The sequence below is a fragment of the Colwellia sp. MB3u-55 genome, assembly GCF_014076785.1.
Taxonomy (GTDB): domain Bacteria; phylum Pseudomonadota; class Gammaproteobacteria; order Enterobacterales; family Alteromonadaceae; genus Colwellia_A.
Window position 1 is genome coordinate 115,344 of the sequence record NZ_JACGUS010000119.1, and the last position, 44,576, is coordinate 159,919.

The 44,576-nt window shown below is 37.9% G+C and carries 46 protein-coding genes and 2 riboswitches (1 of these 48 only partly in view); of the genes, 23 read left to right on the forward strand and 23 right to left on the reverse strand.

The window, feature by feature from the left end; translation table 11 throughout:
- On the reverse strand, window positions 1-1,347 hold the 5' portion of the coding sequence (gene hldE, locus H4J66_RS15210) for a bifunctional D-glycero-beta-D-manno-heptose-7-phosphate kinase/D-glycero-beta-D-manno-heptose 1-phosphate adenylyltransferase HldE (RefSeq protein ID WP_182175840.1). It extends 78 nt beyond the left edge of the window; 1,347 of the gene's 1,425 nt are visible here — the first part of the coding sequence; the start codon lies at window positions 1,345-1,347; its stop codon lies off the left edge, out of view.
- 84 nt (window positions 1,348-1,431) lie between these two features.
- Here hldE and lpxL point away from each other — a divergent pair, with 84 nt between their 5' ends.
- Entirely contained in the window at window positions 1,432-2,370 is a 939-nt protein-coding gene (gene lpxL / locus H4J66_RS15215) for an LpxL/LpxP family Kdo(2)-lipid IV(A) lauroyl/palmitoleoyl acyltransferase (RefSeq protein WP_182175841.1), read from the forward strand.
- A gap of 116 nt (window positions 2,371-2,486) precedes the next feature.
- A complete protein-coding gene (locus tag H4J66_RS15220; protein ID WP_182175842.1) occupies window positions 2,487-3,167 on the forward strand; it encodes a TcpQ domain-containing protein in 681 nt (226 codons plus the stop codon).
- A 31-nt stretch (window positions 3,168-3,198) separates the two neighbouring features.
- Here the strand turns inward: H4J66_RS15220 and glnE are convergent, their stop codons facing one another.
- Entirely contained in the window at window positions 3,199-6,072 is a 2,874-nt protein-coding gene (gene glnE, locus H4J66_RS15225; RefSeq protein WP_182175843.1) for a bifunctional [glutamate--ammonia ligase]-adenylyl-L-tyrosine phosphorylase/[glutamate--ammonia-ligase] adenylyltransferase, read from the reverse strand.
- A 183-nt stretch (window positions 6,073-6,255) separates the two neighbouring features.
- Between glnE and H4J66_RS15230 the strand changes: the two genes are divergently transcribed.
- From H4J66_RS15230 to H4J66_RS15270, 9 genes are all read left to right on the forward strand, one after another.
- Complete coding sequence (locus tag H4J66_RS15230) at window positions 6,256-7,221, forward strand: hypothetical protein (RefSeq protein ID WP_182175844.1); 966 nt, start codon at window positions 6,256-6,258, stop codon at window positions 7,219-7,221.
- Window positions 7,222-7,243: 22 nt separating this feature from the next.
- The gene (locus H4J66_RS15235) at window positions 7,244-8,146 is read left to right on the forward strand and encodes a DUF350 domain-containing protein (protein WP_182175845.1); all 903 of its coding nucleotides are present in this window, start codon (window positions 7,244-7,246) and stop codon (window positions 8,144-8,146) included.
- A gap of 117 nt (window positions 8,147-8,263) precedes the next feature.
- The gene (locus H4J66_RS15240) at window positions 8,264-9,970 is read left to right on the forward strand and encodes a polyamine aminopropyltransferase (protein WP_182175846.1); all 1,707 of its coding nucleotides are present in this window, start codon (window positions 8,264-8,266) and stop codon (window positions 9,968-9,970) included.
- A 135-nt stretch (window positions 9,971-10,105) separates the two neighbouring features.
- Window positions 10,106-10,519 (forward strand): YjfI family protein, encoded by a 414-nt coding sequence (locus H4J66_RS15245; RefSeq protein WP_070375922.1) that lies wholly within the window; start codon window positions 10,106-10,108, stop codon window positions 10,517-10,519.
- 23 nt (window positions 10,520-10,542) lie between these two features.
- Entirely contained in the window at window positions 10,543-11,232 is a 690-nt protein-coding gene (locus tag H4J66_RS15250; RefSeq protein WP_182175847.1) for a PspA/IM30 family protein, read from the forward strand.
- A 96-nt stretch (window positions 11,233-11,328) separates the two neighbouring features.
- Complete coding sequence (locus H4J66_RS15255; protein ID WP_182175848.1) at window positions 11,329-11,967, forward strand: hypothetical protein; 639 nt, start codon at window positions 11,329-11,331, stop codon at window positions 11,965-11,967.
- Between the two features lie 3 nt (window positions 11,968-11,970).
- Window positions 11,971-12,300, forward strand: a complete 330-nt coding sequence (locus H4J66_RS15260; RefSeq protein WP_182175849.1) for a hypothetical protein — start codon at window positions 11,971-11,973, stop codon at window positions 12,298-12,300.
- A gap of 31 nt (window positions 12,301-12,331) precedes the next feature.
- Window positions 12,332-12,802, forward strand: a complete 471-nt coding sequence (locus tag H4J66_RS15265; RefSeq protein WP_182175850.1) for a potassium channel family protein — start codon at window positions 12,332-12,334, stop codon at window positions 12,800-12,802.
- A gap of 78 nt (window positions 12,803-12,880) precedes the next feature.
- Complete coding sequence (locus H4J66_RS15270; RefSeq protein WP_182175851.1) at window positions 12,881-13,141, forward strand: LPP leucine zipper domain-containing protein; 261 nt, start codon at window positions 12,881-12,883, stop codon at window positions 13,139-13,141.
- Between the two features lie 315 nt (window positions 13,142-13,456).
- On the opposite strand, the gene H4J66_RS15275 is transcribed toward H4J66_RS15270, so the two are convergent.
- Both H4J66_RS15275 and H4J66_RS15280 read right to left on the reverse strand, forming a co-directional pair.
- The gene (locus H4J66_RS15275; protein WP_220463316.1) at window positions 13,457-13,636 is read right to left on the reverse strand and encodes a hypothetical protein; all 180 of its coding nucleotides are present in this window, start codon (window positions 13,634-13,636) and stop codon (window positions 13,457-13,459) included.
- Window positions 13,637-13,774: 138 nt separating this feature from the next.
- Window positions 13,775-15,031, reverse strand: coding sequence for a hypothetical protein (locus H4J66_RS15280; RefSeq protein ID WP_182175852.1), 1,257 nt, complete (start codon window positions 15,029-15,031; stop codon window positions 13,775-13,777).
- Between the two features lie 397 nt (window positions 15,032-15,428).
- On the opposite strand from H4J66_RS15280, the gene H4J66_RS15285 reads away from it, so the two are divergent.
- Entirely contained in the window at window positions 15,429-15,755 is a 327-nt protein-coding gene (locus H4J66_RS15285; RefSeq protein ID WP_182175853.1) for a hypothetical protein, read from the forward strand.
- Between the two features lie 23 nt (window positions 15,756-15,778).
- On the forward strand, window positions 15,779-16,615 hold the full coding sequence (locus H4J66_RS15290; protein WP_182175854.1) for a lipopolysaccharide assembly protein LapB: 837 nt from the start codon (window positions 15,779-15,781) through the stop codon (window positions 16,613-16,615).
- Between the two features lie 45 nt (window positions 16,616-16,660).
- Here H4J66_RS15290 and H4J66_RS15295 read toward each other — a convergent pair whose 3' ends face one another.
- The 3 genes from H4J66_RS15295 to H4J66_RS15305 are packed head-to-tail and all read right to left on the reverse strand — an operon-like array spanning window position 16,661 to window position 18,806.
- The gene (locus tag H4J66_RS15295; protein WP_182175883.1) at window positions 16,661-17,074 is read right to left on the reverse strand and encodes an ATP-binding protein; all 414 of its coding nucleotides are present in this window, start codon (window positions 17,072-17,074) and stop codon (window positions 16,661-16,663) included.
- Window positions 17,070-17,576: an ABC transporter ATP-binding protein gene (locus H4J66_RS15300; protein ID WP_409049365.1), complete on the reverse strand. Its 507-nt coding sequence runs from the start codon at window positions 17,574-17,576 to the stop codon at window positions 17,070-17,072. Before H4J66_RS15300 ends, H4J66_RS15295 begins: the two co-directional genes overlap by 5 nt.
- 51 nt (window positions 17,577-17,627) lie before the next feature.
- Window positions 17,628-18,806: an efflux RND transporter periplasmic adaptor subunit gene (locus tag H4J66_RS15305; protein WP_182175855.1), complete on the reverse strand. Its 1,179-nt coding sequence runs from the start codon at window positions 18,804-18,806 to the stop codon at window positions 17,628-17,630.
- Between the two features lie 328 nt (window positions 18,807-19,134).
- Here H4J66_RS15305 and H4J66_RS15310 point away from each other — a divergent pair, with 328 nt between their 5' ends.
- A complete protein-coding gene (locus H4J66_RS15310) occupies window positions 19,135-19,809 on the forward strand; it encodes an alpha/beta hydrolase (RefSeq protein ID WP_182175856.1) in 675 nt (224 codons plus the stop codon).
- Window positions 19,810-20,072: 263 nt separating this feature from the next.
- Here the strand turns inward: H4J66_RS15310 and H4J66_RS15315 are convergent, their stop codons facing one another.
- The gene (locus tag H4J66_RS15315) at window positions 20,073-21,281 is read right to left on the reverse strand and encodes a lytic murein transglycosylase (protein WP_182175857.1); all 1,209 of its coding nucleotides are present in this window, start codon (window positions 21,279-21,281) and stop codon (window positions 20,073-20,075) included.
- 152 nt (window positions 21,282-21,433) lie between these two features.
- On the opposite strand from H4J66_RS15315, the gene H4J66_RS15320 reads away from it, so the two are divergent.
- Both H4J66_RS15320 and H4J66_RS15325 read left to right on the forward strand, forming a co-directional pair.
- Window positions 21,434-21,760 (forward strand): DUF6172 family protein, encoded by a 327-nt coding sequence (locus H4J66_RS15320; protein ID WP_182175858.1) that lies wholly within the window; start codon window positions 21,434-21,436, stop codon window positions 21,758-21,760.
- A 24-nt stretch (window positions 21,761-21,784) separates the two neighbouring features.
- Entirely contained in the window at window positions 21,785-22,642 is an 858-nt protein-coding gene (locus H4J66_RS15325; RefSeq protein WP_182175859.1) for a PA4780 family RIO1-like protein kinase, read from the forward strand.
- A 10-nt stretch (window positions 22,643-22,652) separates the two neighbouring features.
- Here the strand turns inward: H4J66_RS15325 and H4J66_RS15330 are convergent, their stop codons facing one another.
- The 3 genes from H4J66_RS15330 to H4J66_RS15340 all read right to left on the reverse strand — a co-directional run bounded on the left by H4J66_RS15330 (window position 22,653) and on the right by H4J66_RS15340 (window position 24,379).
- Complete coding sequence (locus H4J66_RS15330; RefSeq protein ID WP_182175860.1) at window positions 22,653-23,429, reverse strand: pseudouridine synthase; 777 nt, start codon at window positions 23,427-23,429, stop codon at window positions 22,653-22,655.
- A gap of 89 nt (window positions 23,430-23,518) precedes the next feature.
- On the reverse strand, window positions 23,519-23,914 hold the full coding sequence (locus H4J66_RS15335; protein ID WP_182175861.1) for a hypothetical protein: 396 nt from the start codon (window positions 23,912-23,914) through the stop codon (window positions 23,519-23,521).
- Window positions 23,915-24,022: 108 nt separating this feature from the next.
- Window positions 24,023-24,379 (reverse strand): hypothetical protein, encoded by a 357-nt coding sequence (locus tag H4J66_RS15340; protein ID WP_182175862.1) that lies wholly within the window; start codon window positions 24,377-24,379, stop codon window positions 24,023-24,025.
- A 365-nt stretch (window positions 24,380-24,744) separates the two neighbouring features.
- On the opposite strand from H4J66_RS15340, the gene H4J66_RS15345 reads away from it, so the two are divergent.
- From H4J66_RS15345 to H4J66_RS15370, 6 genes are all read left to right on the forward strand, one after another.
- A complete protein-coding gene (locus tag H4J66_RS15345; RefSeq protein ID WP_182175863.1) occupies window positions 24,745-26,232 on the forward strand; it encodes a cell wall metabolism sensor histidine kinase WalK in 1,488 nt (495 codons plus the stop codon).
- The gene (locus tag H4J66_RS15350) at window positions 26,232-26,819 is read left to right on the forward strand and encodes a hypothetical protein (protein ID WP_182175864.1); all 588 of its coding nucleotides are present in this window, start codon (window positions 26,232-26,234) and stop codon (window positions 26,817-26,819) included. The genes H4J66_RS15345 and H4J66_RS15350 overlap by 1 nt, the downstream gene beginning before the upstream one ends.
- 2 nt (window positions 26,820-26,821) lie before the next feature.
- Window positions 26,822-28,231, forward strand: coding sequence for a sigma 54-interacting transcriptional regulator (locus tag H4J66_RS15355; RefSeq protein WP_182175865.1), 1,410 nt, complete (start codon window positions 26,822-26,824; stop codon window positions 28,229-28,231).
- A gap of 17 nt (window positions 28,232-28,248) precedes the next feature.
- Window positions 28,249-28,695, forward strand: coding sequence for a MarR family winged helix-turn-helix transcriptional regulator (locus tag H4J66_RS15360; RefSeq protein WP_182175866.1), 447 nt, complete (start codon window positions 28,249-28,251; stop codon window positions 28,693-28,695).
- 395 nt (window positions 28,696-29,090) lie between these two features.
- Window positions 29,091-29,262, forward strand: a riboswitch (cobalamin riboswitch).
- Between the two features lie 29 nt (window positions 29,263-29,291).
- Complete coding sequence (locus H4J66_RS15365; protein ID WP_259369144.1) at window positions 29,292-31,355, forward strand: TonB-dependent receptor; 2,064 nt, start codon at window positions 29,292-29,294, stop codon at window positions 31,353-31,355.
- Entirely contained in the window at window positions 31,356-32,840 is a 1,485-nt protein-coding gene (locus H4J66_RS15370) for a cadherin repeat domain-containing protein (protein ID WP_182175867.1), read from the forward strand.
- A gap of 532 nt (window positions 32,841-33,372) precedes the next feature.
- Here the strand turns inward: H4J66_RS15370 and H4J66_RS15375 are convergent.
- The 10 genes from H4J66_RS15375 to H4J66_RS15420 form a co-directional block, all read right to left on the reverse strand.
- Window positions 33,373-34,212 carry a cobalamin-binding protein gene (locus H4J66_RS15375; protein ID WP_182175868.1) on the reverse strand — a complete coding sequence of 280 codons (840 nt, stop codon included), beginning with the start codon at window positions 34,210-34,212 and terminating at the stop codon, window positions 33,373-33,375.
- A gap of 41 nt (window positions 34,213-34,253) precedes the next feature.
- Window positions 34,254-35,750, reverse strand: coding sequence for a cobyric acid synthase (locus H4J66_RS15380; RefSeq protein WP_182175869.1), 1,497 nt, complete (start codon window positions 35,748-35,750; stop codon window positions 34,254-34,256).
- Complete coding sequence (gene cobU / locus H4J66_RS15385; protein WP_182175870.1) at window positions 35,750-36,352, reverse strand: bifunctional adenosylcobinamide kinase/adenosylcobinamide-phosphate guanylyltransferase; 603 nt, start codon at window positions 36,350-36,352, stop codon at window positions 35,750-35,752. Before cobU ends, H4J66_RS15380 begins: the two co-directional genes overlap by 1 nt.
- Window positions 36,349-37,185 carry an adenosylcobinamide-GDP ribazoletransferase gene (locus tag H4J66_RS15390; RefSeq protein ID WP_182175871.1) on the reverse strand — a complete coding sequence of 279 codons (837 nt, stop codon included), beginning with the start codon at window positions 37,183-37,185 and terminating at the stop codon, window positions 36,349-36,351. The genes cobU and H4J66_RS15390 overlap by 4 nt, the downstream gene beginning before the upstream one ends.
- Complete coding sequence (cobT, locus tag H4J66_RS15395) at window positions 37,186-38,268, reverse strand: nicotinate-nucleotide--dimethylbenzimidazole phosphoribosyltransferase (protein WP_182175872.1); 1,083 nt, start codon at window positions 38,266-38,268, stop codon at window positions 37,186-37,188.
- 11 nt (window positions 38,269-38,279) lie between these two features.
- A complete protein-coding gene (locus H4J66_RS15400; RefSeq protein WP_182175873.1) occupies window positions 38,280-39,299 on the reverse strand; it encodes an iron ABC transporter permease in 1,020 nt (339 codons plus the stop codon).
- On the reverse strand, window positions 39,292-40,155 hold the full coding sequence (locus H4J66_RS15405) for an ABC transporter ATP-binding protein (RefSeq protein ID WP_220463317.1): 864 nt from the start codon (window positions 40,153-40,155) through the stop codon (window positions 39,292-39,294). The genes H4J66_RS15400 and H4J66_RS15405 overlap by 8 nt, the downstream gene beginning before the upstream one ends.
- 145 nt (window positions 40,156-40,300) lie before the next feature.
- Window positions 40,301-40,450, reverse strand: a riboswitch (cobalamin riboswitch).
- A gap of 72 nt (window positions 40,451-40,522) precedes the next feature.
- On the reverse strand, window positions 40,523-41,134 hold the full coding sequence (locus H4J66_RS15410) for a histidine phosphatase family protein (RefSeq protein WP_182175874.1): 612 nt from the start codon (window positions 41,132-41,134) through the stop codon (window positions 40,523-40,525).
- Between the two features lie 411 nt (window positions 41,135-41,545).
- The gene (locus H4J66_RS15415; RefSeq protein WP_182175875.1) at window positions 41,546-43,336 is read right to left on the reverse strand and encodes a TonB-dependent receptor domain-containing protein; all 1,791 of its coding nucleotides are present in this window, start codon (window positions 43,334-43,336) and stop codon (window positions 41,546-41,548) included.
- A gap of 120 nt (window positions 43,337-43,456) precedes the next feature.
- Window positions 43,457-43,594: a hypothetical protein gene (locus H4J66_RS15420; RefSeq protein WP_182175876.1), complete on the reverse strand. Its 138-nt coding sequence runs from the start codon at window positions 43,592-43,594 to the stop codon at window positions 43,457-43,459.
- Between the two features lie 196 nt (window positions 43,595-43,790).
- On the opposite strand from H4J66_RS15420, the gene H4J66_RS20475 reads away from it, so the two are divergent.
- Complete coding sequence (locus H4J66_RS20475) at window positions 43,791-43,916, forward strand: hypothetical protein (protein WP_259369146.1); 126 nt, start codon at window positions 43,791-43,793, stop codon at window positions 43,914-43,916.
- Between the two features lie 151 nt (window positions 43,917-44,067).
- On the opposite strand, the gene H4J66_RS15425 is transcribed toward H4J66_RS20475, so the two are convergent.
- Window positions 44,068-44,331 carry a hypothetical protein gene (locus H4J66_RS15425; protein ID WP_182175877.1) on the reverse strand — a complete coding sequence of 88 codons (264 nt, stop codon included), beginning with the start codon at window positions 44,329-44,331 and terminating at the stop codon, window positions 44,068-44,070.
- Between the two features lie 80 nt (window positions 44,332-44,411).
- A complete protein-coding gene (locus H4J66_RS20480) occupies window positions 44,412-44,543 on the reverse strand; it encodes a hypothetical protein (RefSeq protein ID WP_259369148.1) in 132 nt (43 codons plus the stop codon).
- Window positions 44,544-44,576 lie beyond the last annotated feature (33 nt).

Below are 44,576 nucleotides of genomic sequence, written 5' to 3' on the forward strand. Positions count from 1 at the left end.
ATTGGCCATCACTTCTTTACCGCCAGCAATATCTTCAACTTTATAATCCCCCCCTTTAACTAATATATCAGGGAGAATGTTACTTATAATACGTTGAGGGGTGTCTTCTGAAAAACTGACTACCCAGTCAACAGCGCCTAAACCAGCTAAAACTGCCATTCGTCTGTCGGTAGGGTTAACCGGTCGTCCACTGCCTTTTAATCTTTTTACAGAAGCATCGTCATTAACAGCAACAATCAAACGAGTACCTAAAGTACCAGCATGGGCTAAATACGAAACATGACCCGCATGTAAAATATCAAAGCAGCCATTGGTCATAACAATATTCTCACCACGAGCTTTTGCTAATTTAACCGCTATTTTTAATTGCTCTTCGCTGACAACTCCAAAACCACTTTCTTGTCCTGTCGATATTTCAGCTAATAATTCGGTCTCGCTAACGGTTGATGTCCCCAATTTGCCAACAACAATACCGGCAGCAATATTGGCTAAAGCACTCGCTTGGGTATATTCAGCTTTCGCTGCAATAGCCAAAGCAAGGGTCGCGATAACCGTATCACCTGCGCCGGTTACATCATAAACCTCACGCGCTCGAGTCGGTAAATGGAATTCGTCATGACCTCGACGAAGCAAGGTCATTCCTTGTTCACTGCGCGTCACTAACATTGCTTCTAAATCAAGATGTACTAACAGTGCCTGACCTTTAGTGACAATATCATTTTCTGTTTTACATGCGCCAACCACAGCTTCAAATTCGGATAGGTTGGGAGTTAATAATGTTGCGCCACGATAGCGTTCAAAATCGGTACCTTTGGGATCAACTAACACAGATTTCCCTTGCTTTTTAGCTATAGCAATTAAATTTTGAACGTCAGATAACGTACCTTTACTGTAATCAGACAACAAGAGTAAATCATGATTAACCAATTGGGCAGCCACTTTTTCTTCAAGTACATTTTTATTTACTTCGCTAAGAGACTCTTCAAAATCTAAGCGGATTAACTGCTGATTTCGGCTCATTACACGTAATTTAGTGATAGTGGGAATATTAGCTTGTTGATCAAATTCACAATGAATATTTAATGCAGATAGCTTTTTTTTCAAATGCTGAGCAGCTTCATCATCACCAGTAATGCCAACAAGAGTGGCTCTTCCACCAATAGAAGCTATGTTTAATGCAACATTTGCCGCACCGCCGGGGCGATGTTCATCTTGATTAATTTTAACTACAGGAACGGGGGCTTCTGGAGATATACGATGTGTTGGACCGTACCAATATCGATCTAACATAATATCACCAACAACCAACACACTTGCTTGCTCAAAAGCGGGAATGTCTACTTTCATCCTATGCCTCTTAACTCTTTATGGATATACAGATATAATGGTTAATATTGTATCACATGAATTTCAATGAGTTGACATCATCCCGTGAGTAAAAATAAAGTTTTACAACCTGATTTTAAAATATCCTTCCTATTACCTAAGTATTGGTTAACTTGGTTTGGAGTAATTATTCTCTACACCATTTCATGGTTGCCTTATAAATTACAATTAATGCTCGGCAGGATGCTCGGGCGTTTACTGTATAAAATAGGCTCAAGTCGCAAAACGGTAGCGATGAAAAACTTGCAACTGTGTTTTCCAGAAATGTCGGCACAAGAACGTACCCATATTTTAAAGAAGAACTTTGAAAACACCGGCATTGCCTTATTTGAAACCGGCATGGGCTGGTGGTGGCCGGATTGGCGTGTTAGACGAAAAACAAAGGTTGTTGGCCTTGAGCACTTAGAAAAAGCCCATCGAGAAGGTAAAGGTGTTTTACTCTTAACTATGCACTACTTAAGTGTAGAAATTAACTGTCGTGGCATAGGTACTGGCCACCCTACAGTGGTTTTTTATCGCCCCCACAATAATCAACTGATGGAATTTTTTCAATTTAGAGGTCGTGGCCGCTCCAATAAATATATGTTGGGTAAACGCGACGTTAAGGGTTTAATGAAGGCACTACGTGATAAAGAAGTTTGTGTTTATTTGCCCGATCAAGATTATGGTCGAAACCGTAGTTTATTCGTGCCTTTTTTTGCTGTACCTGATGCTGCAACAACCACAGGTACATTAATTTTTGCTCGCCAGAAAAACGTACAAAATCACATACTCATACCGACCAGAAATGATGATGGCAGCGGATACACTTTAGAAATAAAGCCGATGATGGAGAATTTCCCTACCGATAATGATGAGGCTGATGTTATTCGCATCAACCAAGAGCTAGAGAAAGCGATTATGTTTAAACCTGAACAATATATGTGGTTACATCGACGTTTTAAAACAAGACCTAATAAAAATGCCCCTTCACTCTACAAATAAATCATCGTTGAAATCATCAGCGTTGTATAAATAACAACTTTTCAGTATGGTAGTATTTAATATAGGTACACCATACTGGAATTTTCCATATGGCCTCATAACTAAGAAAGCCTTATATGAACTTTTGGTTACGCAACATTATTTTTGGCTCAATTCTAATTGCTTTAGCTTTTTTATTATTTGAAAACCAAGAAGATCTATTTTCTTCTTTGTCGGATGATACACAGGCAAAAGCAGAATTTACGCCGATTAGACCAGCAGATAAAGCCGTTATGGCAACAAAGTCTTCGACTTCAAAAATAAAAAGTAATAATGCGGCAGCAGATGGTCTATCTCGCTTTTACGCAAACTTACATGGTGACGATGGCAGTTCAGGTCCAAAAATTCGCAATAATATAGTTTACTTACAAGAGCCAAAGGGTGACATTGTCAACCTACTAGAAGCTCGTCGTATGGTCACACGTCCCTTACGAAAAAATTGGCGTGGCACCAATGAAAACCACCCATTTCGCTTAGGTGAAACACTGTTTCAAAAACTTTCAGAATATGCAAATAGTGAGGGGTTAGAAGTTATTTGGTGGTTAAATAGAGATTTTTTGGTCAAAGATCCTTTTCGCATTAATAAAGAAATCATCAAAACAGCTTACCAAGTTGGTAAAGCGGTTGAAGGACATTTTCGCGAAGGTATTAAGGTCTATTTTTGTCATCAACAACGAGCCATAGTACTGATTGATTTAGATATACCCTACCTCGATGAAGAGTGTATTTTATTGCCACAAAAGTCTCAAAGACGCTAAATAATAACGTCTTTGTAGTTATCAGACATATCTATAAAGATTCTTCATACAATGACAAGCAAATAGCAGCAACGTTTTCAGCTATTACCTCAAAGTCGACCTTAGTCAATAATTGCTGTTCATTTTTCAAGGTCGCGTGGTGACCGAAATCACGTAACGTGCAATAACTAGTCGTTAGCTGCTTTTGTTGCTCTGAGCTTATTACTCCGCAGCGTTGTAGCCCTTTAAGTAAATGTAAGTTATCGGAATATTTGCAAAGCTCTGGGTGCTTTTCACTTTCGCTAAGCACAAGAAATTGGACTAAAAATTCGATATCAACTAACCCACCTTCGCCTTGCTTTATGTCAGTGTCAGCCGATGTTGATTTATCTAAATGCGCACGCATTTTTGCACGCATTTTTAAGACATCGGCACTAACAATTGCTCGTTCACGGACGCAGGTCAGTATTTCTTGCCTAATGGCTGAAAATTTATTCGCTAATTCAAGGTTACCATATACAGTGCGAGCCCTGACTAACGCTTGATGTTCCCATGTCCATGCTTCTTCTCGCTGATACTGTGCAAAAGCATTAACATGGACAACCAACAAACCAGAGTTACCAGAAGGACGCAGTCGCATATCTAATTCATATAAAATACCACTGGCCATACGTGTATTAAAAATATGCATGATGCGCTGTGCTAGTTTCATGTAGAATTGCGAAGCGGGGATCTGCTTTAAACCGTTAGTAACCTCATTACTTTGACTATTATGAATAAAAACCAAATCTAAATCGGAACTATAACTTAATTCTATACCGCCCACTTTTCCATAGCCAATCGCAGAAAAGCCTTTATGGTTTTCGCCAACTGTGGACTTGGGCACCCCAAAACGCTGAGCCATTTGTTGCCAAGCTAAATGAATAACTTCTTCGATAATAGCTTCGGCAAGAGCGGTTAAATGATCGCTAACTTTAGTTACGGGTAAAATCCCACAAATATCACCAGTCGCAATTCGCAAGTGTTGGGCTTGCTTAAATTGCCTTAACATGTCCATTTGTGCCTCCTGATCATCCTCAGGTATCCGCAACATTGCTTGTCTTAAGTCAGCAGAATAACTACTCAGTTCTGGTGGATTGTGTAACAATTTAGGATCGATTAATTCATCTAATAATATCGGATACTTGGCAATATGCTCTGCGATCCAACTACTTTGATGGCACAGTTTAATTAAATGCTTCAATGCACCTTCATTTTCAAATAATAATTCAATATAGGCGGTACGCGTTGATATCTTATTAAAAATAATTAAGACTCGTTCTAGCGTAAAGTGACCACTATGCTCTTGCTGTATGTGCCACATTAAAACGGGTACTAATTTATCAAGCACCCCGCGCCCTCGATTTCCGATACTGCGCTTTTCCATCTCAGCTCTAAATTCAGCGAGCAAACTCCATATTTTTTTAGCATCAACGAAGACACTGATCTGTTCGATCCAAGCAACACTCTCCTCATTTGACCATTTACTGTCCCACAATGCTGTCCAATGCTGATCTTTCGCTTGATGATTAGGACTCTCTTCGCCAATAAGTGCACAAAATTCCTGATGAACGCTATTCATTTTCAACGCTAAGAATTCAAGAAAATCTGGCCATGTTTGACATTGTTTATGATGAAGTGCCCATAATAACCGTGTTTGATCCAAGGCATTATCTGGCAAGGTCTGAGTTTGTTGATCATTTAACGCTTGAATAATATTTTCTACTCGTCGTAAAAAACAATAAGCATCGGTCAGCACGGCTTCATTCTCAGCGGTGATAACTTCTTTCTCGACCAAAATAGGTAACACCGTTAATAAGCGGCGGTGTTGCAGTTCTTTTATCCGCCCACCACGAATAAGTTGAAACACTTGCACTATAAATTCAACTTCTCTAATACCACCTGCACCCAGTTTTATGTTGTTATTTAATTGTTTACGACGCACTTCTTGGGCGATCATCATTTTCATGCGGCGTAAGCTATCGATAACACTAAAATCGATATAGCGACGATAAACAAAAGGTCTGAGTATGGTTGAAAGCTGGTCATGATATTTACCTTGGCCAATAAGACGCGCTTTGAGCATCGCATAGCGCTCCCAGTCACGCCCTTGCTCTTGATAATAATCTTCCATGGCATTAAAGGTTAAAACAAGCGGACCACTTTCACCAAAAGGACGTAAACGCATATCAACGCGGTAAACAAAACCATCGGCCGTTTTTTGATGTAAGGCAGTAATTAATTTTTGTGCCAAACGAATAAAAAACTGCTGATTATCGAGACTACGCCTAGCACCTCGTGTTTCCCCCATTTCTGGGTAGGTAAAAATAAGGTCGATATCAGAAGAAAAATTTAATTCACGCCCACCTAGCTTGCCCATCCCATAAACTAACAGTTGTTGCACCTCACCATTTTTACTCTTGGGTATACCCCACTTTTCTTGGCAAAGTGATGTTAACCAGTTTAATGCAGCTAAAATAAGCTGATCAGCGAGTTCGGATAAACGCTCTAACGACAAGGTTAATTCAAGCTCAAATAACAAGTCAGCAACGGCAATATTAACCATCTCTTGTAAACGAAACTGCCGTAATATTTTATGTAATTGTTCTTCACTTTCACAAGGGGTAATCAGCTCGGTAAGCATTTGCTGATAATTGGGACAGTCAGTTTGGTAAACACGTTCGCTTGAAAATAAAGACACTACAATATCTGGGCACTGCAACGCACTGTTTAATATAAAGTCACTTGCCATTAATGCTTGATGAAAGTCAGCGAGTTGTTGCTCGGACAAATTGGCGGTTGCTTCCGGGTATTGATGATTAAACAATTGTGTGCTTTTTTGCTGTTGCAGGGAGAGTATATTTGGTAGCTGAGTTAATTTATTCATTTAATGACTCATTTGTTAACTATGCAAAAGATAAGGAAGAAGAATTTCAAATGAAATCACGAATTAATAGACATATTATGTCTATGATGCTATTAATAATGTGTTATATATTACATATACAGATAGTAAATTCGTACTCAAATAACCTGAGTATATTTTAACAATAGCATTTTTGAGGACACTATGGCAGGAATGCAACACATCAAATACGCTTTTTTAAGCTTGATTATTTTCTTAGTCGGTTGCTCTGATCCCTTCGAAGAAAAAATTAGACAACAAACGCCAATCACTGAGCTTCGTATTCAACAATTAGCTGACGCCTTAACTGATGGTCAGGTACGTAATGCCAGTTTAATTCATCAATATGCTGAAAAACTTAAACAGCAAAAACCTCATCTTACACAATTAATTAACGAATTTGACAAAGATGCGACGACTAAAGGTCCGATGTATTTGTCGCTACTTGACCGTTTAGGAACCATTAAAAATCAACCGAGTATGTTTGCCAGTAAAGAAGATATTTTCAATGAACTGGTCAACATTTATCTTGCCGCTGACCCCGTACTTTACTCTGACGCATTAAGCGATCCACTTAATGTGCTTGCTGACATGTCTGATGGGGTTTTGCCGCGTGTTAACTCGTTATCAAAAGCACAAAGTAAACAAGCCAATAATGCTCAGGACTTTGGTACCGGAGAACAGTTAATTGGCAACCCAAGTTATGGTAGTTGGACGCAAGGTAGCAATGGTATGTCTTTTTGGGCATGGTATGGCATGTATTCAATGATGGGTGATGTATTTGGCTCACGTCGAACTTCGTATAATGATTGGGGACGTTCAAGAAATTACAGTTATTATAACGATTACGGCCGAACTCGTTATAGTTCACCAAGCCAATTAAAAAAACAAAATGATTTAGATACCCGTACAAAAAAATCATTTCAAAGCCGCGGTCAAAAATATAACAGTACTTACAGTAAAAGTAGAACGGGGTCATCTAGCCTTTCTAAACAAAGTAGTACGGCACAAACCAGTGCAAAACGATTTAGTACCAATAGTTCATACGCAAAGAAGTCTAGCTACTCAAAAAGCTCCAGCTTTAGAAACAGCAAAAGCACCACATCTCGCAGCTTTAGACGCGGCAAATAACGAGTAGGATATAGGAATTAACATGAATACATTTTTTGAAATTACTGCCCTAAATCAAGATCTATTAATTTACTTAGTTATTGATATTTCTATTGCGATTGTTTTATTAGGTGCAATGCGTTTTATTTCGGGTTTATCGGCTAAAGTTAACTCTACGCAAGAGTTAGCCCAAAAAGATAACTTTGCTTTTGGTATCAGTGTCGCTGGGAGTGTTGCCGCCTTAGGTATTGTCCTTACTGGTGCAATCAGTGGGGAAAATGCGCCAAGCTACTGGATGGAATTTGTTGGCATGTTCGCTTATGGTACATTAGGCTTGATACTGATAAAAATTGGACGTGTTATCCATGATAAATTATCACTGCAACGCCTCAATAAAACACAAGAAATTCTAAATGAGAATTTAACCGTAGGTATTGTTGATGCTGCAGGTGCCATTGCGACCGCTATCATCATTCGAGCGGTTTTACTTTGGGTTCATGGTTTAAACGTTGATACCTTTATTGCCATCATTGCCGGCTTTATTATCTCTCAAGCTATTTTATTATTAGTTACCCGCTTAAAAGAGCGCCAATACGCAAAAAATAATCAAGGCGATTGCTTACAAGAAGCATTTACACGTGGACAAACCGCAATTGCTATACGTTATGCTGGCCAATTAATTAGTACTGCTTTAGCTGTTACCGCTGCGAGTCATTTTCTTACCTACTCACCTGAAACTTTATTTTATAATTTAATCTCTTGGTTTGTATTTGCTGTTGTGGTGACTCTCTTAGTCGCAATATTAACAGCCATTGCCAAACGTATTGTACTGTGGGGAATTAACTTAGTTGAAGAAGTTGATCAACAACAAAATATAGGCGTTGCTTGTGTTGAAATGGCAACGAGTATTTCAATTGCTCTCATTTTAACCGCATTGATGGCATAACCTTCCCCTCTTTTACCAAAAAAGCTTTAAGGGCATAAGCGCTTAAAGCTTTTTTATCTTCAGGAAGAACAGTATTAGCCATTGACCTTATTTAATGGTGCTAGGTACTTTATAACTATGAATAAAAAACAATTATTTTGGAACGATACTCTGCTTATTTTAACCATGGCCGTTTTAGCTGGTTGTGGTTTAATCTATGAATACCTTTTATCCCATTATGCTGGTCGTGTCTTAGGCGCGATGGAAAGTACTATTTATGCCATGATAGGCTTGATGATTGTCGCCATGGGTCTAGGTGCTTTTGCCGCAAGAAAGATCACCTGTGCATTCAAAGGTTTTGTTTGGTTAGAGCTTACCATAGCGTTTTTAGGTTGCAGCTCAATTTTAATTATTGGTGGCTTAATAGCAATCACTCAAACGTTCCCGCAAGTATTAGCAGACACCTTTAATTTGCCACCCGACTCTATGCCCCAGGGTGGGTTTTTAAAACAACTATCGCAGCTTGCTTTTAATAGTCCCTATTTTTTTGGTTTCATCTTAGGTTTTTTCATTGGTATGGAAATTCCCCTTATCGCACGTATTAGAGAATCAATTCACCAAAAACATTTAAAAAATAACCTAGGCACTATTTACGGTGCCGATTATGTTGGGGCGGGTATCGGTGCTGCAATTTGGGTTATTTTTTTATTATCTATTGATATCAGTAAAGCCAGTGCGTTAACGGCTGCCTTAAACCTCATTGTCGGTGGTATTTTTATCTTTCATTTTTGGGATAAACTCTCCTGGCGAAAAACCTTAGTTTCACTTCATATTTTATTATTGATCGCCATTGGCGTTATTTATCAGTCAGGTAATAGCTGGTTAAATCAAATGAGTAACTTGCTCTACTTAGATAAAGTTGTTTATACCGATAAAACCCGCTATCAACAATTAAACTTTACCCAACGACATATGGGAGCAGAACAGCCAAGTGTGATTAACTTTTATCTTAATGGCCGTTTACAATTTTCGTCTGCTGATGAGTTTATTTATCACAGTTATTTAGTCAGTCCTGTTATGGCTGGTTCTGCTAGGCATGACAATATATTAATCATTGGCGGTGGTGATGGATTAGCATTGCGTGATGTCTTGCAGTGGTCACCCAAAAAAGTCACCTTAATTGATTTAGACGCCGAATTAATGCAAATATTTTTGGATCCTACCGAAAAGTTATCACCATCGTTGGCTACTCAACTTAATCAGCTAACGCAGAAAAGCTTACAAGACCCTAGGGTAAAGATTATTAATGAAGATGCCTTTTTAGCAATTGATACCTTGTTAAAACAACAACAAACCTTTGATAGCATCATTGTTGACCTACCTGATCCTAGCCACCCTGATTTAAATAAACTTTATTCTGTTAATTTTTATGCGCGCTTACATCAGTTGCTCGCGGGTGATGGCTTAATTGGCATACAATCGGCAAGTCCATATCATGCAAAAGATGCTTTTATTGCGATTGGAAAAACAGTAAAAGCGGCTAAATTCGCTCACGTTCAGCAATATCACGATAATGTGCCAAGCTTTGGCGAATGGGGTTGGACGATAGCGTCAAAACGGGGTGCTAGCCCACTTAACCGTTTACAGTCTTTAGAAAAATTACCAATTGAACATCATTGGCTAACATTACCTATGGTGATTAATTCATTCGAATTTTCGAAAAGCTTTTATAAGAACCAAGCAGATGTTCCTATTAACTATTTAGGTAGCCATAATATTTATCAATTACACCAAAAAGCATGGCGTGATCAACAAGGTTTGAATAATGCTTATTTACAAGAATGACAAATAAATAGCAAATAATGCAAATCGGCTCTTGACATATTATGTCAAAGTGCTAAATTTACCTCAACGACATAATATGTCTGAGAGATATTCACTTTTAGATTTATTAACGAAAAATACAGACTAAGGAATCACATGAACATTCATAAAATTGCTGATCACTTAAATAGCTTAGCGGACAATTCTGAAACCGGGATGGTTTTTGATTGTCAGCCTATTTCAGGCGAAGTGGACGTTTTACAAATTACTGTTATCGACCGTGAAGAATTACCAATTTTTGTTTCTGTAACCGATGATCAAATACTATGTATCACCTATTTATGGGGTGTAGAAGAAGTAAAACCTGAATACCTACAAGACATGCACGTAAGCATGTTAGAAATGAATATTCCGATGCCTTTATCATCATTTTCAAAAATTGGTGATAAATACGTAATTTTTGGTGCCCTATCTATTAATTCATCTTTTCATGACATTGAACACGAATTAGGCGTTTTAAGTAATAACGCGATGGAAATTATAGATGATATGGGCGAGTACCTAATTTAATTAACCACCCTAAGGAAAAAACTATGAGTATTTTTAAAAAGATAATGACCGCAATTCGAGGTGGCGCTTCAGAAGTTGGAGAATCAATTGTTGATTCAAACGCTACCCGCATTTTTGAACAAGAGATTCGTGATTCAGAAAATCACTTAACTAAAGCTAAACGTGACCTTACTGGTGTTATGGCTCAACAAATGTCATCAAGCCGTGAAGTTGACCGTTTGAAGCGTGAAGTAACTGAACATGAAGGCTATGCAGTACAAGCCCTTGAAAAAGGTGATGAAACGTTAGCATTAGCTGTTGCTGAAAAAATTTCTCACTTGGAAAATGATCTAGCATCTCAACAACAAGCACTTGATAGTTTTTCAGGTAGTGCTAATCGTTTAAAAGAACTAGTGAAGAAAAGTGAGCGCCAAGTAGGTGAATATAAACGTCAACTTTCTATGGTTAAAACAACAGAAAGTGTTCAAAAAGCAACATCGGCAATCACAGATAACTTTTCATCAAGTAATTCTAAGCTGTTAAATGCTAAAGATTCTTTAGAACGTATTAAAGCTAAACAGCAGAAGTTTGATGATCAAATGAAAGCTGCAGAAGTGTTAGAATCTGAAAACTCAGATAATTCATTAGCTGCTCAACTTAAGCAAGCCGGTATTGGAGGCACAGATAATAGTGCAAATTCAGTATTAGACCGTTTAAAAGCTAAACAAAAGTAACACACATGCTCGTTAGCCATTATTGACTAACGAATACCGTTTTAACCGCCTAGCTGTTTTCCTCCCAACAACTAGGCGGATTTTTGGGATCTGAATATGAGTTTTCTAAAGCGACTATTTAAAAAGAAAGAAGACGAACGCCAAGTTAACTCAGCTGAAGAGTTAAAGATTAAAGATATTATTGTGCTGACCGACAGTTTCGCCTTACCTGAGTCCTTACGTAAACAACAGTTTCAAGTATCAGCCATTAACTGCAATGAATTTGAAAATAACACACAAACTGAATGGGTTTTACAAGGTGCGAACAACCTTGAGCTTTACTTAACCATCGAAAGTGATGATAAAACTTACCTTAAATTTGCCCTTAAAATTCAGCACCAAGATATCGAATCACTGTTCGATTTAGATGAGTTTGCCACAATATTTGATGAACCTGGCGAAGCCTTTCTAGAGAGAAAGTCAGATTCTTTATTAACGTCAGGCTGGAGCAGTCCACAATACCAGCAACAAGTTTTTGCAAAAGTAGGTTATTTTCACCGCAGAGATAATCGTAGTGAAAGTTTAAGCGCCTATGAAGGAAATGAAGCAGGCGAGCAATTTGAACTTTACAGCTTACTTGATGAAGAGCAATCGCGCGGTATTGATATTGAAGTATGGCAAGATGGTGATACCGACTTATTTATTACGTTATACCGTCCAACTTCTGATATTATCGACATTTTCCCGGGGAGCTAATTTGTGAGCAGAAAATTACCTGAAAAATGGCAATCTTCAATTCAAGCAGTCAAAGCGGTGCAAGTAGCTTTTGATATGGATGAAAAAATTCAATTAGCAATTCGTACTCAAGCATTACATGCCGGTCTGAGTCCATCAGACCAAATTCGTGATATTCTAGGCCTACCAACAAATAAAAGACCTAAACGACCTCGTTTAACCGTAAGTTTAGGACAAGATGATTACCAAATTTTAGCATTAAAATACGGTCTGTATCCTGAACAACAACTTGAAATAAAGCGTAAATTAATGGATGATTTAATTCTACATGTTACGCAAAGCAATAATAGTTAACTGCAAAAATGAAATTATAAACATTATGATAATGAGCCATAGACTTAAACATTACACTATCGATGAATTTGGTGTTAAGAATTATAAATCTCGATATATATTAATCTTAACAATATTGACACTCTATTTGATTATGGCTGGTGCAGCGAAACTGTTACTGCATTTCGAATTACCAGCACCAACGGCCAATATTAAAACATATAATGATGCTTTCTGGGCGCTACAAGTGAGCTCTAGTACCATAGGTTACGGTGATTACTATCCTGTAACTACAGGTGGCAGGGTCGTTGTTATGTGTATGTTCTATATTGGTGTTGGATTAATGAGCTTTATTGGCGCGCAGTTTATTAATCGTTTTTTTGGATTTTCTAACACAGACGTTAAAAATAGAGAGTTGCGCCGACAAAATAAAGAAATACTTGATCATAATAAGCAACTCGAAGTGAAAATTGATTTATTAGCCAATAAAATTGAAGAAGTTATTCAAAAATCAGCCAAGTAAATATTAATAAATAATGTGCTATAAATTTATTATATTATGCCATACTTATCTTTAAAATATAATAAAAGGGAAAACACTATGTTAATTAAAACTATTGCTCTAGCCGCACTTATCATGACAGCAACGGGCTGTGCTAACACTGACGCTTTAGAAGCAAGTGTAAGTAGCCTAAACCAAAAGGTTGATTCACTAACTAATAAAGTTAATGCCTTAACGGATGAAGTTGCCGATGTAAAAAGTCAGCAAACAATGAATACAAAAACAATAGAAGGTGTTAAAAAATCTGTTGCTAATGCTAATGAACGCATGGATAACATTGCTTCTAGTTACAAAAAATAACGGTTAGACCATAGGTCTATTAAATAAAGCACGAGATTGATTATATCAGCCTCGTGCTTTTTTATGCCTGTTATTTAGTATCAACAAACTATGACTATTGGAATGTAAGGATGTAAAAATGCCTTGGAAGTAGGATGTCTGAGAAAGACCATCCTAAACATAAAAAGCCCGTTACTTTTCAGTAGCTGGCTTTTAATTTTTGCTGATTAATCAACATATAGCGGTACTTAGCTAGCTACTTTTTCTTTTACCCAAAAGCTTGGGCAAGTTCAACTAATTTCAAAGCTAAATGGGGATCTATCCCTAGTTCTTTAATCAAGAAGCAGTATGAAGGGGCTTATTGAGTTTTTCTGCCATATAGGCAATGAAACGCGTTTTACCACAACCTGTTGGCACTTTAATTAATACGGGTAATTGATGGTGATAGGCATATTCAAATAAGGAGACTTCATTCTTTTGTTCTTGATAATATAAAGAATCGTCAGTTTTGGTCAAAGGTGAAGATTAACGGTGTTGATAAAAACTCAAAGGCGTAATTTAACTTAACGTGAAAATACGCCCTAAATTAGTTAGCTGCAAATTTGAATGGACCTAAGTCGATTCCAATCAATTGAGCATGAAAATAGCGATTAATTAGCCAAAAATTGCGCGCATTAAACCGATAGCTTGTTCAACACTTTTACCATTTTTAACCTGAATAATAATTGAGTCACGTTTGCCCTGTAAGTACGCAGGAAGATCTTCTGAGGTAAGCGCTTTGTCCACTAATATTTCAGCTGACTCTTTACTACGTTTTTTAGGCGTCGCCTTTGACTTCGACTTCGCTTTATTAAGCATTTTTTCACGTAACTTAATGTAGTTTGAATTTGGTGCTAAGTCAGCATCAGCAAATAAAAACAAATCAATTAATACCGCACGATTTTTCCAAAGGTTAAGTTCACGATTTTCTTTGTTGCCAGTAGCTTCATCTTGAGAGCTTTCTTCGCCCTCATTTGCAACACTGTTTGTTTCAACTATCTCTGGTTCTGCTTGATGCCACCATGCGAAAGTACGCATAGTACCAATCATGTCATGCCAGTAAGATGAAAAATCTGTATTTTTTAATTTAGCAATCGATAAGCCTTGGCAAAGAATATCAATTTTATTGTTATTTAATGCAATAAATTGATCCGGTCTGCGCATCGCTAACAGACGGGTAGCTACCGCTAAAGGTGCTTTTTCGCCTTGGGCTTTTGTTTGGGTATATTCTTTAAAAATTTGTTGGAAGTCATTCACAAAGCTTTGGTAGTTTGCATGACTTACTTCTCCAGTTAAAGGAATGTGCGCTAATGCCGTATCAAATTTTTCAGGTGACTGCTCAAGCAAGGTATGAAAAACTTTTGCACCTTTAGTGCCAGCAAACCATTCAACATCAAAATTATAAATGCTGTAGTCATGCTGAGTTGTGTGCTTACCAGAAAAAGCTAAACGGTCTTCAATAATTAAGTCTGCTAAAGGTTGTTGACGAATTTCGTCAAGATAATTCAATAAACGTAAGCGTTCATCTAAAGCATGAATCGTGCTTTGTTGTTCAATAAAACTGGCAAATATAGGCCAAGGGGCAATTCTAGCCATTTTAAACTGACTAAGCGTAAAGCCAGCTTCAAGAATATCTTGTAGCTTCTTAAGCGGTAAAAGTTGCTCATCTTCTAAAAGATCCTTATTAAGTTCTTCACGACATAGTCGGGCCAACTCGCCACACCAGCCCAGAAAATCATCTGGACGATGTGTCACTTTAACCGCCATTAAATTTAGGCTCAATGGCGTGACATATTTAAGGGCATTTTGATAAACCTGATTTTCAGCATCAGACAAGGGCATATTAACAGGTGAAGATAACAACTTTCTCATGAAACTATATAAACTCCGTATAAGGAATTATCACTAATAATACGGTTAAGCATAGATTAGAAATAATATAAAAAAAGCGTGAAAAATCCACGTTTTTATTGGGTATTGCAATTAAGTGTATCGATTATAGCAAATGAGGAGTGTTTTGTTGATTTAATCTGCGAAAAAAAACGCTAGCCAACTTTAATCTTTATGCATCTACACCACCCAACTTATAATTAGCATCGATAAAGCATAGCGTGTAGTTAAACTGAACGTTAAAAGTGACGTGTCATGATTAGTTTTCAACAACACTTTATTATAAGTTATTATTCTGTCAACTTAAGTACAAAGCTCTTCGTAGTTAAGTTACCCGTGGCAAGACGAGATAAATATACCCGAATGTTAAGGATGACAAATGCATCGCATAAAAATAATTTTACTTTTGATATTATCTTTTGTTTTTTCAGCCTGTTCAACTACATCTATAGATGGCTCAAAATCTGATATTAAACAACACATCAATATTCCTATTAATTACAATTTATTTGAACAAACAAAAATAGCGCCATTAAATGAGCAAGAGCTGTTTTACCTAACGCAAGACCAACAGAAAAAAGTAAAAATAGATTTTGAGAAAAAAGTAGCTAGGGCTATGAACCTCACCAAGCACTCTATCAGATACTTAACGAGAACATGGCCAATTTTACCTATTATGGTGAAACATATAATGCCACTACCGTAATGCGTCTTAATAAAGGTAACTGTATGAGTTTGGCCATTTTAACAACTGCTTATGCTAAGCTTTTGGGGTTGGATTTCTCATATCGTAATGTGTATACCTTACCGATTTTTTCTAAAAAAGAAGATGTTATTTTGTCATCTTCGCATGTACAAACAGTAATTTATGATCCCTCTTTTGTTGCTGATGATAACTTTTTCTATTTTTCTCCCTCCGGTATAACCATTGATTACTTACCAAATAAAAATAATCGTAGAGGAGGAACGTTTTCTTATAATGCCTTTGTAGCTATGTATTATAAGAATATAGCTGCTGACGCTTTAGCTGATAAAGATTTAGCGAAATCCTTTATGTATGCTAGTACCACCTATAAATATGACACTAAAAATATCGAAACAATTAATTTATTAGCCGTTATTCATCGTAGGGCTGGCGATGTAAAAACGGCAGAAGCAATCTACAAAATAGGTATAGATAGAGGAAAACCAAACATAGCACTATTAAGTAATTATATTATGCTACTTAAGTCTCAACAGCGAATGGAAGAAGTGAGTTTTCTGCAAAGTAAGATGGAAGAACTAGACGACCCTAGCCCCTATAAATCGTTAACTCAGGCTTATGTCGCAACACAAAACAATGATATTAAACAAGCAGAAAGACACTTTAAAAAAGCATTGAAGAAAGCGCCCTATTTAAACCAAGCCTATATGGGGCTATACCGTATTTATATAAAGCAACAAAAAATGGAGATGGCTCAAGCTATGTTAGTTAAAGCACTAGAGTGGACCTATGAGCTTGATGAAAAAAAGCTCTATAAGCAGAAACTCTATAATATTAACCAAAGCATTGCTGGAAATATCTAAACGGTAATATTGGTATATATCGAGTGTAGCTGATAATTTATCGTATCAACCTTTAGGAAGCGATATGACAGCTTCAACCCCGGCGACATTCTCTCTGTTTTTTAACGATAAAAGTCCATCATGGTTAAATAATATTTGTTTGCATAACGTTAAGCCAATACCACTGCCTTGTGGTTTTGTCGTATAAAAAGGAACAAATAAGTTATTTTTGTTAGCTATCCCGCTACCTGAATCACAGACGTGAATGTGAAAATATTTATCATCCTCATGACAAAACACTTCAATAATTTTGTCTGTGCTACGAATTCTCTGCATGGCTTCTTTGGCGTTTTTAAAGACATTGATAAAGACTTGCTCAAGCTGAGCTTTATCTGCGTAAATATTTACCTGTTCTAAATCAATAGAATTATCTGGAAATAGAATACGACAATCACTAAAGAGCGCAATACAATGGCTAATAAAGCCTTGCGGGGTCGTTAACTAAAGCACGAGCTACAGCGACTCGCTGTTGCTGACCACCAGAAAGCTGTGATGGGAAATGATCTTTTCGGTGGGACATTTCAACTTTTTCTAATACCTGCTGTACTTTGCCCTCTATTTCACTTTTTGATAAACCTTTTTGATACGTTAACGGTAGCATCACATTTTCAAAAACCGTCAAATCGGAAATTAAGTTAAATGACTGAAAGACAAAACCAATTTGTTCACTGCGAATTTTTGCTCGTTGATCTCTTAATAATGATGAAACATCAACACCATCTAGTTCATAAGTGCCATGGGTTGGAGAATCAAGTAAACCTAAAAGTGATAATAATGTAGATTTACCACAGCCAGACTGTCCACTTAATGAAATATACTCACCCTTTTTAATCGTTAAATTAACAGTATCAATAGCGCATGTTTCGATTTCTTCAGTCAAAAACCTTTTACTGATTTCTTTCAATTCGATTAATGTGCTCATTTTTATTTCCTTTAATTTGTCTGTTACTCTTATCTTCATAAATAATTATTATTAGTTAATCATCACTTCTTGATGCTCTTGCCAACTCGTTGTATCGGAAATAATAATTTCATCTCCAACGGCTAAACCAGAAAGTATTTGGATTTGGTTGACTGAACTCTGCCCTAACTTCACCTTTTTTTTTTGAGCAAATTTTTTATCATTAATCAATTTATATAAACCTGCATCACTATAACGAGGGGCAAATACCGGACGTTTAACATAGAGTGTATCCGCAATATCACTTACCTCAATTAAGCCATCTACCGTTAAATCAGGTCGGGCATCATTGGGTAATTCACTATTTAGCTGCACATCAATTTGAACCATGCCAGTATTTACTGCAGGGTCAATGCGAATAACTTTACCAAAAATTTTATTACTTCTCGTATCAACAATAACGGCTTGACCTAATGCAATATCACTCACTTTATTTTCTTGCACTTGAAGCTCAGCAAACAACGAACGTTGATCCGCAATCAAAGCGACACTACCACCGACTTGATCTTTAATACGCTGATAGTTATTTTCAACTAAGCCCGATCGTGCTTGTTGAGCAGTTTTAGAGGCAAGTAAACTCGCTTTCATTTTTTCAACTTTTTGCTTTTGTGATAGCCAGTATTGATTTTGTTGCTTAACGGTCAGTTGGCTATGCTGATAATCAAGCGCTAATACGGTGGCATTTTTTTGCGCGATTAATTGTGTTTCAGCATCAAGTTTTAACTTGCTGATTTGGTAACTATAGTCAGCTTCAACGACTGAATTTTCTAAGTCAAGCAATTGAGATTCAAGCGCAATATAAGCAGCATAATTTTCTGCTTTTTTTGCCTCGAATTCCCAACGGGCTTTTTCTAATTCACGGTGTAATTCAGGGTTAGAAAGTTGCATCAGCATCTGCCCTTTAATGACATGAGCGCCTGCTTTAACAAAGGCTTGTTCAACACGACCAGAAACTTGTGCTGAAACCCAACGAATATAGACAGGCTTTAAAACCCCTGTTGCGCGAACATTCACTTGAAAACGACCTTGTTCAACAACAGCGGTCACTAATTCATTTTGTTTAACAATAAAAGAAGCATCGCCCATCACACTTTTTAATTTATACGTTGCAAAAGCTAACATCAGTACAACGGGTACATACCAGTACTTACGCCACAAAGGTATTATTTTTTTTTCTCGTTGGATATCCATACTCGAATGACTTCATTTTAGTAAGTAATAATTAAGTAAGGTAATACAAGGGACATGCCAACTTCAAATAAGATGTAAGAAACTGTTATTTAACAATAAAAAAGTTAGAGTGATTGTTTTAGCATTTAACTGTGTCGAAAACGACACAAAGTAAAAATTAAGATGTGGCATTTATGGAACAAGCTAAAACGTGACACCATCAAAAAATAAATCCTACTGTGAATAGGTCTTCAATTTTTGGTATATTTACTCTTTTATATAGATTTTTAATATTAACTCAAGCTGTTATCATAGAGTAAATTTCAATTTATTAAGATAAGTAAAATAGATGTCAATAAAACCCTTAGCGCGCGTTACGGTAGAACCAAAATCAACAGCCACATCATGTGTTATTTGGCTACATGGACTTGGCGATTCAGGCGATGGCTTTGCGCCGATTGTTCCGGTATTAAATTTACCAAAAAATCATGGTATTCGTTTTATTTTTCCGCATGCTCCTGAGCAAGCGGTAACAATTAACCAAGGCTATGTGATGCGTTCTTGGTACGATATAAAAAGTATGGACTTGCATAATCGAGCTGATATGGCTGGCGTACTAGAATCGGAACAAGCCATTCATGCGCTTATTCAGCAGCAGATAGATTCAGGTATTGCTGCCAATAAAATAGTACTAGCAGGTTTTAGTCAAGGTGGCGTTATTAGCTTATTTACCGGTCTTAGGTACCCAAGAGCCTTAGCGGGCATTATGGCTTTGTCATGTTACCTACCAACCGCAGATAAATTGCCCGACAACTGTCACATCGCCAATAAGCAAACGCCTATTTTGCAAAACCATGGTGAGCAAGATGACGTAGTACCAATGAGCTCGGGAAAACTGGCCAATCAACTATTAATTGATGCTGGATATAATACAAAATGGCAATCTTATCGTATGCCTCACAGCGTATTACCGGAACAACTTAGCGATATTTCAGCTTGGTTAGTGAATACCCTATTAAAGTAATCAACCTTATTAAGCTATAAATTAACTCAATAAAAATAAAACCGGCATATTGTCGGTTTTATTCATTTAAACGACAAAAGAAAAATTATGTTAAAGACATTACTGAGCATAGACAGACTCAGTAATATCAACCTACTTAACACTTCCCTTTTCTTCGGCGCCATCTTTTCAATTGGCGCATATAAGCATCTTTATAGGACTTAACCAGAAAGTACTCACTCAATTATATAACTATAAATATCTTATCTAAGAGATAAAAAGAGTTATCCTTGAATACCTGCTTTTATTAATACCGCACTATTGGGGAAACCGTCGGCGATTAAATCATGTTGTAATTGATATAAACGAATAGCTTTACGACTTTTTGGTCCCCAAATACCATCAGGTTTTCCAACGTCAAAACCTAACATATTAAGCTTTTCCTGAAGGGCTTGTAGTTCAGCAGGCTTGTATAATACCTCCTTATCATGAGCACTGACCTTTAAGCCGCTAGCCCCTTGAATACGGTTAGCTAACAAGCCAACAGAAAGCGCATAATTCTCAGACAAATTCCACTTCATAATAACGTTAAAATTAGGGTAAACTAAAAATGCAGGTCCACCAGCGCCAGCAGGTAAGACTAATTCAGCATCTATTTTATAATCAGATAAAGCAGTACCATTAGCACGTGTTACGCCTAAAGCTTTAAAGGTTGCTAAGGGATAGAACTGATCAAACTCGACTTGTTGAAAAGCAAAGTTTTTTGGCAGCTGTACTTGACGACCCCAACGCTCTTTTTCTAACCAGCCAATGTTATTTAAGTAATTAGCCGCACTCGTTAACGCATCGGCTTCACTTTGCCAAACATCTACTTTACCGTCATCATCGCCGTCTAATGCATACTTTCTCAATGCTGAGGGCATAAACTGCATATGCCCCATGGCTCCAGCCCAAGAACCAGCGAGTTGCTTGGTGGTGACCGTTTTATTATCGATCAAATGAAACAGATCAAATAATTCAGCGGTAAAGTATTCACTCCGTCGCTCATCACAGGCCAATGTGGCTAAAGAGTTTAACACCGACATTTTTCCTTTGTTTCTACCAAAGTTAGTTTCTAAGCCCCAAAAAGACACCAAGTACTGTGCAGGAATGCCGTATTTTTTAGACAATTTATCAAACAGCTCTTTATGCTCCGCTAATTTCTTTCTACCGGTTTGGATATGATAATTAGTTAAGCGTAATTTTAAATAATCAGCAAAGCTTTGACTAAATTCAGGTTGGTGTTGATCGAGTTCAATCACGCGTTTGATCGGCGCAAGCGCTGGAATAATGTCATTAACAATATAACCTGAATAACCAGCAGATTCGGCCTTAACCTGCAAATTATTGATACATTGTGTAAAATTGTTATCACCCGTAGCATTCACGACTAAGGGCAATGTTGTTAACGAAGCAAAAACTAACTGGGAGAAACGTTTAATAACGGATGACATAACAGAAAAACCTTATAAAAAATTGAATAAAACATCGAAAAATATAACCAAGTTCACATTAGCAAATACTAACTGTCGCACCCAAGGAAAAATTAACGTAAAATGCAAATCAAATGTAACAAATTCTCTTAACAATATCATTTAGGAACGTCATGAAAAAAACATTCAACATCACTCACCCAAAAATTAAAGTTGCTCGCTTATTTGAAGGTGTAAAACATGATGTGAAAAAATACATAAAAAGAGAAAGAAACAAAAAGCTGCCTGCTGGCGTTGATTTTTGGGATTTTGACTCTAAATACGGTATCACCGAAGCAGACGCAGAAGTTGTACATTTATCTGCACTCAATAAACATATCGACGAAGCTGAAAAGCTTGGCTTAACTTCATTCTATGTAGAGATCGTCGTAAAAGAAGGTTTCCGTTCAGTAAAACCGCTTGGTGATGACGAAGACTTCGACGAACTTGACGAAGAATAACTTCAAAGCCGATTTAATTAAATAATGAAAATACCTAAAAGACTACAACCCCTGGTTGACGATGGACTGGTTGACGAAGTAATCAGTCAATTAATGAGTGGCAAAGAAGCAACTGTATATATGGTACGTTGTGGCGATGATATTCGCTGCGCCAAAGTATATAAAGAAGCCAATAAACGCAGTTTCAAAAAAGCCGCTCAATACCAAGAAGGGCGAAAAAGCCGTAATAGCCGTCGCGCACGCGCGATGGAAAAAGGCTCAAAGTATGGCAGAAAACAACAAGAAGATGCTTGGCAGAATGCCGAAGTTGAAGCCCTTTATACGTTAGCTGCTGCTGGTGTTCGAGTGCCTCAGCCATTTGGTTGTTTTGAAAGTGTGTTGTTAATGGAACTGATCACCGACGGTGAAGGCGATGTTGCGCCGCGCTTAAATGACATAATATTGCCACGTGAACACGCCATTGAAGACCACCTTATCATGATGAATTATGTAAAGATCATGCTTTGCGAGGGTATCATTCATGGTGATTTATCAGAATTTAATGTCCTAGTTGACGAATATGGTCCTGTTATTATTGACTTACCACAGGCAGTAGATGCCTCAGCCAACAATAATGCCAAAAGCATGTTACTGCGCGATGTTGAAAATATTACTGATTATTATGCTCAATTTGCCCCAGAATTAGCAAAAAGTAAATATGCTCAAGAAATGTGGGCCTTATATGAAAAAGCAGAATTAACACCAGAAACCGAGTTAACAGGCCTATTTAAGGAAAACACAAAATCGGCTGATGTTGATACAATATTAGAAGAAATAAAAGCAGCATTTGCTGAAGAACAGGAACGATTAGAGCGTATTAGTGATGCAGATGAGTTAGATTAATCTATTCTTATCAGTTAGTCACAGTCGTTGTAAAAATACCAAGTACTTCATCATCCGTTAGAAATCGACTTTGACCTATAGGTAGATTTTCATCCAAGAATAAGTTTCCGATGGCTTGTCGATGCAAGCCTATAACGGGATTACGAAACCGACCAAACATCCGCTTAATTTGGTGATAACGCCCTTCAGTTAATTTAACTTCAGCAATATATTGATTAGTCTGTTGGGCAGCAGTATTACTCATAATTGTTAATTTTGCTGGCTTAGTAGTGATATTTTCAAATTCAAAATACATCCCTTGTGCAAAAGCTGACTGATAGTCATCTGTTAACGGGTTTTGTAAAGTGACTTGATAGCACTTTTCTACTTTATGCTCTGGGGACATAAGTCGTTCTGACCAACGACTGTCGTTGGTCAGTAACAGTAACCCGGAAGTATTTAAATCGAGTCGACCAACAATATGTAAGTTGTCTTTTTCTTCGTTACCACTGTTACTAAATAAGTTTTGCTCGACAAGTAGGTCTATGACTGTTTTGTGTTGTTTATCTATCGTTGCACTGACTACACCAATAGGTTTATTAAGCATTATATAGAGCGCACGATTATCTTGTAAAATGTGACCATCTAGAGTTATTTTTGAAAACTTATCAATTCGTTGGCCAATATCATCTGCAATAATAGTATCTACCGCTATACGCTTTTTCGCTAACATTAAGCGCACAGCTCTGCGACTAACGTTGCAATGTTGACTAATGAAACGGTCGAGACGAGCAGTACTTAATGACATAAATAGGCATTCATTTTATCTGGGGATTAAGAATTATTGGTATTTTAGCGGCTTTTGATTCGAAAGATAGCGCAAACCTGCAGATTAGGTTAACGAACCAGTTTAAGTATTGTTGTCTGCTTAACCGCTTCAACTTTAGCTTCAACTTTAGCTTCAAATTTAATCGGTTTAATATCAGCACGTTCAGCACTGAGTTTGTTATTTTTAAAGCGGTCGAAATGAGCTTGTTTAACTTTCATTTGCTGACAAAATTGATGAAAAGCTGCGTAATCTTTTCGATTAAATTTTTCATTCTCTCGTGTTAACAAACCATCTATGTAAGCGTTATCTCCATTTACTGTTAAATTAGCGATCGCCGTGTAGGGTTTACCATATTCATCAACACGTATAGCTCGTACCGTTTTTACTTCAAAAATCCAATCATCAACTTGCACAAATCGAGGCATTGACTTTATAGGGACACCGTCAGTAGGTTTATTGCTCATAATATTTTTCGACTGCGTATTAACTAATAAAAAAGTCCAACTGTTTATTGTTAACAGTTGGAAATTTGCGACTATAATCCTAGAGAGGCGCGGCTTATTTCTCAACCATTAATTGTTGACTTTTAGAGCCACAAGGTAGGTTTTTAGCTCGCTGGCACTGATTTCAGTGTCGGAATTTTTATCGATGTCTTTAAAATGCTTAACTAATTTTTCATCTTTGCTCGCAATAACTTCTGCTTCATTAAGCAAACCATTTTTATCTTCATCAAACTGAGTCAGTATGGCCGGTGTACTTTTTGCTACATTGTCTACCGACAACATTTTAGTTGCCACAGGTTTAATTCCTGCTTGTTCAGCAATAGGAATATCCAGGCTTGCAACTTTATCTCCTGCGTTGACAAAATACGAAGCTAAGGCACAAGTACCAACAAGTAGAGTCACTTTTGTTAAGCTAATAGAATTCATTTTAATTCCTTTATTTATAGAGTTCATCGGGTTATTTTAATGATTGTAATAATATCATCAACGATAGTGCAGGAATCGAACCAAAAACATAAAGCACTGATTTAATTAAATTAATGATAAAGCCAAAATAACTAAGCTGCCTAAAGTGTCGCCATTAAGCAACAGATAAAACAGCCAGAAAAAAAGTTAAAAAACAAAATCGTTAATAATTCAGAAAATAACCGATGTAAAACAGTGACTAACTTATAAAAGTAATAACAAAAAACATTCTAGTATCATCTAAAGTACTGTCTCAAATAAGCGACATGCTTGTTTTTTATCTTAATAAAACTAAAATACACTCCTGATCAATACTTGTGATATCTATGAAAAAATTTAGCTTGTCCGAACTTTTTGCAATAAATTTGTATTCGATTAGAAAACTAAGCATTTTAGGTTTTACTTTTGTTGCGTTTCCGCTAGTCATAGCGTTAATTTATAGCGCAAATCAAGTCACTGAGCTTTCTCAACAAAGTACATCGGCTATCTTTAATGTTGCTGAACTCGTTAAAACAAACCGTCAAATTAACTTTACCTTAGCTAAAATGGAACGCAGTGCTGGGCAATTTATTATTCTAAAAGATCAAGATTTATTGAGTGCTTATTTAAAAGACGAAGAAGTTATCTTAAAAACCATGGCGAGTAATAACCTCTTTAAAAGCAACCCAAGCTTACGCTTGCTCAACATAAGCTTTTCTCAAGCGATTGAGTACCTGCATAGCTACTTAACGCGGCACCCTCTAGAAGAATCGTCATTAACATCGTTACAAGAACAATTTACCCAACTAGTTTCGATACGAAAAATAATAGCCGAACAAAGTAATAACTTACTCATTTTACAAGTAGAACAGGTTAAGGATTCAGCCAACGGTGTTAGACACGATATGCTGAAAAGCTTACTTATCATTCCCTTTACTTTACTTATCGCCGCAATTTTTATCTATTTAATCACTAAACCGCTCAAGCAATTACTCAGTAAAATACATCATTTAGCATTAGGAGAGTTTGAAAAAAAGGTCACTTTACATGGCTCGCCTGAGATGACAGAAATTGCTGACGCCTTGGAAGTGATGCGCAAGCGCTTACATGCTCTGGAATTACAAAAATCGAGTTTTATTCGTCATATTTCCCATGAACTAAAAACGCCACTTGCCGCCATTAGAGAGGGAACAGAATTACTGTACGATAACAGTGTCGGTGAGTTAAACGCTGAGCAGCAAGAAATATCTAACATTATCCGTAGCAGTGTTACCCGCTTGCAACGTTTAATTGAAGACTTGCTTGACTTTAATATTGTGCTCGACTCGACCAGTTTGCAAGATACTGAAATTGTTGATTTATCATTTTTAGTTGATCAGGTATTACAGCAAAGAACTTTAGATATTAAACAGAAAAACTTAACCATTGACTATAAAAACTACGCAATACAACTCAAGGTCAATGCCAAACAATTAAGTGTTATTTTAGATAACCTATTATCCAATGCGATAAAATACTCGCACGAAAATAATGTTATTAACATTAACTGTTCACTTGATAATAGTCTGTTGTCGATAACCGTTATTGACCAAGGTCGCGGAATAGCCAGTAGCCAAAAAGAAAAAATATTTGATGCTTTTTATCAAGGAACACCGGCAAAAAATGCCAAAATAAAAGGTAGTGGTTTAGGTTTAACCATAGTAAAAGAATTACTGATGCGCTTAAATGGCACAATTAACATAACCAGTAGTACAGGTAAAAATAGTGGCACTGCGATGACAATAACGTTGCCTAATGCTTTTCTAACAAAAACAACGAGTGGAGTATCAGTGTAATGTTATGTTCATTTTATAGAACACTCAGTGTTAGTTTTTTACTGTTATTACTGCCCGCATTAACGGGTTGTCAGTTACTGAATACCGACAATAAAAGCCATCATATTAAGAGTGTCCCCCCTGATTATACAAAATATTATTTGTCTTTAGTCGAGTTAAACAAAGCACAAATTGCCGATAAAATACATCAACATCAATTAGTCTCGTTAGCCGAGAGCGTTTTAATCAAACAAGATGAAAGTAACAGTGCTGAAACTATTGAATGGCAGTTAAAATCAGCACTGTTTTTTGCTCTACCTCATTCACCGGTTCACAATCCGTTCACCGCGAAAAGTAAATTAAATCAGCTGTCGTTTATTACCCTGAGTAAAAATAATCTAAGCCAAAGTGACTTTGCCTTTTTTAGTATGTTAAAAACACAACTCAATCAGCAGATATTACAACTTAATGAACTATCGCAAGAAAAAAAGGCGCGACAGCTCATTAAGCAAGCCTATCAATTTCAACAGCAACAATTAGAAGTGTTACAGCAGCAAATAAATCAGCTGAGAAAAATAGAACATAATATTAATGAGCATGGGCAGTAAAGATGACGGTTTCAACAAATAGCAAAAAATTCGATCAGCAAAAAAGTGAAAAAATACTACTTGTTGATGACGATCCCAGTTTATTAAGATTGCTTGATATTCGCCTATCCGCTGCCGGTTATCAAATAGAGTCAGCAAACAGTGCTAAAATGGCTTTAGGTATTTTAGAAACATTTCATCCGCAATTAGTGATCAGCGATTTACGTATGGAAGGTATGGATGGAATGGCATTATTTGAAAAAATCCGTCAGCAACAGCCTAATTTACCCGTTATCATTATGACCGCACACGGCACGATACCCGATGCTATTAGTGCGACTAAGCAAGGCGTATTTAGTTTTTTAACCAAACCTTTTGAAAGCCAAGAATTACTCTCTACCGTGCAAGAAGCCATTCGCTTACAACCACAAAATAGCGCTCATAATACCGACAAAAAAGCCGATATTTGGCGCAAGAAAATAATTAGCCGAAGTGCCGTTATGTCTTCGTTGTTAAAGCAAACTTATCAAGTTGCTCAAAGTGACTTTAGTTTATTGATCCATAGTCCCAGTGGTACAGGTAAAGAACTCCTGGCAAAAGCCGTGCATTTAGCAAGTAAGCGTCATGATAAAAAATTTACGGCGATTAATTGTGCCGCAATACCTGAACAATTACTCGAGTCGGAGTTATTTGGACACTGTAAAGGTGCTTTTACCGGCGCAGATAAAAATCATCAAGGGCTTTTCCAATCAACCCATGGTGGTACGTTATTTCTTGATGAAGTTGGCGACATGCCGATGAGTTTTCAAGTTAAATTATTACGGGCCTTACAAGAAAAAGAGGTGCGCCCAGTCGGCAGTGCCCAGTCAGTAAAAGTTGATGTGCGTATTATTGCCGCTACCCATAAAAACTTACAACAAGCGATCATAGATAAAAGCTTTCGTGAAGATCTTTACTACCGCTTAAATGTTGTGGAACTCACTTTACCTGCTCTGTCTGAACGACGTGAAGATATTCCTTTGCTCGCCCAGCACTTTTTAACTGTAGCGATTGAAAGTACCAGCCATAGAATAAACGGCTTTAGCCAAGCCGCGATGGAGATTTTAATTAGGGCTGAGTGGCCCGGTAATATTAGACAATTACAAAATGTTGTTGAGCAATGTGTCGCTTTATCTACCGAGCCGTTAATTAGTGAGAGTTTAATTAATAATGCTTTACGTAATGAAAGTGCACAACTGCCTTCTTTTCAAGAAGCGAGAGAGCAATTCGAGCGTGAATACTTAGCAACATTACTAAAAACCACTGAAGGTAATGTTTCACAAGCCGCAAAAATAGCGCAGCGAAACCGAACAGAATTCTATAAACTATTGAAAAAGCATCACTTAAATGCCGAATCATTTCGAGTGGATAACAACATGATTTCACAAGCATAGCCGAGCATAACTAAACAATGAAAAGTTTACACTTAAGCAACTTTTTTCCTTATCAGCTAACGCAACTACAAGTAAAAGTGAGTGATAACATTGCTGACATTTACACAGGAAGATTTCAGCTTTCTCGTCAAGAATGGCGAGTGCTAGCCAGCTTGGGCAACGGAGAGTTATTATCTGCAAAGCAAATAGGCGAACAAACTAACTTAGAAAAAATGCCGGCGAGTCGTGCAATAACAAGCATGCAAACTCAAGGGTTATTGGTTAAAAACACAGATAAATCCGATAAACGCTCTTCGCTATTAAAACTAACCACGCAAGGTTTGGCTATATATCAACAGTTAATACCTATGGTGCTAGCTCGTGAGCAAGAGCTATTATCGGTATTAAGTGCTGAAGAAAAAAATCAGCTAGCTAATATTATTGAAAAATTAACCTTAAAATCAGTAGATATAGCGAATAAATAATAATGACTATTGTCGCTGATAATGACTAGCCAAACTCACCATTAAACAGCCTAGGTGAAATTAGCAGACAATAAATGCCTACCGTAGAGCTTAGGTTTTATTGGCTGTTATTGAACGACTCGAGATTAATTAAAAAGAATAAATTGCCGTCACTAAAGTGTCAGTAACGTCAAAGAATGCCTCACCAGATCATCGTTAATACCATCAGATAAAATAGTCTGGCAACAAAGTTTTTCTGATGATAGGTCATGGTTTACCTCTTAACTCAAAGGGCCAGATCAAAATAAAGCGTAAATGACGTTGCTTTAAACACGTCGAACGATTAAAGCTAACTAGCCATGAACTATAGATTTAATGCTCTAACTGTTGACAAGCTATATTAATAGTCTCAAAATAACGACCATAATTGATTAGGTGCTCAATATTTATACTTTAACAAGGTATGAATTAGAGATAATCGGGAAGTTAGTACATGCTATGCATAATTCTGACGCTGCCCCCGCAACGGTAATACTTTACGCGATGTAAAGTTAAGCCCGGAGACCGGCCTAAATAATATCGAATGACTTGCAGTGCGGTGGGCGCTACGGAATTTAATGACATTAGCAATGGCTAGTTGTCACGATCCTTCCGTACCTCCCTCAAAATTTTTTGAGGTTATTATTTTTTCTTATTTACGAAGTATCTTTGTTCTTTTACTCATAGCGATGCCTGTATTTGCGCAAGTAGAAGACGTGTCAACTGATGATATAGAAGTCATTGAAATTGTTAATGACCAGTCATTTAATACACCCAATTATCAAGTATTACATCGCGAAAGCTTTATATACTCATCGCAAACTCTCGCCGATATTTTACAGTCGATAAATGGCATTCAAATTCGCCAAATAAGTGGCATTGGTAATCCTGTCTCTGTTTCAATTAGAGGGTCGAGTAGTAAACAGGTACAACTTTATATTGATGGTCAACTTATTAACGATAGCCAGTTTGGTGGTTTTGATTTAAACCAGATACCCACTGAACAAATTGAAAGTATTGAAATCAGTAAAAATCAAGCGATTGGTACCGGCGCTACCCCTATAGGTGGTGTTATTCGCATTAACACTTACAACCCCACCGAAGACTCGAGTAAATTAACCTTGGCCACAGGCTCATTTGGCTATCAAGAAGTTAATGCGCTTTATAATAAAGCATTTAAAACTCATAGCTTGTCTTTTGGTGGTCATTATATTAACAGTGACAACGATTACGATTTTATAGTTCCAGCGGGCTTTAGTCGTAGTGATACGTCTGATAGACAAGCATTAAGAAATAATGAATTTACAAAAAAGTCTTTTTTTATAAACGACATATTCCAATTTAATCAACATCAGATCAGAGTCAATGTACAATATAACGATCAAGAAAAAGCACTGCCGAATTACCAAAACAACTCCCCTGAAAACAATTCAACGTTAAACTCTGACAACTTACGCTATAGCTATCAACATCAATGGTTAAGCAAATCACCTTGGTTAAATTCGATTGAATTTGAAGCCTACGCTGAAAATAAAGATGAGCGTTATATTTCAAGTCCCGACTCGATAAAACTTGATATTAATGATTATGAAACAACAAAAAAACATATCGGCTTTAAACCTTACCTTACATGGAACGAGTTTAATCTAGTGCCATTTGTCAGTTTTAATAAACAGAATTTCAGCTCTGTTAGCGAACACAACGGAAAACCAACACAATGTAATGGTATAGCGTCATGTGATATTTCAGCAAAACAAGAACAACTCAACATAGGCTCTCGCATTGAGTGGCAACCCGAGGCACTCCCTATAGAAGCGTATGCATTGTTGAGTAACCTACAAGAGAAAAACTCAAACATAGCGATTAATCAATCCAGTGCAGCTAAGTTTGTAGCCAATGATAATTATCAGACAACTGAAGTCGGGTTAAGCTTTAAGCAAGGTAATTTAAAAGTTACTAGTAACTTAAGTAATGGTGTGAGAACGCCGACATTGTACGAATTATTTGGTGATAGAGGCTCCTTTAAGGGTAATGATAATTTATTGCCAGAAGAAGCAAAAACACTCTCAATAGGTGGACAGTACCTTTACAAAAGTCTGTCTGTATCTTCATCTATTTACCAACAAAAATTAGAAAATTCAATTGTCGCCATTTTTAACTCAAGTAATGTCGGTAGCTATAGAAATGTCAGCAATGCAGACTTGTTAGGCATTGAAATTCAAACAAATTATCAATTGTTAACGCAATTATCCTTCGCGCTACAAGCCAATATTATAGACAGTGAAACCACATCAAAATTTGTCGCATTTAATAATAAGAAACTACCTGGTATATATCATCAGCAGTACAGCATAGCGTTGAAATACAAGGTGAATTCTGCATGGAACATGTCATTTAAAGTAAGTAAAGATAAAGACTTGTACTTCAATCTCATTAACAGAATTGAAAATAATAACGGTCATGTAGGTAATGGTAATCCAGCCAATCGCACCGTATCAGATTTTTCAGTCAACTGGAAAAAAGGCAAACATAGAATATCTTTTGCCGCCAATAATTTATTTAACGATAAATACCAAGATCTTGCGAATAGAACATCGCAAGGTCGCAGCTTAAAAATAAAATACACAATTAAAGGATTTTAAATGTTAACTCGCTTTAAAAAACACATATTACCATTAAGTTTAGTACTCGGCACAGTTGCTCTTGCTGGCTGTGGCGGAAGTTCAAAAAGTAATGTCGCACCCATAGTTACTGGCGCAAGTAGCCCAACGATAGAAGAAAACACAACGTCTGTTGGCACCTATAGTGCTACTGATGCCGATGGAGACGCTATAGTACTTTCACTTACAGATGATTCAGGTGCTTTATTTAGCATCACACAAAGTGGTGAATTAAGCTTTATAGATGCTCCTGATTTTGACAACGGTGAAGTCGGTCCTTTTGCCGTCACAATTGTTGCAACGGATGACAGTAAAAAGAACTTAACGGGTGAATTGGCTATTCAAGTGAGTGTCGGTGATGTGAAAGACACACCATCATTCGCGGTTGTTCAAACAGTTGCACCTGATTTTTCAGGCTCTGAAGTTGTGACCTTAGACCCAATTACAGAGCAAGTCACTAAAGGCTATTATATTAAAGATGCCTCTGACTATACTGTTCGTAGCTATAATAAAGACGTTTTTCACATTGGCCGTTATAACATTGATTCTATCTCAAAATATAATGCTGATGCCCTTGATACAGAAGTTTGGTCATATACAACCCAAGATACCGGTGATTCAAATACTCGTAATCCCTATGACTTAGTGTCAGTCAATGAAAGCAAAGCTTATCTTTTACGTTACGGTTCAGACAAAGTTTGGATTGTTAATCCTCAGGCAACACAATTTGAAGATTTCAAATTGGGTCAATTAGATCTATCTAGCTACATCGCTGATAACAATAGTAATGGCACACCAAACCCTGCCTCAGCAACAATTGCTGATGGTAAGCTGTTCATTGCTATGCAACGTTTATCTGACTCTTTTTCACCAAACAAAGCTTATGTAGCCGTTTTTGATACCGCGACAGACCAAGAGATTGAAACAAATGCTGATGCAAATGATAATCTTAAAGGTATTCCGCTTCAAGGCTTAAACCCACTGAATCATAGTATAGTGAGTCAAGGAGATACAGTTTATGTCACAACACGTAACTCATATAGCAGTGCTGATTTAACCTCTAGTCGCATCGAAGCGATAGCGACAAGTGATTATAACTTGAGTAGTGTTTTGTCTGCTGCAGATATTGAAAATAATACCGGTGCTTTTATTGGTTCAAGCGTAGTTGTATCCGAAACAAAAGGCTATTTTGTTGCCAGTGAAACATTTTTTACGCCAAGTTATTATGAACTTTCAACAGTATATACCTTCAACCCAACAACGGGTGTTATTGCTAATGAAAAGATAGCCGCTACGGGTACTGAACAAATTAGCTATATTGCTTTAGATACTGCAAACTTTCTTTGGCTTAGCGTAAGCAATCCAGAGAAGCCAGGCGTTGATGTTATAAATACTGAAACTAACCTTAAAGCATTTCCAAGACTTGCAACAGAATTAAACCCATCTGCCATTGCCTTTATTGAATAAGATTCGCTTAAAGGTAAGACATTAAGAAGTAATTTGATTTAGGGCACATATTTATGTGCCCTTTTTGTATTTTTACTCTGTGCTATATTAAGTGTGGGTTAACGCGCAATATTAACGGATTTAATTGCATTCACCCACTACTACGAGAACGACCTTATTTAACGTTATATCAAGTGTCTCTTGCTGTTAGCCTGCCAATAACCTGTTGAACCTTATAATACAGTCATAAAAATCACGTCTACAGCACTAATGCAGTAGCTAAACTCAGCAGGTATTTTTTGTTGTATTACTGTGACATTTAAGATGAATAACCCGCGGTGATATTACTCAGTAGCTCGATGTATTATGAAAAGTGTAATTCATCAGACCTGGTCGTGTAATGACAGCATAGTGGACTTAAATTAAGGTCAGTAATAAGCATGACTTTCCGTGGTAATTACCATTGCTGGGGCTGCGCAAAATTATCATTGGCTTAGCCTTTAATTTACTGAGCTGATAGATAAATTATTAATCAGCTCAGTAAATTGAACCACTATCTTTGCTGATCAATTTTTTCACACATATCTGCAACACCACTTAACATTCGGGTACTGAATCTATGCAATAAATCTGCATCAACGTGAATAAACTTATTGTTTTTCACCGCGGGTATTTCTGGCCATTTTTGCCAGTCAATAATGGGTTGTGGTTTATCTGAATTTTCATCCGGTAAAATCATTAAGTGCGGCTGGGCTACAATAACGTTTTCCGTGCTTATCTTTGGGTAAGGCGTCGGGTTGTCTTTAAAAACATTCACCCCCTGACACACTTCAATTAATTGATTTATCCAGGTTGTGCCATTAATGGTCATCATTGGCTCTGACCACAGTTGATAAAAAACGGGGATAGCTTGCTTAGTTTTATTATCGAGCCGTAATTTTTTTAAACGTTGTTCATAAGCTAACGCGACACTTTCTGCTTGCTGTTGATGCCCAGTTAAACCGCCAAAATAACGTAATTCAGTGGCAACATCAGCAATATCTAGCGGATTACTAAAAACAATTTTTAGTCCTAAACGTTTCATTTTATCAATGTCACTTTGCGAGTTGCCTGACTTCCAAACAATAACTAAATCAGGATTCAATGCCAGTAATTTTTCTATTTGCATGCCGTGATAGCTGCCAACACGTGGAATATCTAGCGCCGCTTTAGGATAATCGGAATAGGCAACCGCACCGACTATTTTATCGCCAGCACCAATATCAAATAACATTTCAACAATATGTGGTGCTAAGGCAACGATGCGCTTTGCCGATTGCTCAGCAAAACTTTTACTGGGTATGACTATCAGTAATAAGCTTATTACGGCGAAGGATATAAATTTTTTTGTCATTGTATTAAGCCTTTTACTTTTTAAGAGGCGCTTTTCAAGCACTAGGGTGTGGTCGTTTTGCTGTTGTTAATAATATCTTCAATCGCTGATATTCTTAAGTATTGCTGGCAAACATTAGCCAAACGTTCAAGCTGTTGCTCTCGGTGTTCATCAAGATTAATCGTCTGCTGGATATCATTGTTACTGTCTAACCAGTCAACTAATAATTGTGTCGCAGCCCCTTCATCAAAAATACCATGTAGATAAGTGCCCGCTATTTGATTATCATTTGAAACACAACCATCGCTGGTCTGATTGTCACTTTTATTGAGCAACAGAGGCACAGGGGTTTTATTATCAATAGCCGTCATGGTAGAAACACCACAATGAATTTCATAACCTTTGACCTGACAACTTTTACTGCCCAAGGTCATAGTGGCAGAGACTTGAGCTAATTTTTTTTCTGCGGTTAATTCAGTGGTAAGTTCGAGTAAACCTAAGCCGGTTATCGTCTCAATCGTTGACTCAACACCTTCAGGATCGTTGATAGTTTGCCCAAGCATTTGATAGCCACCACAAATACCAAACACTTTACCGCCGTAGCGTAAATGACGTTCTATATCGCTTTGCCAATCTTGGTCTTTAAGAAATTGCAGATCAAAAATAACATTTTTACTGCCGGGTAAAATCACTAAGTCACAATTGTTTATCCGCTCGCCCATTTTAACATAGCGTAAATTTATTTCCGGGTTCAAGCGTAACGTATCAAAGTCGGTATGGTTACTTATGTGCGGTAATAACGGTACAACAATATTTATTTTGGCTTGTTCAACCTTATTTTCAATCGCAACGGCATCTTCGGCGTCAAGCGTTAAGTCGTGTAAATAAGGTAATACCCCCAATACTGGCTTACCCGTTTTCTCTTCTAACCAATCAAGTCCAGACGTTAATAAGTTAATGTCTCCACGAAAGCGATTAATAATAAAACCTTCCACGCGGTTTTGCTCTGAAGGTGATAATAGCTCGAGTGTTCCCACTAAGTGAGCAAAAACACCCCCCCGGTCGATATCAGCAACGAGGATCACTGGACAATCAACGGCTTCGGCATAGCCCATATTAGCAATATCATTAGCGCGTAAATTTATCTCTGCGGGGCTACCAGCCCCTTCAACCATTAGCAGCTGAAACTCTTTCGCTAAACGGTGATGTGATTCAAGGACAGCGTCCATCGCTACTTTTTTATAGTCGTGGTAGCTGGTCGCCTCCATATTTGATATGGCTCGACCATGAACAATCACTTGTGCACCAGTATCGCTATTAGGTTTAAGTAATATCGGATTAAAATCAACACGTGGGGCAATCTTTGCCGCAACCGCTTGCAGTGCTTGCGCCCGACCAATTTCACCACCATCACTAGTAACAGCACTATTTAAAGCCATATTTTGTGGCTTAAACGGTGCAACTTTATAACCTAAATTTACAAATACTCGGCATAAACCAGCAACCAAAGTACTCTTTCCAGCGTCAGAGGTGGTGCCTTGCACCATTAATGTTTTCATTAGTTTTGTTGTTCCGATATTTGACTAATCAACGCGTCACTTTTTAATGTCAGTGGTAATCCAGCAATGACAAAATCGACTTGCTTAGCTAATGTCGCCAGTTCTTGATGCAGCCAACCCGCTTGGTCGACAAATTGTCGCGACAGCTCGCCCATAGGCACAATGCCATGCCCAACCTCATTACTAACAAAAATAAGTTTTTTTGATTGATAAGTGCAGGTATCACTAATAAAAAGCGTTATAAATTCGATAAACAGTGACTTTTGTTGGCGATAAAACTCGCTATCTTGATGGCACAAACAATTACTGAGCCACAGTGTTAAGCAATCAACCAGCACACAATCACTGCTTTGTAATGCTTGTTGAAGTGCCTCAGCTAAATACAAAGGCGACTCAAGCAGTTGCCAATGTTGAGGACGCTCGTCTTGGTGCTGTAAAATACGTGCGCTCATTTCTTCATCATGGGCTTGTGCTGTAGCGAGATAACATATCGTTAGCCCGGCTAACTCAGCCTGTTTGGCAATACTTTCGGCGAGGCTCGACTTTCCTGAGCGTGCGCCGCCTAAAATTAAATGAAGTGTATTGGCATCACTAATTTTCATAGGCCTGCCTCCGTCAAAAATGTTGTCGCAGGAGATGCCAAGACCAGTAAAATAATATAAACCGCCACTTCTAAAATTTGTTGCGCCGCTCCTAAACAATCACCAGTAAAACCGCCTAGTTGACGATTAAACCAAAATATTAATAAAAGACGCATTACCCATAAGCCCCCTATTAGTGCTAAACAATGCAATGCTGGTAATAAGCTAAATATCACCAACGCTGCGGTGATTAATAAGATTAACAAGCCTTTTAGAGATAAATGCTGCGCTAAAGGTTTAACTTTTGATTGTGCATCTTCGCTGACATAAGCCATGCTAAAGATTAAACTGGTACTGACGGCCCTGCTTAAGGTATGCGCTATAATCAATGCCACAGAAAGTGCTAATAAAGGATTGCTGCTATGGCTACTTAATAACACTAAACTCTGATATTTGATCATTAAAATGAAAAACAAGCTGGCTGCGCCATAAGTCCCTAAACGGCTATCTTTCATAATGTTTAGCTTTTGTTCAACAGTCCAACCACCACCGAAGCCATCCCAAACATCAGCCCAACCATCTTCGTGAAAAGCGCCGGTAAGCAATAAGCTCACCGCCATAGAAATGAGTACCGCTAAAGAAATGGGTAAAAAGCTCGCCAACAATACTAAAGTAGAGGCGGTGATCACACCAATAAATAAACCAATTAAGGCAAAATATCGGCTCGCTTGATGGAGCATTTCAGGTTTTACCACCTCAGGTAAACGCACCGGTATACGAGTAAAAAAACTTAAAGCAAGTAACAACAAATAGTATTGTTGTTGGCATTGTTGCCAGCGTGTTTGCTTAGTCATTTAATCTTCAGCTTTGTTAGTGTTAGCACCCGTAACATCAGTCACTTGCGCCTGAGTAAAGCTTGCCATATCATTATAAAAAGCCGCAGCTGCCTGAATTAATGGCAGTGCTAATGCAGCGCCTGTGCCTTCCCCTAAGCGTAAGCCTAAATTTAATAGCGGCTTAACCTGCAAATGGCTAAGCATCTTTTGATGACCTTGCTCACCCGAGCAATGAGCAAAAATCATATAATTTTTAACGTTTTTATTAATGCTGATAGCGAGCATAGCGGCGGCAGTACAAATAAAACCGTCAACAACAACAAGCATCTCTTGTTCGGCCGCCGCTAACATAGCGGCGGTAATTTGTACGATTTCAAAACCGCCTAAAGACGCTAAAATTTCTTTAGGGCTGTTTAGATTTCCTTGATGAAGCACTAATGCTTGCTCAATGACCTGTTGTTTTATTTTTACTATTTCATCACTAACGCCAGTACCTCGACCAACACATTCACTGGCTGGAATAGCCATAACAGCCGCCATAATAGCTGCGGCAGAAGTGGTGTTACCAATTCCCATTTCACCAAAAGCAATTAAGTTACAGCCTTTTTCATGAACTGATTTGACCAAAGCAGTTGCTTTTTCAAAACCGAGTTCAACTTGCGCTAGACTCATCGCTGATGCGATATTTAACGGTGCCGTGATATTACCTAAACGTTGATTGATAACGCCTGAACAATTATCAATTGGCGATAAAATACCCGTATCTACCACACTTAGCTGCCAACCAAGCTGCTTACAAAAGACATTGATCGCCGCGCCACCGCTGGCAAAATTAGCAACCATTTGTGAGGTCACTTCACTCGGTGCAATAGACACACCTTGCGCTGCAACACCGTGATCACCAGCAAATATAAATAAACTAGGATGTTTAATACTCAATGATTGTTGGTCAGTATTTACTGTTGATAACTGCACCGCGGCAATAATTTTAGCGGTATCTTCTAGTTGGCCTAATGCGCCGAGTGGTTTAGTTTTTCCATCGATAGTCGACTGGATCTGTTGATTAAACACATCAGTTACTTTTTTAATAGCAAAGTTCATCAATAGCTCCTTTAAGCTTTATTTTTGCGAAAGTACAACAAGGATAAAAAGAATAAGCTCCCCAAAGCAGAAGTGATAACACCTACGGGTAGCTCTTGGTTTTCTAATACAACTCTCGATAATACATCCACCCAAATCATAAAAACACCCCCAACTAAAGCCGTTAACATAATGCCAAAAACAGTACCTTGAGAAACAAAAAATCGTACAATATGGGGTATCATCAAGCCAACAAAGCCTATACCGCCGCACAAAGAGACTAACGTTGCGGTGATCAGTGAACTCAGTACCAACATCACTAAGCGAAAGCGATTAACATTAATACCTAAGGTTGTCGCACTTTCATCGCCTAACAACATTGCATTCAACTGGCGTCGATACGCTAACATCATAATGACACAGCTAATAATAACGACCGCGGGAAACCATAAGATTGACCATTGCGCACGCGAAAAACTGCCCATAGTCCAAAATAATATCGCCGTAACCGCTTGTGGATCGGTATGATAAAGTAACAAGCTAGTAAACGAGCTAAACAAAAACGATAACGCTACGCCAGCCAATAGCATAGATTCAACTTGTTGACTTTGCCGACGACCAGAGATCATTAGCAACATTAGCATCGCCACTAAACTGCCCACAAAAGCCGCGACAGGTGTTACAACAGAAATAGTGCTGCCCAGTAAAACAATAGATATAACGACTCCTAAAGAAGCCCCTGAAGAAATACCAAAAAGATAAGGGTCGGCTAAGGGGTTTCGCGTTACCGTTTGTAAAATCAGGCCAGAAACCGCTAAGCCACACCCTGCTAAAAACGCTAAAATAGCGCGTGGCATGCGTAATTCCCAAATAATACGCTCATAAAAAATCACCTCACTAGCGTCTTTATCTGCGGATAAACTAGCCAGTAGACTCGTAGTAACATCGCTAAAACTGATATCTGCCGCACCTAAAGATAACGACGCAATAAAGCTGATAACACCAAAAGCTAAGGTCAGAAAAATAATCCCCGAATGATTGACCTTAAACATGAGGTAACGCTCTACTTTCTGCCGTTTTGTCTTGAGTATCGTAGCCATAAAAATAAGAAATATGAGGAACCTTATGTTGTGGATGAAGAGAGACTTGCGCGCAAACACCAAATACATTTGATAACATCTCAGAGGTGATCACAGCTTGTGGTGACCCTTGTTCAACCAGTTTGCCTTTATCTAACACCAGCAGTTGATCGCACATCGCACTGGCAAGGTTTAAGTCATGAAAAGACGCAATAACCGTGATGCCTAGCGATTTAGCTAATTCAATAACCTGAATTTGGTAGCGAACATCAAGATGACTGGTTGGCTCGTCCATAATAAGTAAGCTGGGCGTTTGTACGATAGCACGAGCTATAAGTGCGCGTTGTTTTTCTCCACCAGATAAATGTTCAAAATTTTGTAAATTTTTATCCACTAAGCCAACCTGCTTAATAGCACGGTCTATCTTGAGTCGGTCGCTGGCTTGTTCACGGGTAAATAGACCTTTGTGTGGCAATAAACCGAGCGCAACAACGTCATGAACAGTTAAGTTAAAATGGGTGGGTGTTTCTTGTAAAACTACAGCGATATCTTGCGCATATTGATAGGCGTCGTACTTTTGCCAAATATCTTTTTGATTAAATTTTACCAAACCAGAATCGGGTTTTACATAACGATATAAGCAGCGAAGTAAGCTAGACTTTCCTGCTCCATTAGGCCCTAAAATACCAGTAAAACTGCCTTTTTCAATGGTGAAAGAAATATCATCTAAAATAAGCTGGCTGTCGGCATGCCAAGAAAGGTGCTGCACTGAAAGCAATGCGGTATTAGCGGTATTTATTGATGAGGATTGATCCTTGCGACTATTCAAAAATTGCTACTCACATACTGTTGACACTTAAGGAGCGGCAAACAGAGCACAATCAATCTCTTAGTTTATTAAAAATGCAAGAGTCGATAATACAATGTTCGAGTAAACCCGCTCGACTTTGTTGGTTATGCCTGTCATTTTGATAGGCAAATGACTCTAAATTAATGGGTATCCTGACTTAAGCTTTATGGTTATTAACTACCACTAAAAGGCTTTTACAGTTGCGGGTACAGTTGCGGTTTTTCACCACATTCCCACATTAAAAATGAGTTATATAATTTTGTGTGGAGATTATCGTCTGCTCACTAAAAATAGCAAGTTTTAATTGCCAATAACACCGAACTCATTGACTTATCAAGGTAACTTATCACCACACTATTTTTGGCCAATCAACGCCACTATCATCAGTATAAATATTAACTTTAACTAGCCCCGCATAAGGAATATCAATATGACTCATATGAACCGTGCCTGGCATAGGCAAATTAAGTACGCGCGCAATTAAGTGTTTGATAACACCGCCATGCGCAACCACTAAGGTATTCCCCTCGGGTGCGTCTGCGAGCCATTCTTGCCACCAAGTATCGACACGCTTGGCAAAATCAGCCATAGCTTCACCATTAGGCACAGCATGCTGCCAAGGATTTTGCCAAAAATCACCCAGTGAAGGCTGCACAGCACTGGCTTTTATCTGCCACAAGGCTTGATAGGTTTGCCCATCCCAATCACCAAAATTCATTTCTTTAAGGTTATCGCTTAATTGAAGATTAATGCTGTATTTTAATGAGTATGCTTTGGCAAACACCTGACAACGTTGCAGAGGCGAACTGATACAAAAGGATATCTCAGGTAATTTTTGGCTAACGTCCCACAGCTGTTGCAAGCCATTTTCAGAAAGTGCGACATCTGTTTTACCGGCTAAAATACCCGGTGTAGCAATTTCACCATGGCGTAATAAATATAAAGTCCGCTGTAGCAAAGCATTACCTCTTAATATATATAGTGTAAAAAAGCATAGCGTAACCTTAAATTCAATATTGCGTAAGTACTATGACAAATAGCCGTGCACTTATAAGCGACAGCATGCGCGTCAATGTTGTTCACTTTAGCAAAATGAGCACTTAACTACCTCCCCATTTAGCCTCACGTTTACCGAAAAAACGCACGTTTTAATCCCTCATTTCCATCATAATGGGACCCTAGATTTAAAGGTGAAATACCTGCTAATTCGTTTTGTTCTTTTGATACTGTTGAAAACCAAGGCGGTCCGGGGCTTCTCCCTTAATGTTTTAATGTAATAGTAAAAAATGGCTAAACTCACCTATAAAAAAGCCGCTCAGTTTACCTGAACGGCTTGGCTAATTTAAATATGTTTAACTTTACTATTTAATTAGAAACTATAACGAGCAGTCAGTGTAATTCTACGTGGAGCTTGGTAGTTTACCGGTGTCGTATAGTTAGGGTTAGGCAGTCTCGATGAAGCCGAGCCTACGTCACCTGTTTCATTGTATTCAGTGACTTCTTGAAAGTTAAAGGCATTTCTAACATTGACTTTCACGGTTAAGCCATCAACATATTCCGGCTTATACGTTAAACCTAGGTCAACATTTTTAACCCATGGAGTACGGCCTTGATCGCCACGATTACCTAATACACCACCACAGTAAAACGATGAAGCACCGTAATTAGCTAAACCGCCAGCATCAACACCTAACTCATCTCTAAGTTCGTCAAGTGGAATAAAACCAACACAGTTTCTTGGACGACCAGATTGTAAACTGAAATTAACAGATACTGAAATCTCATCATTAACTTGGTATGCACCAAAAGCTTTAAAAGTGTGACGACGATCATTGGGTAAAGCACCATAGGCACCATCTTGAAATAATGCATTATCAATGTCTTGTGTTAAACCTGCATCATCTTGCTCTAGAGTCGAGTTAACATAACCTTCTGAGTTACCTTCACTTTTAGCTAAAGTATAAGAGCCCTGCAAGAACCAACCGTCAGCAAAAGGCTTCTCGAAAGTGAATTCTAAAGCTTTATAAGTACGTTTGTATTTTTCTAGGCCAAAGTATTCTTTAGGAACACTTTCTACCTCGTAATTACCGTCATTGTTAAGATCCAGCGCAATAGAAAAATCATTACCTGGGTTCATCATCATACAGCCAGCCATTGATTTATAATCAAAATCATTATAACCATTGTCTGTTGCATAATCGATAAATGGCTGATGAGAACAGTAATCATCCATGCCATCTTTAACTTCACGGTAAATAGCCTTCGCACCTAAAATCCAGTCATCAACCTGCTGTTGATAGCCAAGAATAAATTCATCTTGATGCATAGGTTTTAAGTTTGTTGCCGCTACGGTTCTTGAATCAGGCGCTTTCTCATCACCGTTAGAGTTTCTTGTACCAATAGCGTCGCCCACTTTATCAAGAGCAGCAGTGATTGGATTTTCATCAGCACTGTCTACATAAAAGTACTCTTCATAGCTCCATTCAGTGCCTGCAGCACGAATATTTGTATTAGCCGCGATTGGCATAAAGTAACGTCCGGCCGTACCGAAAAGTTTTTTGTTACCATCGCCATCCATATCCCAAGAGAAGCCCAAACGCGGCGCCAATTCACTGTCAGATTTAAAAAATGAATCGCCATCACCGTTGGGGTTTTCAAAGCCTTCTGAACGCAAACCTAAGTATACCATCCACTCATCAGTAACTTGCCAAGTGTCTTCTATATAAAATGCTGTGTTTTCAACTTCATAAGAAGCAGAACCCGTATTACTTTCTCTATGGCGAATATATTCTTCACCTGCTGTTACAAATGCGCCATTGACACTTTGTCCGCCTGCTCCGTCAACATCTTGAGCTACATGCCAGCGCCAGTATTCGCCACCTGTAAAAGTAGTGCCTCGTTTAGTCGAGGTAAATTTCTCTTGGTCATAACCGACACGAAGTGTATGTTTACCTAGAATCCATTCTGCGCCTAAACGTAAAGAGTCGCGTTCATCAGTATCAGAAGCGATCCCAGCTTCAGGCACAGTACTTTGGCCTTGAGCAATACCCCAACAACCAATGCTTTGTGAACTTGAAGGTGTTTCACGGCGATCGAATACTAACTCACATTCATCGCCAGGGCCGATATAAGGGTTACGCGTTTCTAGTTCATTGGTCATTTTGCCCCAAAGAACACTTACTAAGAAATCATCAGTTAAAAATCCGGTATAGTTAACGATAAAAAAATCGCCACCTTTGGTGATTTCATAAGGGTCAGCAGCTTCACCATGAGTTCCAGTTTAATACATATCTTCAGGGTTACTGTATAAGGTAAATTCTTGTGTTTCTTCATTATCGATGTAAGTCATCTCTAATAAATGGTCGTCTGAAATATTCCAATCAAGCTTTAACAAGTACATTGGTGAGTCGTCTTTCATTGTCTCACTTGTTTGTTTACCAAAGGTATTGCTTTCATCATCTTGGCCTTCAAATAAGCGAAAAAAGAATAGTTTATCTTCAACAATAGCGCCTGATGCATAGGCATTATAGGATAAAGAGTCAAATTCATTAGCTGAGCGGAATGAAGAATAACGGTTAGAGTATTCTAAATCAGGATCGCGAGAAGTAACATCTTTGCCATCTTCTCTAAAACTTGCTGGCGTAGATTCAATTGAGCCACCAAATTTCCATTCATTTGAACCACGTTTAGTTACTAAACTAACAACGCCACCTAATGAACGACCGTATTCTGCGCCATAACCACCGGTGCGAACTTGTTGCTGTGAAACAGCATCATAAAGAAGGTCAGCAAAAGAGGTAAAGTTACTAATATAAGTAACATCGAAACCATTAATAAAATAACCATTTTCAGCAATTGACGAACCACCAAAAGAGGCCGTATTACCATTTCCTAAACCAGAATCACCTGCTGTTGCTCCGGAGCTAACAAAGCAACTGATGTCAAATCTCTTGCTACCGGTAATAAGTCTATTTGCTCAGCAGTAAAGACTGAAGTCGATTCTACCGATGTGGTATCGATACTAACTAAAGAATTACCCACAATAGAGATAATTTCAGAAACTTCTGTAAAATCAACATTACTGCCCTTACCAATAGCGACTAAGATGTTTCGAGTATCTACACCATTGCCAGCAGTATACTTGCCTGTCGGCAACTTAGAAAAGTTAAAACGACCATCTTCACCAACAACACGTTTAAACCTGTCGCTGGGTTCTTAATTGTTACACTTTTACCCTAAATTGCTTTACCGTAAATAGAGCCACTAACATTATCGGCAAAGGTCATCGGAGACGCAGCTAAACATGCCCCAACTGCAATAGCAGCTAACGAACGATTAAAGTTTTGCTTTATATTTGAATTTTTCATTATTATTTTAATCTCCATTGTTTATGTATTTAT

Excerpts from the sequence above, each read along its gene's own strand:
- H4J66_RS15220 (WP_182175842.1), top strand. The coding sequence starts at position 2,487 with ATGAACTTTTGGTTACGCAACATTATTTTTGGCTCAATTCTAATTGCT.
- glnE (WP_182175843.1), bottom strand. The coding sequence starts at position 6,072 with ATGAATAAATTAACTCAGCTACCAAATATACTCTCCCTGCAACAGCAA.
- H4J66_RS15230 (WP_182175844.1), top strand. The coding sequence starts at position 6,256 with ATGGCAGGAATGCAACACATCAAATACGCTTTTTTAAGCTTGATTATT.
- H4J66_RS15235 (WP_182175845.1), top strand. The coding sequence starts at position 7,244 with ATGAATACATTTTTTGAAATTACTGCCCTAAATCAAGATCTATTAATT.
- H4J66_RS15240 (WP_182175846.1), top strand. The coding sequence starts at position 8,264 with ATGAATAAAAAACAATTATTTTGGAACGATACTCTGCTTATTTTAACC.
- H4J66_RS15245 (WP_070375922.1), top strand. The coding sequence starts at position 10,106 with ATGAACATTCATAAAATTGCTGATCACTTAAATAGCTTAGCGGACAAT.
- H4J66_RS15250 (WP_182175847.1), top strand. The coding sequence starts at position 10,543 with ATGAGTATTTTTAAAAAGATAATGACCGCAATTCGAGGTGGCGCTTCA.
- H4J66_RS15255 (WP_182175848.1), top strand. The coding sequence starts at position 11,329 with ATGAGTTTTCTAAAGCGACTATTTAAAAAGAAAGAAGACGAACGCCAA.
- H4J66_RS15265 (WP_182175850.1), top strand. The coding sequence starts at position 12,332 with ATGAGCCATAGACTTAAACATTACACTATCGATGAATTTGGTGTTAAG.
- H4J66_RS15270 (WP_182175851.1), top strand. The coding sequence starts at position 12,881 with ATGTTAATTAAAACTATTGCTCTAGCCGCACTTATCATGACAGCAACG.
- H4J66_RS15280 (WP_182175852.1), bottom strand. The coding sequence starts at position 15,031 with ATGAGAAAGTTGTTATCTTCACCTGTTAATATGCCCTTGTCTGATGCT.
- H4J66_RS15285 (WP_182175853.1), top strand. The coding sequence starts at position 15,429 with ATGCATCGCATAAAAATAATTTTACTTTTGATATTATCTTTTGTTTTT.
- H4J66_RS15290 (WP_182175854.1), top strand. The coding sequence starts at position 15,779 with ATGAGTTTGGCCATTTTAACAACTGCTTATGCTAAGCTTTTGGGGTTG.
- H4J66_RS15300 (WP_409049365.1), bottom strand. The coding sequence starts at position 17,576 with ATGAGCACATTAATCGAATTGAAAGAAATCAGTAAAAGGTTTTTGACT.
- H4J66_RS15305 (WP_182175855.1), bottom strand. The coding sequence starts at position 18,806 with ATGGATATCCAACGAGAAAAAAAAATAATACCTTTGTGGCGTAAGTAC.
- H4J66_RS15310 (WP_182175856.1), top strand. The coding sequence starts at position 19,135 with ATGTCAATAAAACCCTTAGCGCGCGTTACGGTAGAACCAAAATCAACA.
- H4J66_RS15315 (WP_182175857.1), bottom strand. The coding sequence starts at position 21,281 with ATGTCATCCGTTATTAAACGTTTCTCCCAGTTAGTTTTTGCTTCGTTA.
- H4J66_RS15320 (WP_182175858.1), top strand. The coding sequence starts at position 21,434 with ATGAAAAAAACATTCAACATCACTCACCCAAAAATTAAAGTTGCTCGC.
- H4J66_RS15325 (WP_182175859.1), top strand. The coding sequence starts at position 21,785 with ATGAAAATACCTAAAAGACTACAACCCCTGGTTGACGATGGACTGGTT.
- H4J66_RS15330 (WP_182175860.1), bottom strand. The coding sequence starts at position 23,429 with ATGTCATTAAGTACTGCTCGTCTCGACCGTTTCATTAGTCAACATTGC.
- H4J66_RS15335 (WP_182175861.1), bottom strand. The coding sequence starts at position 23,914 with ATGAGCAATAAACCTACTGACGGTGTCCCTATAAAGTCAATGCCTCGA.
- H4J66_RS15340 (WP_182175862.1), bottom strand. The coding sequence starts at position 24,379 with ATGAATTCTATTAGCTTAACAAAAGTGACTCTACTTGTTGGTACTTGT.
- H4J66_RS15345 (WP_182175863.1), top strand. The coding sequence starts at position 24,745 with ATGAAAAAATTTAGCTTGTCCGAACTTTTTGCAATAAATTTGTATTCG.
- H4J66_RS15350 (WP_182175864.1), top strand. The coding sequence starts at position 26,232 with ATGTTATGTTCATTTTATAGAACACTCAGTGTTAGTTTTTTACTGTTA.
- H4J66_RS15355 (WP_182175865.1), top strand. The coding sequence starts at position 26,822 with ATGACGGTTTCAACAAATAGCAAAAAATTCGATCAGCAAAAAAGTGAA.
- H4J66_RS15360 (WP_182175866.1), top strand. The coding sequence starts at position 28,249 with ATGAAAAGTTTACACTTAAGCAACTTTTTTCCTTATCAGCTAACGCAA.
- H4J66_RS15365 (WP_259369144.1), top strand. The coding sequence starts at position 29,292 with ATGACATTAGCAATGGCTAGTTGTCACGATCCTTCCGTACCTCCCTCA.
- H4J66_RS15370 (WP_182175867.1), top strand. The coding sequence starts at position 31,356 with ATGTTAACTCGCTTTAAAAAACACATATTACCATTAAGTTTAGTACTC.
- H4J66_RS15375 (WP_182175868.1), bottom strand. The coding sequence starts at position 34,212 with ATGACAAAAAAATTTATATCCTTCGCCGTAATAAGCTTATTACTGATA.
- H4J66_RS15380 (WP_182175869.1), bottom strand. The coding sequence starts at position 35,750 with ATGAAAACATTAATGGTGCAAGGCACCACCTCTGACGCTGGAAAGAGT.
- cobU (WP_182175870.1), bottom strand. The coding sequence starts at position 36,352 with ATGAAAATTAGTGATGCCAATACACTTCATTTAATTTTAGGCGGCGCA.
- H4J66_RS15390 (WP_182175871.1), bottom strand. The coding sequence starts at position 37,185 with ATGACTAAGCAAACACGCTGGCAACAATGCCAACAACAATACTATTTG.
- cobT (WP_182175872.1), bottom strand. The coding sequence starts at position 38,268 with ATGAACTTTGCTATTAAAAAAGTAACTGATGTGTTTAATCAACAGATC.
- H4J66_RS15400 (WP_182175873.1), bottom strand. The coding sequence starts at position 39,299 with ATGTTTAAGGTCAATCATTCGGGGATTATTTTTCTGACCTTAGCTTTT.
- H4J66_RS15415 (WP_182175875.1), bottom strand. The coding sequence starts at position 43,336 with ATGACCAATGAACTAGAAACGCGTAACCCTTATATCGGCCCTGGCGAT.
- H4J66_RS15420 (WP_182175876.1), bottom strand. The coding sequence starts at position 43,594 with ATGAAAGACGACTCACCAATGTACTTGTTAAAGCTTGATTGGAATATT.
- H4J66_RS20480 (WP_259369148.1), bottom strand. The coding sequence starts at position 44,543 with ATGAAAAATTCAAATATAAAGCAAAACTTTAATCGTTCGTTAGCTGCT.